General features: G+C 45.1%; 48 protein-coding genes, 11 tRNA genes, 4 rRNA genes and 2 pseudogenes (2 of these 65 cut by a window edge). 39 read left to right on the top strand and 26 right to left on the bottom strand.

What is annotated here, in order from left to right; all coding sequences use genetic code 11:
- Positions 1-376, bottom strand: partial view of a bifunctional 2-C-methyl-D-erythritol 4-phosphate cytidylyltransferase/2-C-methyl-D-erythritol 2,4-cyclodiphosphate synthase gene (locus CCVT_RS06730; protein WP_018136227.1) — the beginning only. Its footprint begins 740 nt before the window's first position; the window shows 376 of its 1116 coding nt (coding positions 1-376); it begins with the start codon at positions 374-376; its stop codon lies beyond the left edge, outside the window.
- A 188-nt stretch (positions 377-564) separates the two neighbouring features.
- Between CCVT_RS06730 and thiC the strand changes: the two genes are divergently transcribed.
- Together thiC and CCVT_RS06720 are read left to right on the top strand one after the other, a co-directional pair.
- Entirely contained in the window at positions 565-1899 is a 1335-nt protein-coding gene (thiC, locus tag CCVT_RS06725; RefSeq protein WP_018136228.1) for a phosphomethylpyrimidine synthase ThiC, read from the top strand.
- Entirely contained in the window at positions 1889-2989 is a 1101-nt protein-coding gene (locus tag CCVT_RS06720) for an Mrp/NBP35 family ATP-binding protein (protein ID WP_018136229.1), read from the top strand. Before thiC ends, CCVT_RS06720 begins: the two co-directional genes overlap by 11 nt.
- Positions 2990-3341: 352 nt before the next feature.
- Here the strand turns inward: CCVT_RS06720 and CCVT_RS10050 are convergent, their stop codons facing one another.
- Positions 3342-3476 (bottom strand): hypothetical protein, encoded by a 135-nt coding sequence (locus CCVT_RS10050; RefSeq protein WP_018136230.1) that lies wholly within the window; start codon positions 3474-3476, stop codon positions 3342-3344.
- Positions 3477-3675: 199 nt separating this feature from the next.
- Here CCVT_RS10050 and CCVT_RS06715 point away from each other — a divergent pair, with 199 nt between their 5' ends.
- Positions 3676-4872 (top strand): tetrahydrodipicolinate N-succinyltransferase N-terminal domain-containing protein, encoded by a 1197-nt coding sequence (locus tag CCVT_RS06715; RefSeq protein WP_018136231.1) that lies wholly within the window; start codon positions 3676-3678, stop codon positions 4870-4872.
- A 9-nt stretch (positions 4873-4881) separates the two neighbouring features.
- A complete protein-coding gene (locus tag CCVT_RS06710; RefSeq protein ID WP_018136232.1) occupies positions 4882-5364 on the top strand; it encodes a type 1 glutamine amidotransferase family protein in 483 nt (160 codons plus the stop codon).
- A gap of 41 nt (positions 5365-5405) precedes the next feature.
- Here CCVT_RS06710 and CCVT_RS06705 read toward each other — a convergent pair whose 3' ends face one another.
- From CCVT_RS06705 to CCVT_RS06690, 4 genes are all read right to left on the bottom strand, one after another.
- Positions 5406-5981: a hypothetical protein gene (locus tag CCVT_RS06705; protein ID WP_018136233.1), complete on the bottom strand. Its 576-nt coding sequence runs from the start codon at positions 5979-5981 to the stop codon at positions 5406-5408.
- Between the two features lie 470 nt (positions 5982-6451).
- Entirely contained in the window at positions 6452-7150 is a 699-nt protein-coding gene (locus tag CCVT_RS06700) for a DUF4272 domain-containing protein (protein WP_018136234.1), read from the bottom strand.
- Between the two features lie 9 nt (positions 7151-7159).
- Positions 7160-8971, bottom strand: coding sequence for a glutamine--fructose-6-phosphate transaminase (isomerizing) (gene glmS / locus CCVT_RS06695; RefSeq protein ID WP_009650468.1), 1812 nt, complete (start codon positions 8969-8971; stop codon positions 7160-7162).
- Between the two features lie 4 nt (positions 8972-8975).
- Positions 8976-11558, bottom strand: coding sequence for an HD domain-containing protein (locus CCVT_RS06690; RefSeq protein WP_169765152.1), 2583 nt, complete (start codon positions 11556-11558; stop codon positions 8976-8978).
- Positions 11559-11588: 30 nt separating this feature from the next.
- Here CCVT_RS06690 and mqnE point away from each other — a divergent pair, with 30 nt between their 5' ends.
- The 10 genes from mqnE to rrf (CCVT_RS06640) all read left to right on the top strand — a co-directional run bounded on the left by mqnE (position 11589) and on the right by rrf (CCVT_RS06640) (position 23288).
- Positions 11589-12650: an aminofutalosine synthase MqnE gene (gene mqnE / locus CCVT_RS06685; RefSeq protein ID WP_009650499.1), complete on the top strand. Its 1062-nt coding sequence runs from the start codon at positions 11589-11591 to the stop codon at positions 12648-12650.
- A gap of 13 nt (positions 12651-12663) precedes the next feature.
- On the top strand, positions 12664-13977 hold the full coding sequence (locus tag CCVT_RS06680; protein ID WP_018136236.1) for an NCS2 family permease: 1314 nt from the start codon (positions 12664-12666) through the stop codon (positions 13975-13977).
- A 9-nt stretch (positions 13978-13986) separates the two neighbouring features.
- On the top strand, positions 13987-14427 hold the full coding sequence (locus tag CCVT_RS06675; protein WP_018136237.1) for a phosphoribosyltransferase: 441 nt from the start codon (positions 13987-13989) through the stop codon (positions 14425-14427).
- Between the two features lie 9 nt (positions 14428-14436).
- A complete protein-coding gene (locus CCVT_RS06670; RefSeq protein WP_018136238.1) occupies positions 14437-15648 on the top strand; it encodes a glycosyltransferase family protein in 1212 nt (403 codons plus the stop codon).
- On the top strand, positions 15645-16307 hold the full coding sequence (locus CCVT_RS06665; RefSeq protein ID WP_018136239.1) for a pilus assembly FimT family protein: 663 nt from the start codon (positions 15645-15647) through the stop codon (positions 16305-16307). Before CCVT_RS06670 ends, CCVT_RS06665 begins: the two co-directional genes overlap by 4 nt.
- Positions 16308-16783: 476 nt before the next feature.
- Positions 16784-18434: ribosomal RNA gene (locus CCVT_RS06660) — 16S ribosomal RNA — on the top strand.
- Positions 18435-18717: 283 nt separating this feature from the next.
- Positions 18718-18793, top strand: a tRNA-Ala gene (locus tag CCVT_RS06655).
- Between the two features lie 289 nt (positions 18794-19082).
- A tRNA-Ile gene (locus CCVT_RS06650) sits at positions 19083-19159 on the top strand.
- A gap of 540 nt (positions 19160-19699) precedes the next feature.
- A 23S ribosomal RNA gene (locus tag CCVT_RS06645) occupies positions 19700-22715 on the top strand.
- A 454-nt stretch (positions 22716-23169) separates the two neighbouring features.
- Positions 23170-23288 (top strand): 5S ribosomal RNA (gene rrf / locus CCVT_RS06640).
- Between the two features lie 178 nt (positions 23289-23466).
- Here rrf (CCVT_RS06640) and CCVT_RS06635 read toward each other — a convergent pair.
- Positions 23467-24150 (bottom strand): RBBP9/YdeN family alpha/beta hydrolase, encoded by a 684-nt coding sequence (locus CCVT_RS06635; protein ID WP_018135842.1) that lies wholly within the window; start codon positions 24148-24150, stop codon positions 23467-23469.
- 108 nt (positions 24151-24258) lie between these two features.
- Between CCVT_RS06635 and rrf (CCVT_RS06630) the strand changes: the two genes are divergently transcribed.
- From rrf (CCVT_RS06630) to CCVT_RS06575, 12 genes and pseudogenes are all read left to right on the top strand, one after another.
- Positions 24259-24377: ribosomal RNA gene (gene rrf / locus CCVT_RS06630) — 5S ribosomal RNA — on the top strand.
- Together the 16S, 23S and 5S rRNA genes with 2 tRNA genes alongside form the textbook arrangement of a ribosomal RNA operon.
- 190 nt (positions 24378-24567) lie before the next feature.
- On the top strand, positions 24568-24960 hold the full coding sequence (locus CCVT_RS10125) for a ComEA family DNA-binding protein (RefSeq protein WP_169765189.1): 393 nt from the start codon (positions 24568-24570) through the stop codon (positions 24958-24960).
- Positions 24961-25211: 251 nt separating this feature from the next.
- Positions 25212-25290 (top strand): annotated as a pseudogene (locus CCVT_RS06620).
- 13 nt (positions 25291-25303) lie between these two features.
- Positions 25304-25379 (top strand) — tRNA-Glu (locus CCVT_RS06615).
- Between the two features lie 19 nt (positions 25380-25398).
- Positions 25399-25474 (top strand) — tRNA-Val (locus CCVT_RS06610).
- 7 nt (positions 25475-25481) lie between these two features.
- Positions 25482-25558: transfer RNA gene (locus CCVT_RS06605), tRNA-Asp, on the top strand.
- A gap of 3 nt (positions 25559-25561) precedes the next feature.
- Positions 25562-25637: transfer RNA gene (locus CCVT_RS06600), tRNA-Lys, on the top strand.
- 13 nt (positions 25638-25650) lie between these two features.
- A tRNA-Glu gene (locus CCVT_RS06595) sits at positions 25651-25726 on the top strand.
- A gap of 19 nt (positions 25727-25745) precedes the next feature.
- Positions 25746-25821, top strand: a tRNA-Val gene (locus CCVT_RS06590).
- Between the two features lie 7 nt (positions 25822-25828).
- Positions 25829-25905, top strand: a tRNA-Asp gene (locus CCVT_RS06585).
- A 53-nt stretch (positions 25906-25958) separates the two neighbouring features.
- Positions 25959-26034: transfer RNA gene (locus CCVT_RS06580), tRNA-Lys, on the top strand.
- 5 nt (positions 26035-26039) lie between these two features.
- A tRNA-Glu gene (locus CCVT_RS06575) sits at positions 26040-26114 on the top strand.
- Positions 26115-26376: 262 nt separating this feature from the next.
- Here CCVT_RS06575 and CCVT_RS06570 read toward each other — a convergent pair.
- A complete protein-coding gene (locus CCVT_RS06570; RefSeq protein ID WP_018136597.1) occupies positions 26377-26679 on the bottom strand; it encodes a c-type cytochrome in 303 nt (100 codons plus the stop codon).
- 112 nt (positions 26680-26791) lie between these two features.
- Here CCVT_RS06570 and CCVT_RS06565 point away from each other — a divergent pair, with 112 nt between their 5' ends.
- From CCVT_RS06565 to gmhA, 4 genes are read left to right on the top strand one after another with little or no spacing between them, the layout of a single operon-like run.
- Positions 26792-27307 carry a D-glycero-alpha-D-manno-heptose-1,7-bisphosphate 7-phosphatase gene (locus tag CCVT_RS06565; RefSeq protein ID WP_026175469.1) on the top strand — a complete coding sequence of 172 codons (516 nt, stop codon included), beginning with the start codon at positions 26792-26794 and terminating at the stop codon, positions 27305-27307.
- Entirely contained in the window at positions 27304-28293 is a 990-nt protein-coding gene (gene rfaD / locus CCVT_RS06560) for an ADP-glyceromanno-heptose 6-epimerase (protein ID WP_018136595.1), read from the top strand. Before CCVT_RS06565 ends, rfaD begins: the two co-directional genes overlap by 4 nt.
- Positions 28286-29692: a D-glycero-beta-D-manno-heptose-7-phosphate kinase gene (rfaE1, locus tag CCVT_RS06555; protein ID WP_018136594.1), complete on the top strand. Its 1407-nt coding sequence runs from the start codon at positions 28286-28288 to the stop codon at positions 29690-29692. The genes rfaD and rfaE1 overlap by 8 nt, the downstream gene beginning before the upstream one ends.
- Positions 29679-30245 (top strand): D-sedoheptulose 7-phosphate isomerase, encoded by a 567-nt coding sequence (gene gmhA / locus CCVT_RS06550; RefSeq protein ID WP_018136593.1) that lies wholly within the window; start codon positions 29679-29681, stop codon positions 30243-30245. Before rfaE1 ends, gmhA begins: the two co-directional genes overlap by 14 nt.
- A gap of 18 nt (positions 30246-30263) precedes the next feature.
- Here the strand turns inward: gmhA and CCVT_RS06545 are convergent, their stop codons facing one another.
- The 4 genes from CCVT_RS06545 to CCVT_RS06530 are packed head-to-tail and all read right to left on the bottom strand — an operon-like array spanning position 30264 to position 33188.
- A complete protein-coding gene (locus CCVT_RS06545; RefSeq protein ID WP_018136592.1) occupies positions 30264-30860 on the bottom strand; it encodes a tetratricopeptide repeat protein in 597 nt (198 codons plus the stop codon).
- Complete coding sequence (locus CCVT_RS06540; protein ID WP_018136591.1) at positions 30850-31515, bottom strand: tetratricopeptide repeat protein; 666 nt, start codon at positions 31513-31515, stop codon at positions 30850-30852. Before CCVT_RS06540 ends, CCVT_RS06545 begins: the two co-directional genes overlap by 11 nt.
- Before the next feature lie 9 nt (positions 31516-31524).
- The gene (locus tag CCVT_RS06535) at positions 31525-32865 is read right to left on the bottom strand and encodes a dihydrolipoyl dehydrogenase family protein (protein WP_018136590.1); all 1341 of its coding nucleotides are present in this window, start codon (positions 32863-32865) and stop codon (positions 31525-31527) included.
- An 8-nt stretch (positions 32866-32873) separates the two neighbouring features.
- Complete coding sequence (locus CCVT_RS06530; RefSeq protein ID WP_018136589.1) at positions 32874-33188, bottom strand: hypothetical protein; 315 nt, start codon at positions 33186-33188, stop codon at positions 32874-32876.
- A gap of 60 nt (positions 33189-33248) precedes the next feature.
- Between CCVT_RS06530 and CCVT_RS06525 the strand changes: the two genes are divergently transcribed.
- Positions 33249-33824, top strand: a complete 576-nt coding sequence (locus tag CCVT_RS06525; RefSeq protein ID WP_009651187.1) for a tetratricopeptide repeat protein — start codon at positions 33249-33251, stop codon at positions 33822-33824.
- 42 nt (positions 33825-33866) lie between these two features.
- Here CCVT_RS06525 and prfB read toward each other — a convergent pair whose 3' ends face one another.
- The gene (gene prfB, locus CCVT_RS06520; RefSeq protein ID WP_018136588.1) at positions 33867-34973 is read right to left on the bottom strand and encodes a peptide chain release factor 2; all 1107 of its coding nucleotides are present in this window, start codon (positions 34971-34973) and stop codon (positions 33867-33869) included.
- Between the two features lie 121 nt (positions 34974-35094).
- On the opposite strand from prfB, the gene panC reads away from it, so the two are divergent.
- From panC to tilS, 3 genes are read left to right on the top strand one after another with little or no spacing between them, the layout of a single operon-like run.
- Entirely contained in the window at positions 35095-35916 is an 822-nt protein-coding gene (gene panC / locus CCVT_RS06515) for a pantoate--beta-alanine ligase (protein WP_018136587.1), read from the top strand.
- A 1-nt stretch (position 35917) separates the two neighbouring features.
- Positions 35918-37252: a 30S ribosomal protein S12 methylthiotransferase RimO gene (gene rimO / locus CCVT_RS06510; RefSeq protein WP_018136586.1), complete on the top strand. Its 1335-nt coding sequence runs from the start codon at positions 35918-35920 to the stop codon at positions 37250-37252.
- 10 nt (positions 37253-37262) lie between these two features.
- Positions 37263-38255, top strand: a complete 993-nt coding sequence (gene tilS / locus CCVT_RS06505; RefSeq protein ID WP_018136585.1) for a tRNA lysidine(34) synthetase TilS — start codon at positions 37263-37265, stop codon at positions 38253-38255.
- Here tilS and CCVT_RS06500 read toward each other — a convergent pair.
- The 7 genes from CCVT_RS06500 to CCVT_RS06470 all read right to left on the bottom strand — a co-directional run bounded on the left by CCVT_RS06500 (position 38248) and on the right by CCVT_RS06470 (position 43113).
- The gene (locus tag CCVT_RS06500; RefSeq protein WP_018136584.1) at positions 38248-38790 is read right to left on the bottom strand and encodes a hypothetical protein; all 543 of its coding nucleotides are present in this window, start codon (positions 38788-38790) and stop codon (positions 38248-38250) included. The genes tilS and CCVT_RS06500 overlap by 8 nt on opposite strands.
- Positions 38783-39304 carry a membrane protein gene (locus CCVT_RS06495; protein WP_018136583.1) on the bottom strand — a complete coding sequence of 174 codons (522 nt, stop codon included), beginning with the start codon at positions 39302-39304 and terminating at the stop codon, positions 38783-38785. The genes CCVT_RS06500 and CCVT_RS06495 overlap by 8 nt, the downstream gene beginning before the upstream one ends.
- Positions 39301-40305, bottom strand: coding sequence for a hypothetical protein (locus CCVT_RS06490; protein WP_018136582.1), 1005 nt, complete (start codon positions 40303-40305; stop codon positions 39301-39303). Before CCVT_RS06490 ends, CCVT_RS06495 begins: the two co-directional genes overlap by 4 nt.
- 61 nt (positions 40306-40366) lie before the next feature.
- Positions 40367-40816: a hypothetical protein gene (locus CCVT_RS06485; protein ID WP_018136581.1), complete on the bottom strand. Its 450-nt coding sequence runs from the start codon at positions 40814-40816 to the stop codon at positions 40367-40369.
- Positions 40813-41589, bottom strand: coding sequence for a lysophospholipid acyltransferase family protein (locus tag CCVT_RS06480; protein WP_018136580.1), 777 nt, complete (start codon positions 41587-41589; stop codon positions 40813-40815). Before CCVT_RS06480 ends, CCVT_RS06485 begins: the two co-directional genes overlap by 4 nt.
- The gene (gene miaB / locus CCVT_RS06475) at positions 41570-42871 is read right to left on the bottom strand and encodes a tRNA (N6-isopentenyl adenosine(37)-C2)-methylthiotransferase MiaB (RefSeq protein ID WP_018136579.1); all 1302 of its coding nucleotides are present in this window, start codon (positions 42869-42871) and stop codon (positions 41570-41572) included. The genes CCVT_RS06480 and miaB overlap by 20 nt, the downstream gene beginning before the upstream one ends.
- Positions 42871-43113 (bottom strand): HP0268 family nuclease, encoded by a 243-nt coding sequence (locus tag CCVT_RS06470; protein ID WP_009651142.1) that lies wholly within the window; start codon positions 43111-43113, stop codon positions 42871-42873. Before CCVT_RS06470 ends, miaB begins: the two co-directional genes overlap by 1 nt.
- A 151-nt stretch (positions 43114-43264) precedes the next feature.
- On the opposite strand from CCVT_RS06470, the gene nusA reads away from it, so the two are divergent.
- Positions 43265-44365, top strand: coding sequence for a transcription termination factor NusA (nusA, locus tag CCVT_RS06465; RefSeq protein WP_018136578.1), 1101 nt, complete (start codon positions 43265-43267; stop codon positions 44363-44365).
- Positions 44366-44783: 418 nt separating this feature from the next.
- Here the strand turns inward: nusA and CCVT_RS06460 are convergent, their stop codons facing one another.
- A complete protein-coding gene (locus tag CCVT_RS06460) occupies positions 44784-45686 on the bottom strand; it encodes a LysR family transcriptional regulator (RefSeq protein WP_018136577.1) in 903 nt (300 codons plus the stop codon).
- Between the two features lie 155 nt (positions 45687-45841).
- Between CCVT_RS06460 and CCVT_RS06455 the strand changes: the two genes are divergently transcribed.
- The gene (locus CCVT_RS06455) at positions 45842-47389 is read left to right on the top strand and encodes a flavocytochrome c (protein ID WP_018136576.1); all 1548 of its coding nucleotides are present in this window, start codon (positions 45842-45844) and stop codon (positions 47387-47389) included.
- A 44-nt stretch (positions 47390-47433) separates the two neighbouring features.
- Here CCVT_RS06455 and ccoS read toward each other — a convergent pair whose 3' ends face one another.
- Together ccoS and CCVT_RS06445 are read right to left on the bottom strand one after the other, a co-directional pair.
- Positions 47434-47655, bottom strand: coding sequence for a cbb3-type cytochrome oxidase assembly protein CcoS (gene ccoS / locus CCVT_RS06450; protein WP_018136575.1), 222 nt, complete (start codon positions 47653-47655; stop codon positions 47434-47436).
- A complete protein-coding gene (locus CCVT_RS06445; RefSeq protein ID WP_018136574.1) occupies positions 47648-50041 on the bottom strand; it encodes a heavy metal translocating P-type ATPase in 2394 nt (797 codons plus the stop codon). The genes ccoS and CCVT_RS06445 overlap by 8 nt, the downstream gene beginning before the upstream one ends.
- 161 nt (positions 50042-50202) lie before the next feature.
- On the opposite strand from CCVT_RS06445, the gene CCVT_RS06440 reads away from it, so the two are divergent.
- Positions 50203-50592 (top strand): RidA family protein, encoded by a 390-nt coding sequence (locus tag CCVT_RS06440; protein ID WP_026175468.1) that lies wholly within the window; start codon positions 50203-50205, stop codon positions 50590-50592.
- Positions 50592-51674 (top strand): pyridoxal-phosphate dependent enzyme, encoded by a 1083-nt coding sequence (locus CCVT_RS06435; RefSeq protein ID WP_018136573.1) that lies wholly within the window; start codon positions 50592-50594, stop codon positions 51672-51674. Before CCVT_RS06440 ends, CCVT_RS06435 begins: the two co-directional genes overlap by 1 nt.
- Positions 51675-51904: 230 nt before the next feature.
- On the opposite strand, the pseudogene CCVT_RS06430 reads toward CCVT_RS06435, so the two are convergent.
- Positions 51905-53443: pseudogene (locus CCVT_RS06430) on the bottom strand (flavocytochrome c).
- Positions 53444-53560: 117 nt separating this feature from the next.
- Positions 53561-54670, bottom strand: coding sequence for a cation diffusion facilitator family transporter (locus CCVT_RS06425; RefSeq protein WP_227898156.1), 1110 nt, complete (start codon positions 54668-54670; stop codon positions 53561-53563).
- A 197-nt stretch (positions 54671-54867) separates the two neighbouring features.
- Between CCVT_RS06425 and rho the strand changes: the two genes are divergently transcribed.
- Positions 54868-56208, top strand: a complete 1341-nt coding sequence (gene rho, locus CCVT_RS06420; RefSeq protein ID WP_009651463.1) for a transcription termination factor Rho — start codon at positions 54868-54870, stop codon at positions 56206-56208.
- 24 nt (positions 56209-56232) lie between these two features.
- Here the strand turns inward: rho and CCVT_RS06415 are convergent, their stop codons facing one another.
- Positions 56233-57488, bottom strand: partial view of a DNA polymerase III subunit gamma/tau gene (locus CCVT_RS06415; protein ID WP_018136570.1) — the 3' portion only. It continues 406 nt past the right edge of the window; 1256 of the gene's 1662 nt are visible here — the last part of the coding sequence; its start codon lies off the right edge, out of view — the gene reads right to left on this strand; the stop codon is at positions 56233-56235.

Here is a 57488-nt window from a genome sequence, read left to right as displayed (position 1 = left end):
TTTTTAGCGCCGGGACTACGCAGTCGGCTTGCTTTGAGCCTTCTATTATCTTGCTAAAAAGCTCGTGTGTGATGCAAGGGCGGGCGATGTCGCTAACTAGCACGAACTGGCTGCTGACTAAAATTAGCGCATTTTTCAGGCTTTGCTGGCGTGTGTCTCCGCCGATCACAAATTTATAATGAGGGGCGAACCTAGCCATATATTCGCACTCTTTGCTCACGACGATTATATCTTTGAACGTGTAAAATTCACTCAAATTTTTTGTAGCGGCCAGCCAAAGCGGATCGGAGCCGATACGTAGCCATTGCTTTTTTACCGGCAGCTCAAAACGGCTGGAATTCCCAGCTCCAAGCATGATAAGAGAGATATCTAGCAAAATTTTTCCTTATATTTATTTTGGCTGAAATGTTACGATATTATACACCTACAAAACTTGTATTAAACTTTTGGCTCTATTTACAAAGCCTCTATTTTAAGAATTTCAAAACCAAGAGCATTTTTGTTAAAGCATAAAAGAAGTTAAATTGCAGTAAAATTATCCGAATTTTGATATTAGGAAATTTGATGAGAGAAGAGTGGCTTGACGCCCGAAAAAACGATGCGACGCCTACACAGATGTATTACGCCAAAAACGGCATCATAACCCCCGAGATGCGCTATGTCGCGGATGTCGAGGGACTTGAGGCGGAGTTTGTCAGGCAGCGCGTAGCCAGTGGCGCGATGATAATCCCCGCAAATATAAATCATAAAAATTTAGTCCCGATGGCGATCGGCATAGACGCTAAGACGAAAGTAAATGCCAATATCGGCAACTCAAGCCTTGCTAGCGATATCGAGGGTGAGCTTGAAAAGCTTAGAGCTTGTCTGAAATACGGAGCCGACACTGTCATGGATCTAAGCACCGGCGGCGATCTAGACGCCATACGCGAGGCCATCATAGCAAATTCCAGCGTGCCTGTGGGCACCGTGCCGATGTATCAGATCATCCACGATGTGTGCGACCTTGAGAAGCTAAATAAAGATGTGATGCTCGAAGTCATAGAAAGGCAGGCAAAGCAGGGAGTGAGCTACTTCACGATACATGCGGGCTTTTTACTAAAATTTATGCCCCTTATCTCAAAGCGTAAAATGGGTATCGTAAGTCGCGGTGGTAGCTTGATGGCCAGCTGGATGATGCACTATCATAAAGAAAATCCGTTTTACGAAGCCTTTGATGAAATTTTGGATATTTGCGCGAGGTATGACGTCGCACTTTCGCTTGGCGATAGCCTGCGACCTGGCTGCTTGTATGACGCGACTGATGAAGCGCAGCTAAGCGAGCTGAAGGTGCTTGGTGAGCTCACACTTCGTGCGTGGGAGAAAAACGTGCAGGTCATGGTCGAAGGTCCCGGCCACATACCGCTAAATCAAATCGAATACAACGTAAAAATCGAGCAAGAGTGGTGTCATAATGCGCCGTTTTATGTGCTCGGGCCGCTCGTAAGCGACATCGGAGCGGGATACGATCATATCACTTCGGCTATCGGTGGAGCGATCGCGGCCAGCCACGGCGTAGCGATGCTTTGCTACGTGACGCCAAAGGAGCATCTGGGGCTGCCAAACGCAAACGATGTCAGAGACGGCATAATCTCTCATAAGATCGCAGCACACGCAGCTGACATCGCACGCGGCAGAGTAGGAGCCATAGAGCGAGATCACGCGATGAGCGATGCTAGGTATAACTTTGACTGGAACAAGCAGTTTGAGCTCGCACTCGACCCTGATAAAGCTCGTGAGCTTCACGACGAGAGCCTGCCTCAAGACGTGTTTAAAGAGGCGGAATTTTGCTCGATGTGCGGACCGAAATTTTGCGCGTATAAAATTTCAAGAAAAATCATAAAGGAGAAAGATGTTAAGTAAAGAACAGATCATGGAGCGCCTAAAGGGCGTAGTTTATCCCGGGTTTGAAAAGGATATAGTAAGCTTTGGCTTCGTTAAAAACGTGCAAGCGGGCGAGCCCATAAAAATATACGTGGAGATCGTCAGCTCAAATCCCGACATAGCAAACGAACTAAAAGCGGATATCTCGCGCGTGCTTGGCGGAGCGGCGGCCGAGATAAACATCATCCAGCCAAAGATGCCTCAAGAGAAGTCGAACTCTCAAAGCGGTAAAAATATCGCGCCGCAGATCAAAAATTTCGTAATGGTAAGCTCCGGCAAAGGCGGCGTGGGTAAAAGCACCACGACGCTAAATTTAGCCATTTCGATGGCGAAGCTTGGTAAGAAAGTAGGCCTGCTTGACGCTGACATCTACGGACCAAATATCCCACGGATGTTAGGAGAGCTCAACACTCAGCCTCAGGTCATGGGGAATAAGCTAAAGCCGATACTCAGCCACGGCATAGAGATGATGAGTATGGGCGTGCTGATGGAGGAGGGTGCTAGCCTCATTTGGCGCGGATCGATGATCATGAAAGCGATCGAGCAACTGCTAAAAGACGTGCTCTGGAGCGAACTGGACGTACTTTTCCTCGATATGCCTCCCGGAACCGGCGATGCGCAGCTCACACTCGCACAAAGTGTGCCGGTGACTGCTGGTGTATGCGTCACAACGCCGCAAGTAGTCGCGCTTGATGACAGCAGACGCGGGCTTGACATGTTTGAAAAACTTCACATCCCGATCGCCGGTATCGTCGAAAACATGAGCGGCTTCATCTGCCCTGATAATGGCAAAGAGTATGACATCTTTGGCAAAGGCACGACCGAGGAGCTGGCTAAAATTTATAAGACTAAAATTTTAGCCCAAATTCCGATCGAGCCGGCGGTGAGGATAGGCGGCGATAGCGGCAAGCCGGTGAGCTTTTACGAGCCAAATTCCGTCACTGCCAAACGCTACGAGCAAGCTGCGCGCGAGCTTTGGGACGCGATAGAGACCATAAATAACGAAGGCGGCGCGGACAACTCCGCTATCCAGCCGGTAAATGACGGTAAGAGCGCGTGCAGTAAGTAAATTTTAGGGTCGTTTGACCCTAAAATCAGCTTCTGAACGCCCAAACAAAATACAGTAACAATAAAATGGCGAATAACAAAATTACAGTTTCGTTCTTACCGCCTCTTTTTGCCAGTTCTTCATCGCTTTGCATATCTAAGATTTTGACAAATCTGCTGCAAACTATAAATTTCGCAGATACCGCACATGAATAAGAGATTATTAGTGTTGGAAGCAAGCCTGCAACTGGGATAAAAACGCATACCAACAAGGTGCAAAGCATAGCCGTATAGGCCTTTCTATAAAGAAAGAAAAATAGCGTTGAAAAAAACGCCCACCAGCTCCAAGTAACTTTAAGTGTGAATTCATTTGCTTACGGGTCGAGAAAATTCTCGCAAGCGCTTGCGTAAATTTCGACCTTTTCTGGCGTCTGAAGGTAAATTTCAAGCTTTTCTCGAAGCGTTTTGGGATCGCTTAAAATTTGCTTTTGATACTCTGATAGCTGCATATAAATCCTTGATAAAATTTGGTAATACTAGCAAAATTTCGCCGGATTTAGCTTATCAAATTTAAAATTTCCTCTAAATTTTCACACTTTTCAAGTTCGTTTAGTGTTTCAAAAAGTTGTTTGTTTACAAAATTTATCCGCGAGCAATTTCTACTTAAACAATATTTTGCTAAACTCCATTAAAATTTAAGGAGCGAAAATGTCAAAGATAAATATCGAAACTAAAGAGCAGTTCAAGGATTTTTGCGAGCAGATACGCGCACAAAAGGGCTATAAAGATCCGCTGGCGTTTGGCATCGCGCGAGTAGATCTTGGGCAGCTAAATGAAGACAAAATTTTGCAAGCCAGCTACGCCGTGGTAAATTTCAAAGAGAGCTTCCTCTCGGCTGCCGCGCTTGTTTGGGCGTTAAAAGAGTGTGGCGTCGAGGTTGATTTTAACGCTAGCGAGTTCGTTGCGAGGTTTGATGCGAAGGTCGCTAAAAAGGCTTGGAAGCTTTTTGGAGTGTTTAAAGATGAAATTTCACAGCATAAAAACGTTCAGGTCGTAAATGCAGTGCGTCACGCGCTGGAAGATGAGAAAAACGAGGGCAAATTCCGCGTCGTTTTTATCTACGAGGATACAAAGCCGCTCAGCGCCGAGGCTGTTTATCTGAAGCTTTATTTGCTTAGCTTGCAAAAAGCGCCGCTTCGCTCCCTTTGTCTGGAGGGGGCTTTTGCAGCGTTGCCAAACGTGGCTTGGGGCGCTGATGGCAAGCCTATCGAGCTTGAGTGGCTACGCGTGAACGAGATAGAGCTAAAGATGAACGGCCGCTATCCGGCGATAATGAGCGTAGATAAATTCCCGCGCTTTTTAAGTCACATCATACCGGCCGAAAATACGCGCATCCTAGATACCGCTAAGGTGCGCATGGGTGCTTCGATAGCGGCCGGAACGACCGTCATGCCGGGCGCTGCGTATGTGAATTTCAACGCAGGCACCACCGGTAGCGTGATGATAGAGGGTCGCGTCAGTAGTTCCGTGGTCGTGGGCGAGGGCAGCGACGTGGGCGGCGGTGCGAGCATCCTTGGTGTGCTTAGTGGCACGAACGGCAACCCCGTCAGCATCGGCAAGCACTGCTTGCTGGGTGCAAACTCGGTCACCGGCATACCACTAGGCGATAAATGCATAGTAGATGCGGGCATAGCGGTGCTTGAGGGCACGAAGGTCTTTATCAGCCAGGCGGAGCAGGGCAAGCTAGCCGCGATAAATCCAAATTTTAAATTTGATCGTGAAATTTACAAAGGGCTCGAGCTTGCGGGGCTAAACGGGCTGCATTTTCGCCAAAACAGCCAGACGGGCCAGATCACGGCAAGTGCTAGCAAACGCGCGATAAAGCTGAATGAGGCTTTGCATTAGGAGGCGGCGATGAAGATAGGTATCGTGTTATACGACAAGGTAAATTTGCTAAATTTCGCTCAGATCAGCGACTTTGTGCGCGGACTTGATGGTGCGAGGGTGAAGACCTACGCTCTAAAGCCTGAGATCGTCGATGAGGTCGGGCTTAGGCTACATCCTGAAATTTACGCCGAGAGCCTATACGGACTTGAGGCTATCATCGTGCCAGACGGCATAGGTGCTTTAAGTCTTAGATACGATGAGATATTTTTAAGCTGGATCAAAGGCGCTTTAGGAGCGAAATTTAAGATCGGGCTTGACCTTGGAGTGCTGATACTTGGGGGAGCCGGGTTTCTAAAAGGACGCGAGGCAGCCATAAGGGGTGGCTATAAAAATGCGCTGAGCGAATACTGCGAATTCATCGATGCAAAAATGTGCGACAGTGACGGTGTGATCAGCATTTGCGAGCTAAACAGCGAGGTCAGGAACGCTCTTTCTGAAATTCTAAAGTAAAGTGACGGCGAGGCGATCCTAGCAGCGACCGTGTCTGCTACCTATGATCTATTTGAAAAATCTCTCATACTAGCCCACGCACCGACGAGCAGTAGCGGTAAAACGGCGCCTGATATTAGGTCAGCCACCGCAAGAAATGGCTGCGTGAAAGCCCTTAAACTCTGCACCGAGTGCAATGTATGCAAGGTAGCGATGGCGATGAGCAAAAATGCATACGAGCTAAAAATTTTACTTTTTGCGATACGCGCCATTTTGAAATTTAACACTATCCAAACAAATAGCAAAAAGCACCACAAAAACGGCAGCACACCAAACAAGATCAGCATGTTTAACGACCTATCCGCTAGGTAAAATCCCGTGCAGCAAAGCAGAACTATGATAGCCACTATGCCGGCGCGCCTGAAAGTGCAGCAGATATTTGAGTCCGAGATCCGCGAGATCAAGTGAAAGCTTTTGTGAAAAAGAGCGAGTGCGGCGATTAGAAAGATCAGACGTGCCACTGCAAGCGGTGTTTGCAGCTGCTCGCTCGTAGGGAAAATTTTCGTCAGCTCTGTCGCAAGCAGACATAGCGCGGCGCAGATGCCGTTAAATTTAGCGGCCTTGAATTCGGCATTCATCTTTTTCCTTTAAAATTCGATGTTTGATCAAGCTTAAAATTTTAAAGTGAATATACACAAATTCATTTGGCTATGTTATATTAAAGTATTGATGTCCGCTTCGCAAACCTTGCTCACTCCGCAAAGCGCCGAACTATAGCACGAAAATCGCGTTCAGCTTTACAGCTTCACTGATTTTCGGCGGCGATAGCGTCGTTTCGCAAGGTTTGACTTCGCTCTAGAAGTCAAAAACAATACTTTTTAAAAATAGGACCATTCATTTTAAACAAGGCTTGCTGTGCGGTTTGTCCGCCAAAAGCGCAAAAATGTCGTGCCAGGCCCATAGGACACCCTAAAATAGTGGCGATAGATAGTAGTGAAAAGCTCAAGGATTGTATGTGTAAGAAGATGATGGGAAAATAGCGTTTTACCCGAAAGAATTTTATGAGGCAAGGCGCGATAAAGCTTATCGCACCGATATTATTTCGCCTTTATGTATCCATAGCGACGTTGTCCCAGTCGTTTTCCTTGTCCATATCTACGATCCACCACAGTCCTGCGCGACGCTCCATCACGACGCCCTCGTCAAGTTTCTTTGGCATCGGTAGATTGTTTATGCGTGCATTGACGCAGGCCCAGTGATAGCGGTAGATGAGGTCGGCTTCGTCTAAAATTTCGTCAATGTCTCTTAGCTTTGCAGCCGCTATGAATTCGTCTAAATTTGAAAATTTAGCCACGATGCCTATGGCTGTCGGACCGTCTACTATGGTGTCCGGGAAATTTAGCTCGTCCACAAAGCCTAAAGCCCAAACGAGCACCCAGTAAGACTCGTATCTCCAAACCATGTTTATGATCTCTTGCTTGTTGGCCTGCGCGTCTATGACGCTCTTTTCTTTTGGTGTGAGATCGTTTGTGACGCCAAAAGCCTCCAGCTTGCTAAGTAGGAATTCACGCTCGTTTTCATAGTTGCCGTTGTTTTGCTCTAGGGCCGCTAATATCGCTATCAGGCAGGCTACGGCGCGTCTAGATATCTCCTCTATGCTTCTTTTTCTGACCTCGTTTTTACCGTCAAGCATAGGTAGCCAGTCGATGTATGGGATGTCTAGCTTTTTTAGCTTCTCGATATTTTGGGCTTTTCTGGACTCCGGTGTTTTCTCGCCACCTTTTTTGAATGCGTTAAAAATTCCCATTTTCTCTCCTTATTCGACGGTTACTGATTTTGCTAAATTTCGCGGCATATCGACGTTGTTGCCAAGCCTCACTGCGATCTCGAGCGCCAAAATTTGCAGTATTATCATCATCTCGAAAAATTCACTCATCGGGTGATCTTGCTCGCTGGTTTTTATAAAATCATCGCTAAGCTCGAACTCCTCGGGGCTTATCGCCACGATATAAGCGTCTCTTGCCGCGAGCTCTAAAGTGTTGCTCTTTGTCTTTTCGTATAAAAGCGTCTTTGGCATGAGCGCTATCGTAAAGAGCTTCTCGTCCGCAAGCGCGATAGGTCCGTGCTTCATCTCGCCCGACGGATAGCCCTCGGCGTGTAGATATGAAATTTCCTTGAGCTTTAGCGCTCCTTCTAGCGCGAGCGGATAGAAGATGTCACGCCCGATAAAGAAAAAGCCGTGCCCGTGCATATAGTGCTTACTTAGGCGGTGTAGCTTTTCTTGCAGGCTCGTATCGATGTTTAAAATTTGAGGTATGTGAAGCAGCGTCTTTATCTCTTTATCAAGCTCTTTTGCGCTTAGCGAGCCCTTGGCTTGGGCCACTTGAAGCACCAGCATCCAAAGTAGCGCCACTTGCGTAGCAAAGGCCTTTGTGCTGGCTACGCCCTTTTCGATGCCTGCGCGAGTTAAAAGCGTGATGTCCGCGATACGAACGATCGAGGAGTTGTCGACGTTGCAGATGGCTAGCGTTTTTAACCCGTTTTCTTTAGCGATCTTAAGCGCTTCTAGCGTGTCTGCGGTCTCGCCGCTTTGGCTGATGACGATAAATAGCGAATTTTTAAGCAGTTTTGGCTTGCGGTAGCGAAATTCGCTCGCTACCTCGACCCTGGCTCTAACGTCAGCCAAGCGCTCGAAAAGATAGCTCGCCGTAAGTGCGGCATGATAGCTTGTCCCGCATGCACAAAGTACGATGTCATCGAGACTTTTTAGGTATTCGTCGTCTAAATTTTCGAGCGAAATTTTATGATTTTTCACACGTCCCATGAGAGTCTCCGAAACGACCGCGCTTTGCTCGTAAATTTCCTTTTCCATGAAAAAGGTATAGCCCTCTTTTTGCGCGTAGCTCTTGTCCTTTGGTAGGGCGCTAAAGCTCACGTTCAGCCTTTTGTGCGCCTTAAATACGGCGATCTCTTCAAGGCTTACAAAGCCGTAGCTCTTGTCGTCGAGATAGCATACCTCCTTTGCGACGCCGATTAGCGGAGCGTCTGAAGAGGCGAAATATACCTCCTTTGCGTCACTTTTGCCTATCGCCATAGGTGCAGCGTCTTTTGCAAAGAAAATTTTATCAGGCTCGGTTTTGGTGATGAGAAGCGTCGCGTATGCGCCCCTTAGCCTGGCGATGGTCGCCTCGTAGGCCTTGAATGCGTCCTTTTTCTCTTTTAGCGTCTCTTCGAAAAGATGGACTATGACCTCGGTGTCGGTCTGGCTTATAAATTTTACGCCTTTGGCCTCGAGCTCCTCTTTTAGCTCCTTATAGTTTTCGATGATGCCGTTGTGCACGACAAAGGAGTGCTCGCCAAGGTGCGGGTGAGCGTTTATCTCGGTCGGTTTGCCGTGCGTCGCCCAGCGCGTATGGCCTATCGCCACGCCAAAGCCCTCCGAGGTGAAGTCTTTGACCTTGTCGGCTAAATTTTCAAGTTTGCCAACGGCCTTGAAATAATCTATCTTGTCGCCGCTCATCACGGCCATACCCGCGCTGTCGTATCCGCGGTATTCGAGCTCTTTTAGTCCGTTTAAAATAACGCTTTTTTTCTCTTTATCTCCGATGTATCCTACTATTCCGCACATATTTTTACTCGCTTATCAATAAATTTAAAATTTTCTCGCCGTTACGGCACAGCCTATCGTTTTTTTCGATCAAAAAAAGATTGCGCGTGCGATTTTTGATGGTCTGTATCCTAGCACTCGCGATACGAAAATTCGTCTCGTTCATGACGCTCATGACATAGGCCATCAGCCCGCGCTGATCTTTTGCGTTTATGCCAAGTCTGGCATAGTCTTTCGAGTGATTGATGTCGAAGTTTATCTCATCTTTGTTAATATTTGGTTTGAGCGGTTTTGGGTTTTGACTGCTTTTTAACGCATTTCGTGCGAGTCGCTCGATGTTTTTTAGCTCTGAGGTCTTGATGTTTTTGTTAAAGTCCAGCCTGATGTAAATTTTCTTATCAAAAAGCTCGAAGATCTCCATATACGCAAGGTCAAGACCGGCTAGATCGGCAAGCAATGCGGCTAAATTTATAGGCTCGTTAGAGATGATCTGTAGGCTTAAATTTTGCTGGTTTTGCACGAAAATATCTAAATTTTCGCACGCATTTGCCATTTTGCTTAGATTTATGATCTCGTTTGCGCTGTATTTTGCAAAGACTAAATTTGAAGTGATGTCAAAAATTTTGTCCTTAAGGCTTGGCTCGAGCGCTTCGTAGGCTTGGTTGCGCTTGATTGAATGCTCCTTTTTGACGCGTCTGGTGGCTTCATCGAGTAAATTTTCATCATCAAAGCTTTCAAGCGAAATTTCATAAAGCTCACGTAATAGTTTTGCATTATAGGCGTTATAGAGCTTCTCGCTAGTGGCGTTTATCACGCAGTAGCTAAGGATATAGAGTAGCTTTAAGACCTGCTTATCGCCAAGCTTTGAGATGAAGGCGAATATCACGCGCTGAGAGTAGATGTCCTCTCTGTTTGAGACGTTGCTCATGAGAGTATGGTATTTTACGAGCAGGACGCCGACATTCACGGACTTTGCGCTAAGGCCAAGCCTATTTGCGTATGCTCTGAATATATTTGAGCCAACGACGCTGTGATCGCCGCTTAGGCCCTTGCCCACGTCGTGCATGAGCGTTACGATCTTTAGCATCATCTTGCCCTCGGCGCATAGCTCTTGATATAAATTTCTTATGAATTTATCTTTTATGTTTTCCAGGTAGCGTACGCTCAAGATGCTGTGCTCATCGACGGTGAAATCGTGATATCCGTCGTATTGGGCCAGCTGAGAGATGTGCTCCATCGGTTTTACTAAAATTTGTATCATCTGCGCGTCTAGTAGGGCCTTTAGTATGCAGTAGGCGTTGTTTCTGGTAAATATCTTTTTAAACTCGACGATCGCTCTTTCAAGCTCGTTTTTGCCTATTTTCGCCCGTTTTATGTAAAAGACGGTACTTATGTCAAATTTATAATTGATATCCTCTAACGAGAGTAGCTGCTTTATGAGGATGTCGATGTTTACGGGCTTTTTATGTACCGGCGTGTAGATCACACCGTCTATCTCGTAAAAGTCATTTTGGCGGCGCGCTAGCCGTTTTTGCGTGAAATTCAGCTCGCTTTTAAACAACGGTCTGCAAAGGCAGGCGGTTAGAAACCGCGAATAGATGGCGACGTTATTCATGTTGCTTAGCATTTTTTGGCTGATTATGCTCTCGTTATCCTGTGTTTTTTTGGACTTGGTCTGCATGAAATTTGTGATCGTCTCTACGCTGGAGGCACTGAATTTATCGGAATTTTGTGTTAAATTCAGCGCTGATTTTAGGCTCATCAAAAAATCCACATTGAGGTTGAAAGCGGCGATCTCCTTTTCGTCCATAAATTTTAGCGCCTGCGATCTGACCGAAACGTCGCTGTCAAGGCAGTTTAGTATGCAGTGTAGGTGCCAGACCTCGTCGCTACCGCCAAAGCCGGTTTTTAGATCCGGCTCTTGATGCAGGTATTTTATGTTTTCAAACGGCAAAAACGCCTTTATGTGATAGCTCAAAAACTCAAGTTTGTTGTGTTCTTTCAGCTTTGCGATCTCGCTTTTGGTCAGACGATAGAGGCTTTTTGAGCCGCAGATGTAGCGCACCTGCGAAATTTCGCTCTTGGCCCTCACGTCATCTTTATAATGTGCGAAAAATTCGTCTATCTCGACGCTTTTTATTTGCAAGTAGATCGGTGAAGCGTTTAAAATTTCAGTGAGAGTTTTGACGAAAAATTTTATGTTGTAGCCTTTGACGTTTTTATAAACGATCAAAATTTCAAGCTGTGAGCTGGCTGAAATGATGCTTTGAGCGTATTTGCTCGTGGCTAAGACGCTTATGCTAAAAGCGTCTGTTTGAGGCATGAAGTCGCCGAAAAATTCCCTCATAGCCTCATTTAGGTAGCTTTTTATGAAGTCGTCGTTCTCTTTGACTAAGAAATTTGCAAAATTCCTGCCTTGATTTTTTTGAAAATATTTTGCGAGATTTTGCCTGAAGTCCTTGAAATTTTCGTTTATTTTCACGATATTTTGGCTAGTTTTAAATTCTTGGCTCGTTTGCATCAAAATAAATCCAACTTTAAATTTATGAACCTCGATGATACTAAATTTTTGCAAAAACAAAGCTTTTTTTTCATATAATCCAAGCATTAGTTTAAGCTTTAGGATAAAATCACGATAATGAAAATACTCGATAAACTGCAAAGCGGCGAACGTTTGAGCAAAGACGAAGCCTTTTTGCTTTATGACCTGCCGCTTTTCGACCTGGCGAAATTCGCCAACATCAAACGTCAAAATTTACACGGCAAGAAGGTCTTTTTCAACGTAAATCGCCATATAAATCCGACAAATATCTGCGCTGACGTCTGTAAATTTTGCGCATTTTCGGCGCATCGTAAAAATCCAAATCCATATCTGATGAGCCACGACGAGATAATGAAAATCGTGCAAAATGCCGTAGAAAACGGAGCTAAAGAGATACACATCGTCTCGGCCCACAACGCCAAAAGCGGCTGGCAGTGGTATCTTGAAATTTTTAAAAAGATCAAAGAGGCCTATCCAAATTTACATGTCAAGGCGATGACTGCAGCCGAGGTCGATTTTTTGGCGCGTCATTACGGGCTTAGCTACGAGGAAGTGATCGAAAAGATGCTAGAATACGGCGTAGATAGCATGCCAGGCGGCGGGGCTGAAATTTTTGACGAGGGCGTGCGGGCTAAAATTTGCAAAGGCAAGGTCAGTAGCGAAAACTGGCTAAAGATACACAAAATGTGGCATGACAAAGGCAAAGAAAGCAACGCCACGATGCTTTTTGGACATATCGAAAGCCGCGAAAACAGGATCGATCACATGCTGAGGATCCGTGACGTTCAGGACGAGACCGGCGGGTTTAACGCGTTCATCCCGCTTGTCTATCAGCGCGAGAACAACTATCTAAAAGACGTGAAATTCTTGGGCTCGGTCGAAATTTTAAAGACCATGGCCATATCTCGACTCGTGCTTGATAATGTGCCTCATATAAAGGCGTATTGGGCGACTTCGACTCTGAATTTAGCCATGATAGCGCAGGAATTTGGTGCTGACGATCTAGATGGCACTATACAAAAAGAGAGCATCCAAAGTGCTGCCGGTGCGGCAAGCGCGAACGGAACCAGCATGAAGACGTTTTGCGATATCATAAAAAGCTCGGGATTTATCCCGGTCGAGCGCGATAGTTTGTATAACGAGATCAAAATTTATTGATAAAGGGGGCTTTGTGGATATTTTTTCTTTAGCGCAGAACAAAACCAGCGTGAAGCAAGAATTTGGCGCCGGACTTACGACGTTTTTGGCGATGATTTATATCGTGCCTACGAACGCTTTCATAATGAGCGAAACCGGCATGCCTATGGAGGCCTTGATCACCGCAACGGCCTTGATCACGATATTTTCGACCGTTTTAAATGGGCTTTGGGCGAATACTCCGGTCGCGATGAGCGTGGGGATGGGGCTAAACGCTTATTTTACATACGGGCTGTGTTTAGGCATGAAAGTACCGTGGCAAACGGCGCTTGGCATCGTTTTTTTGAGCGGAATTTTATTCATAGCGCTATCTTTTACAAATTTTAGGATTTGGGTCATCAGATCTATCCCTGTCGATCTGCGCCGCGCTATTAGCGCAGGTATCGGCACCTTTATAGCCTTCGTCGGACTACAAAAAATGGGCATAGTCGTAAACAACGACGCGGTTTTGGTCGGACTTGGAAATTTAAAAGATATGAACGTTTTGCTCGGTATCATCGGGCTTATCTTGGTCATTTCGTTTTGGGCGTGGAAGATAAAAGGCGCATTCATATTGTCCGTTTTGGCGACCTCGTTGATCGCTTGGATATTTGGAATTTCGCCTTATCCGAAGGAATTTATCTCACTGCCCGCATCTATCTCGCCTATTTTTTTAGAGCTTGATATAAAGAGCGTATTTTACGATGCGATGGGAAATTTCAGCCTAGCGCTCCTGCCTATCGTGGTCGTGTTTTTTGTGACCGATCTGTTCGACTCGATAGGCACTCTATCAGCCGTGGGCATGAGAGCGGGGATCTTTAGCGAAAGTAAAAAAGACGGCATCGTGAAGCTAGAAAAGACCCTGGAGGCGGACGCCGTAGCGACTGCAGCCGGAGCGCTCGTGGGCGTTAGCACGACTACTTCGTTCGTCGAGAGCGCCAGCGGCGTGGAGGAGGGTGGACGGACCGGTCTTACCGCGGTAGTTTGCGGCTTGTTTTTCATCCTCACGCTTTTCATGCTGCCGCTGTTTAAAGCTATACCCGCAAACGCCATATATCCGATACTCGTGATGGTCGGCATTTTGATGTTTGCCGAGCTTGGCGAGATAAATTTCAAAGACAGCGCCACTGCGGTCGCGACATTTTTCATGGTCGTGCTGATACCGCTTACATACTCGATCACAAACGGGCTCGCGTTTGGTTTTATGGGGTATTTGATAGTTAAAATTTTAAAACGTGAATTTAGCGATCTGAGCATTGGCATAGTCGTGCTGGCGCTCATCAGCTTTGTCGTATTTTTAGTGCATTAAGGAGAGGAAGTGATATTTTATTCTTACGATGAATTTGCCGTAGATGTTAAAAAAATGGCTGCCGAGATAAAGAGCGAATTCAGTCCTGACGTGATATTGGCTATCGCGCGTGGAGGGCTTACTTTAGGCCACTCTTTGGCGGTCGCACTAGATAACCGAAACCTTTTTACGCTAAATTCCATCCATTATGAAAATACCAATAAACTCGATACTATCGATATATTCAATGTCCCGGACCTTAGTAAATACACTAAAATTTTGCTCGTCGATGACATCATAGATAGTGGCGAGAGCATGGTCGAGATAAAGCGCGAACTGCTTAAAAGCTATCCAAATTTAGTGATCAAGATAGCGACCGTTTTTTACAAGCAAAAGGCACTTTTGCTGCCTGATTACAAGGTCAAAGAGGCACACGACTGGGTCGAGTTTTTTTGGGATATACATATTTAAGGCTAAATTTTGATAAATAGCATAAGAGAGTCGGCTCTACGTCATAGAATTTTGACCATGACTTTTATATGCGTGATCGAGCTTGCTTTTTTGCTATATTGCGTATCGCAGCTTAGCATAAGCTACTACGAAGCATTCATTTTTTTTGAGAGAAACAGTGCGATCGGCTACGTAGTGCGCGCTAGTTGCGCGATCTTTGGACAAAACGACTTTGCCTTGCGCGCTCCGATGATTATTTTTCACGTTTTAAGCGTGATCTTACTTTATAAGATCAGCAAATTTTATCTAAAGTTAGAATTTGACCGTGTCGTTGCGGTCGTGCTTTTTATACTTTTGCCCGGCACATTAGCCAGCGCAATAGTCGTAAATAATGCCGGCCTTTGCATAATGCTGACGCTTTTAGTCCTTTATCTTTTTCATACGGATCGTAAAATTTTATTTTATCCGCTGTTTTGTGCTATTTTTTTTGTTGACGGCGATTTTTTGATGCTTTATTTGGCATTTTTTATCTACGCGATGTATCGTAAAAACGCTCCTTTGGCATGGATGAGCGCGCTTTTGTTTTTGCTTTCTTTATACGTTTTTGGCTTTGATACTAGTGGCCGTCCAAGCGGGCATTTCATCGATACTTTCGGTGTATTTGCCGCTGTGTTTTCTCCTTTTGTCTTTGTATTTTTCGTTTATACGCTTTATAGGATTTGGATCAAGGAGAAAAAGGAGCTTTTATGGTTTATTTGTATAAGCTCGTTTTGTTTTTGCATGGTGGTATCGATCCGTCAGCGTATCGAGCTGGAGGAATTCCTGCCGTTTTGCATCATTGCCACGCCGCTTATGGTGCGTATGTTTTTTAGCTCGTATCGCGTGCGTTTGCCGCAGTTTAGGAAAAAATATAAAATTTTTACCGGGCTCGTCGTCGTATTTTTGGGTATAAACTGGCTTTGCTTGGTGTTCAATCCGATATTTTATATTTTCTTAAATGAGCCGACAAGACACTTTGCTTATAAATTTCATGTGGCAAAAGAGCTTGCCACAGAGATAAAAGCGGCCGGGTATCAGGATATAAACGTGGAAAATCAAAGGCTTGGGCTCAGGCTTAAATTTTATGGCGTCAATGTAAACTCAAAAAGCCGAAATTTACTTGTCAGCTCAGATAAAAACACCGAATTTAAAATAGAAAAATTTGGTAAAGAGATCGCGAAATTTGAGGTTAAAGGATCATGAAAATGGTGACGAATAGGGCGTTTACGATGATAGAGCTTGTTTTTGTTATCGTGATAGTTGGCATTTTGGCCTCTTTGGCGATACCTAGACTTGAGCGCAACGGAGCTAAGGAAGCTGCCGAGCAGATACTTTCACATATAAGATATACGCAACATTTGGCTTTACAGGATGATAAATTTAGTGTGAGTGAAAAAGAATGGTATAAGGGGCGCTGGAGAATATATTTTAACTATACAACAGATAGTAATGATTGGCGATATGTAGTCTTTTACGATATGCGTGGAACAAAGAAATTTTCAGGTAATCCAAATAACGGCATAGTAAATATTGCAAATGATCCAAGCAAGCCAGGTGGTAAGCTTATAGATAAATTTCAAAAACAATCTATACCAGAAAAAGCAAGAAATAAAAATTTAAATCTAACAAAAAGATACAGTATAGGCGGTAAATATGGTGTAATAATGTCAAAGGAATGCAGTGGAAACACAATAGCTTTTGATAATATAGGGCGACCATATTCTGCTTTGCAAAATTCAAAAGGACCATACGATAAACTTTTGAAAAAGGAATGTATTGTGGCTCTAAAAGATAGTACTGGACATCAAGCCAAGATACATATCGAGCCCGAAACCGGTTTTGCTTACATCACTTATAATTAGATATTATATAAATTTACTCAAAAGCTTATTTTTTCAACATCCTTTAAGCTTGCCTTGTATATAATTCCAGCTCACGATTTAAGAAGCCATCTTTAACTTCCTTGTTAATAAAGCCTTTTCTTTTTTATCGTTTGTTCTTTAACCTACCATTGTTAAACTATTAGTCAATCTTTGAAATCTAAACAAGTGATCGATTGAGCCGATCTGCTTTTAGGCTTTCTTTGGAAAGTAATCAGCGGATCAAAAACTAAATCATCTTTTCTTTGTAATAGATAAAGATGTATTAAAAAATAAAAAACAAAAGTTTTTAGATTAAAAACTTCATATATCAAAAACCACTTAGACATTATCTAAGTAAGTGTCAAACCTTACTTATGCAATAACGACTTGCGAAGCAAGGAGTGTTGCAGTCTTTAGGTGGGTCAAGGGAGCGTAGCTCCTTGTCGCAAGGAAAGGCTTTGCCTTTCTGCGAAGTAAATATGGAGAGTTTGATCCTGGCTCAGAGTGAACGCTGGCGGCGTGCCTAATACATGCAAGTCGAACGGACAAGTAAGAGCTTGCTCTTATGAGTTAGTGGCGCACGGGTGAGTAATGTATAGCTAATCTGCCCCATAGTGGAGGACAACAGTTGGAAACGACTGCTAATACTCCATACTCCATTTATATATAAGTATAAATGGGAAAGTCGAACCCTATATATTGTTTATTTATCAAATACCTACGGCGCAACCGAAAGTTGCGGTGTGCTTTAGGTGGGTCAAGGGAGCGTAGCTCCTTGTCGCAAAGACGGACTTTGTTCGTCTGCGAAGTAAATAATATATAGGGTTTCTCGCTATGGGATGAGGCTATATCGTATCAGCTAGTTGGTAAGGTAATGGCTTACCAAGGCTATGACGCGTAACTGGTCTGAGAGGATGATCAGTCACACTGGAACTGAGACACGGTCCAGACTCCTACGGGAGGCAGCAGTAGGGAATATTGCTCAATGGGGGAAACCCTGAAGCAGCAACGCCGCGTGGAGGATGACACTTTTCGGAGCGTAAACTCCTTTTCTTGGGGAAGAAATTTGACGGTACCCAAGGAATAAGCACCGGCTAACTCCGTGCCAGCAGCCGCGGTAATACGGAGGGTGCAAGCGTTACTCGGAATCACTGGGCGTAAAGGACGCGTAGGCGGATTATCAAGTCTCTTGTGAAATCCAATGGCTTAACCATTGAACTGCTTGAGAAACTGATAATCTAGAGTGAGGGAGAGGTAGATGGAATTGGTGGTGTAGGGGTAAAATCCGTAGAGATCACCAGGAATACCCATTGCGAAGGCGATCTGCTGGAACTCAACTGACGCTAATGCGTGAAAGCGTGGGGAGCAAACAGGATTAGATACCCTGGTAGTCCACGCCCTAAACGATGTATACTAGTTGTTGCTGAGCTAGTCTTGGCAGTAATGCACCTAACGGATTAAGTATACCGCCTGGGGAGTACGGTCGCAAGATTAAAACTCAAAGGAATAGACGGGGACCCGCACAAGCGGTGGAGCATGTGGTTTAATTCGAAGATACGCGAAGAACCTTACCCGGACTTGATATCTAACAAATCATCTAGAGATAGAAGAGTGTCTGCTTGCAGAAATGTTAAGACAGGTGCTGCACGGCTGTCGTCAGCTCGTGTCGTGAGATGTTGGGTTAAGTCCCGCAACGAGCGCAACCCACGTCATTAGTTGCTAACGGTTCGGCCGAGCACTCTAATGAGACTGCCTTCGCAAGGAGGAGGAAGGTGTGGACGACGTCAAGTCATCATGGCCCTTATGTCCGGGGCGACACACGTGCTACAATGGCGTATACAATGAGACGCAATATCGCGAGATGGAGCAAATCTATAAAATACGTCCCAGTTCGGATTGGAGTCTGCAACTCGACTCCATGAAGCCGGAATCGCTAGTAATCGTAGATCAGCCATGCTACGGTGAATACGTTCCCGGGTCTTGTACTCACCGCCCGTCACACCATGGGAGTTGATTTCACTCGAAGCCCAAATACCAAACCGGTTATGGTCCACAGTGGAATCAGCGACTGGGGTGAAGTCGTAACAAGGTAACCGTAGGAGAACCTGCGGTTGGATCACCTCCTTTCTAGAGTACAATGAATATTCTCTCACAAGATATTCGTCAAAGGAAAATTTAGATTATTGTTATAGATAATCTACTCAATCGACCTTGTTTAGTTTTGAAAGATTGACGGCTAATAAATAATAATTATCTAGTTCCTTAACTACCTAGGCAAAAACCTAAATTTATGATTTATGACAAATAAATTTTGAAATAAATCTTTGTAATTTTAGGTGGGTCAAGGGAGTGTTTGCACTCCTTGTCGCAAAGATAAATTTTTATTTGTCTGCGAAGTAAAGGATAGCATGGGGAATTAGCTCAGCTGGGAGAGCGCCTGCTTTGCACGCAGGAGGTCAGCGGTTCGATCCCGCTATTCTCCACCATTTATAAATGGACGATGATTTATCATTGTGGTTGTAAATAAATAGTATTTATGATTTATTTTTAGCTTAGACGAGAAAGCTTTTAAGAAATTAAGGAGCGTATCGGATATACGTGACGAAGGTTTCGCAAAAAGCTGACGAAGTATAAGTTAAAAAGAAACATAAGATATGCGAACTATTTTAGCTTTAGAGAAGGAAAATCTCAATGAGGCAAGGAGCATACATAAAAGTATGTGACGAAGCTAAAGCGGAGATTTGACGCACTATAAAGCTAAAAGAGAAAGCAAGAGGGCCTATAGCTCAGCTGGTTAGAGTGCACCCCTGATAAGGGTGAGGTCACAAGTTCAAGTCTTGTTAGGCCCACCATTATTGAAATTTAGCTTTTAAGCATTAGCTCGCTTATAGTTTAACTGAGTATAAAAGATAAAAGCCCAAACAAAGAGTTTGGTTGATCCTAAATTCTTTGTTTAGACTTTGTCATGGTCTAAGTTCTTTTATTTATCATTGTTAAGAGTCACAAGCAAGTTTTAATAAAAACAATTTTACAGGACTTGTTAAAGATTTAAATCTCTAATCTCTTTGCATTTAATAATGCAAAAGTTTAACATCACAATTATATGGAGCTAAATTAAAACTTATCCATATATAGTTAATGCTTTCCGTCTTGGAGGATAGAGTTTAAATGCAGTAACTAAAAGTTATCTTTAACAAGGAAGTGATGCGAATTAGAATATATAAATATACTAATGACTTCTTTTAACCGATACCATCTAAACTTAAATTTTAGAGTGATCTAATTTTAAAATATACGGCGCTTCCGAAAGAAGCGGTGTGCTTTAGGTGGGTCAAGGGAGTGCTTGCACTCCTTGTCGGAGCAAGAGCTTTGCTCTTGCGAGAAGTTAAAAAAGGTAAGCTACTAAGAGCAAGTGGTGGATGCCTTGGCTAGTAGAGGCGATGAAAGACGTGCCAGGCTGCGATAAGTCTCGGGGAGCCGTCAAGGGGCTTTGATCCGGGAATTTCTGAATGGGGCGACCCAACTAATAGAGATATTAGTTACCGTAATGGAGCGAACGAGGGGAATTGAAACATCTTAGTACCCTCAGGAAAAGAAATCAAACGAGATTACGCTAGTAGCGGCGAGCGAACGCGTAAGAGGGCAAACCACTAGTTTACTAGTGGGGTTGTAGGACTGTAACATAGACTAAATTTAGCTAATAGAATGATCTGGAAAGGTCAAGCATAGAGGGTGATACTCCCGTATATGAAAGCTTTATTTTACTTAGCAGTATCCTGAGTAGGGCGGAACACGTGATATTCTGTCTGAAGCTGGGTAGACCACTATCCAACCCTAAATACTACTACTAGACCGATAGTGCACAAGTACCGTGAGGGAAAGGTGAAAAGAACTGAGGTGATCAGAGTGAAATAGAACCTGAAACCATTTGCTTACAATCATTCAGAGCCCTATGATTTATCAGGGTGATGGACTGCCTTTTGCATAATGAGCCTGCGAGTTGTGGTGTCTGGCGAGGTTAAGGAAACCCGGAGCCGTAGCGAAAGCGAGTCTTAATAGGGCGTTTAGTCAGATGCTGCAGACCCGAAACGATGTGATCTATCCATGAGCAGGTTGAAACTGGTGTAAGAACCAGTGGAGGACCGAACCCGCTAGCGTTGAAAAGCTATGGGATGACTTGTGGATAGGGGTGAAAGGCCAATCAAACATCGTGATAGCTGGTTCTCTCCGAAATATATTTAGGTATAGCGTCATGTAGTAGCTATAAGGGGTAGAGCACTGAATGGGCTAGGGCATACACCAATGTACCAAACCCTATCAAACTCCGAATACTTATAGTGTAATCATGGCAGTCAGGCGGCGAGTGATAAAATCCGTCGTCGAGAGGGGAACAACCCAGACTAACAGCTAAGGTCCCTAAATCTCATTTAAGTGGAAAACGATGTGAAGTTACTGAAACAACCAGGAGGTTGGCTTAGAAGCAGCCATCCTTTAAAGAAAGCGTAATAGCTCACTGGTCTAGTGATTTTGCGCGGAAAATATAACGGGGCTAAAATGAGTACCGAAGCTTTAGACTTGCACTTAATTTTAACTATAAAAATTTTACACAAGGTTTTAAGTTATGTTTCTCATAATTTAATGAACTTTGTGAGTTAAATTATGAGAAAATAGTTTACTAAAAGTAGTTAGAATTAAGTGCAAGTGGTAGGAGAGCGTTGCATTCAGCATTGAAGGTGTACCGGTAAGGAGCGCTGGAGCGGATGCAAGTGAGCATGCAGGCATGAGTAGCGATAATTAATGTGAGAATCATTAACGCCGTAAACCCAAGGTTTCCTACGCGATGCTCGTCATCGTAGGGTTAGCCGGGTCCTAAGCAAAGTCCGAAAGGGGTATGCGATGGAAAATTGGTTAATATTCCAATGCCAACTATGATGTGCGATGGAAGGACGCTTAAGGTTAGAGGAGCCAGCGGATGGAAGTGCTGGTCGAAAGGTGTAGGTTGAAATTCAGGCAAATCCGAATTTCTTTATCCAAGACCCCACAGGCATTTGAAGTTCTTCGGAATGGATAGTGAATCCTTGATACCATCGAGCCAAGAAAAGTTTCTAAGTTTAGTTATAGTTGCCCGTACCGTAAACCGACACAGGTGGGTGGGATGAGTATTCTAAGGCGCGTGGAAGAACTCTCTTCAAGGAACTCTGCAAAATAGCACCGTATCTTCGGTATAAGGTGTGCCTAACTTTGTGAAGGATTTACTCCGTAAGCATTGAAGGTTACAACAAAGAGTCCCTCCCGACTGTTTACCAAAAACACAGCACTCTGCTAACACGTAAGTGGATGTATAGGGTGTGACGCCTGCCCGGTGCTCGAAGGTTAATTGATGACGTTAGCTCTGCGAAGCGTTTGATCGAAGCCCGAGTAAACGGCGGCCGTAACTATAACGGTCCTAAGGTAGCGAAATTCCTTGTCGGTTAAATACCGACCTGCATGAATGGCGTAACGAGATGGGAGCTGTCTCGAAGAGGGATCCAGTGAAATTGTAGTGGAGGTGAAAATTCCTCCTACCCGCGGCAAGACGGAAAGACCCCGTGGACCTTTACTACAGCTTGACACTGCTATTGGGATAAAGATGTGCAGGATAGGTGGGAGGCTTCGAGTAATAGACGCCAGTTTATTATGAGCCATTGTTGAGATACCACTCTTTTTTATTCTGATAGCTAACTAGCATGAGTTATCCTCATGTAGGACAATGTCTGGTGGGTAGTTTGACTGGGGCGGTCGCCTCCCAAAATGTAACGGAGGCTTACAAAGGTTGGCTCAGAACGGTTGGAAATCGTTCGTAGAGTATAAAGGCAAAAGCCAGCTTAACTGCAAGACATACACGTCAAGCAGAGACGAAAGTCGGTCTTAGTGATCCGGTGGTTCTGTGTGGAAGGGCCATCGCTCAAAGGATAAAAGGTACCCCGGGGATAACAGGCTGATCTCCCCCAAGAGCTCACATCGACGGGGAGGTTTGGCACCTCGATGTCGGCTCATCGCATCCTGGGGCTGGAGCAGGTCCCAAGGGTATGGCTGTTCGCCATTTAAAGCGGTACGCGAGCTGGGTTCAGAACGTCGTGAGACAGTTCGGTCCCTATCTGCCGTGGGCGCAAGAAGATTGAGGAGAGTTGACCCTAGTACGAGAGGACCGGGTCGAACCAACCACTGGTGTACGAGTTGTCCTGCCAAGGGCACCGCTCGGTAGCTAAGTTGGGATGTGATAAGAGCTGAAAGCATCTAAGCTCGAAGCCAACTCCAAGATGAATCTTCTTTTAAGAGCTCAATTAGACTAATTGTTCGATAGGCTGGGTGTGTAATGGATGAAAGTCCTTTAGCTGACCAGTACTAATAGCTCGTCTGCTTATCTTTATAAGCATCACTTCCTTGTTAAGGATAAATTTTAATTCCTATTTTTTCTACTATGCTTCGTTAGACTTCGTTTCAGACTTCGGTCACGTATAAAACATACGCTCCCTCGTCTTTACTCGTCTGCCTCGCCTAGCGAAAAAATAGTTCTTAAAATTGTTTAGCATTAAAATTGATAAGATTTCTAATCTAAATTCATATCCGAACAAGACCTTGTTTTTATCATTGAAACATCGCTTTGACTTTTAACAATAAAAGCAGTGTTAAACAAGAAATTTCTAAATTTAACTAACCTGGTATAATAAAACTAGATTGATTAAATTACAAAGAAATTTTAGTTTAGACGAGGCGAACGAAGCAAGAACGAAGGAGCATACATATAGTATGTGACTGAAGTTCGTAGTAAAGCACAACGAAGTATAAACTAAAATTCTGCAGCAATTTTTTATTTAACACTGCCCGTGGCTATACAGACGAGGAAACGCCTTGCTCCATCTCGAACCAAGAAGCTAAGCTCGTCATGGCTGATGATACTCTCCCTTACTGGGATGTTGGAAAAGTAGGTCGCTGCGGGCTTTGTTAGAATTCTAGCTTTCCGTATCGTTTAATCGTTTAAAAACTCAATTCCGGGTTCAATATCTTTATCTTTGATATTAAAATTTTAATCTACTTGGTTTTCGGGTGTTTGGCTTGAGCGTGGTAAGATTTTATCTCGCGCGAAAGCAAAAACCAAGCGGGCGCATTTGTCCGAAGCCTAGCCCTTTAATTTCATCATTTTTTCTAAGATTTCATACACGAGATCAAGCTTCGTAAAGCCGTCTCTATCCAAAAAATGCCCGCCCTTTTGCACCTCGTAAAACTTAGCATCGATCTGCCCCGCTAGCTCACGGCTGAAGCTAAACGGCACGATATAATCATCCTTTGCGGCAATCACCGCGCGCTGTTTTGCGGCGGCTTTTATGCGCTCAAAATCAAAGCCTTTATCCATAAACTCGTCTAAAATTTTAAATTGTGGATCGCTAAGCGGCTTTGCGAGCCCCGAGACCAGCACGACGCCCTCTACTGTGCCGCCCAAAGCGTCGCTTTGCAAAAAATTTAAGATCGTAGGGCAGCCGAGGCTGTGTCCGACCAGATAAACTTCGCCTTCAAATTTTACGCTTTCTCGCAAGGTTTTCAGCCATTCATCAAGCCTCGGATGCGCAGGCGTAGGCATCGTTAAAATTTCCGCCCTCGCGCCCGATTTTTCGATCTCGCCTTTAAGCCAAGCAAACCAATGGCTTTTAGGCGAAGCATCATAGCCGTGCACGATATAGACGCACTTTTGCATATTTTTCTCCTTCGAATTTAAGCTCGCCCCAAACGAGGCGGTACCGACGCAAAGTAGCGAAGCTGCGCATGCTAGGCTAAATTTCATCGCATTTCGTCTTTTGCTATTCATCTATAGCTCCTCTCATTTCTAAAGCGGACATTTTACATCGTTTTTTAAAAAAGATTTCTTAATCGGTATATCACTTCAAACAATAAAAGCAATCCCTTATTTAACACTGCCCGTGGCTATACAGACGAGGAAACGCCTTGCTCCATCTCGAACCAAGAAGCTAAGCTCGTCATGGCTGATGATACTCTCCCTTACTGGGATGTTGGAAAAGTAGGTCGCTGCGGGCTTTGTTATTTATACTAAACTTTCTTTCATAAATCATGATCTTTAATAACTTGACTCAAATGATAAAACTATAAAAATTTGATCCATACAATATAAAAATATCCATAAAATATAAAATCCACCTATCTTCTATATGTAAATTTATGATTGCTATGCTAAAATCACTCCTCAATTCAAATCAAAGGAACAAACATGAACAAGGTATTATTGTCATTGATAGCTACTGCTTCATTAGCGTTGGCAGCTGTAAATTTAAACACTGCTACTAAAGAGGAGCTCATGAGCTTGGATGGTATAGGAAGCTCTAAGGCAGATGCCATAATAGAGTATAGGAAGGCAAACAAATTCAACTCCATAGAGGATCTAAAGAAAGTAAATGGCATAGGTGACAAGACATATGAAAATTTAAAATCAGATATTTCTACCTCAGGAGATACTAGCATAAAAGAAAAAGCTAAAAAGCAAAAAGATAAAGTAAAAGAGACCAAAGAAAAGATAAAGAGTAAGGCAGAAGATAAAAGTAAAGACATAAAAGAAGATACGAAGAGCAAGACTAAAAAGATGAAAGAGAAGATGGTAGGGTGATATAGAATAGATATAAAGCAGTAGTGAAATAGGTGGGGGGGGGTTATCCATTCCCTTCCTTAAGTAAAACGTTGTAGAGATAAAAACCATATTTAAAATGATATAAAATTTTTGATTTTTTGAATATTTATTGATTTTTAGATAAAGCTAGAGGTTAAAATTTGTAGAGTAAGATGAATGCGTAGAACAAGCTTTTTGCTTGACAAACAAGGTCATTTTTAGTATAATCACTTTTCATTTTTTCAAAAAACGTCTTGCTAGCTCAGTCGGTAGAGCATCTCACTTTTAATAATGAGGGGGTCGTTGGTTCGAATCCAACGCAGGACACCATTTTTGGGTTTTTGACCCTTTCGTCTAGTGGCTCAGGACTCTACTTTCTCTGTGTAGAAACAGAGGTTCAAATCCTCTAAGGGTCGCCAGATATTTAAAATTTTGATAGGTCGCTTAGCTCAGTTGGTAGAGCGCCACCCTTACAAGGTGGATGTCATAAGTTCGAGTCTTATAGCGACCACCATTTAGGTGCAGTGGTAGTTCAGCTGGTTAGAATGCCGCCCTGTCACGGCGGAGGTCGCGGGTTCGAGCCCCGTCCGCTGCGCCACTCGTCTTGCTAGCTCAGTCGGTAGAGCATCTCACTTTTAATGAGGGGGTCGTTGGTTCGAATCCAACGCAGGACACCATTTTTGGGTTTTTGACCCTTTCGTCTAGTGGCTCAGGACTCTACTTTCTCTGTGTAGAAACAGAGGTTCAAATCCTCTAAGGGTCGCCAGATATTTAAAATTTTGATAGGTCGCTTAGCTCAGTTGGTAGAGCGCCACCCTTACAAGGTGGATGTCATAAGTTCGAGTCTTATAGCGACCACCATTTAGGTGCAGCGGTAGTTCAGCTGGTTAGAATGCCGCCCTGTCACGGCGGAGGTCGCGGGTTCGAGCCCCGTCCGCTGCGCCATTGCCTTAGTTTAAGGCTTTTTGACTTTATATTGTAGTATCATTCAAACGGTTGCCTCGTTAGCTCAGTTGGTAGAGCATATCACTCTTAATGATGGGGTCGTAGGTTCGAGACCTACACGGGGCACCATTTTCGGCCCATTCGTCTAGTGGTTAGGACACCAGCCTCTCACGTTGGTAACACGAGTTCGAGTCTCGTATGGGTCACCATTTTAATTTATAAAATATCAATCTCAATAATCTATATCAGCAAAAAATCGTTCAAAATTTTATATACTCCAGAGCAATCAAATCTTATAAAGCGATACTATCGTCGTCGTTTGATGTTCGCATCTATGCCAGGTGATCCTAAGGTGAGCAAAATTCGCGAAGTGCCTTTTGAGGCGTTTAAAAGTTTAAAACAGAGTCAAATTTTATATTTAATAATTAGCGATAAATGAAAGTAGATAGAGGGCAAGGCCGCCCTCTATGATTATTTTAGAGTTTGGATATACTCGGCTACTGCCTGAGCGTCTGCATCGCTTAATGGAGTCGCAATAGGCTTCATCATAGCTCCCATGCCGTAGGAGTTTTTGCCTGTTTTATACTCTTTTAGAGCGGCAACGATAGTGGCTGTATCAAGAGATGAGAGCGCAGGGACTTTGTTGTTGAACATTTTCTCGGCTTTTTGCCCGTGACAGGCGATACATTTTTTGTATATAGTCGCGCCATCAGCCGCGAACATCGAGCTTGCAAGCATAGCTGCAACACTAGAAACGATTAGAAGTTTTTTCATTTTTCATCCTTTTTAAAAAATAGTTCAAATTATATTATAAAAACATAAATTTAAACTTGATTGCAAAGTTTATATCGGTAATAGTTTAAATAATTTTAGCTATAATCACGAGATGAGTAAAATTTTAGGCAATAAAGCACTATTTTTGGACCGAGATGGCGTTATAAACGAAGATACAGGGTATGTTTATGACATCTCAAATTTTAAATTCCGCGATGGGATTTTCGATGTTTTGCGTAAATTTTGCGAGCTTGGCTACAAGCTCATCGTCGTGACGAACCAATCAGGTATAGGACGAGGTTACTACACGCAAAAGCAATTTGAAATTTTAAACGATCATATGCTGGCAGAGTTTAAAAAGTGCGGTATAAATATCGCAAAGGTCTATTTTTGTCCGCATGCTCCAGAGGCTTCGTGCGAATGTCGCAAGCCAAAACCAAAAATGATCCTGGATGCCGCTTTGGAATTTGGCATAGACCTTGATAGATCCGTCATGATAGGCGATAAACCAAGCGATGTATCGGCCGGTCAAAATGCTGGCGTAGGGCTAAATTTCTTGCTTGACGGGCAAAATTTCAAGAGTGTGAATGATGTTTATGAATATATGAAAAAGGAAAAATTATTATGAATTTAGACGGTAAAAATATAGTCGTAACGGGAGGCGCAGGCTTCATCGGCTCGGCCTTGGCGCATTATCTCGACCAAAATTTCAAAGACGCACGCGTTTTGGTCGTGGATAAATTTAGAAGCAATGAGACCTTTAGCAACGGGAATTTAAAGAGCTTCGGGCATTTTAAAAATTTACTGGGCTTTAAAGGCGAAATTTTTGCCGGCGATATAAACTGCAAAGATACCTTGCAAAAGATAGCGGATTTTAGGCCGGATATAATCTTTCACGAAGCGGCGATCTCGGATACTACGGTTCGCGAACAAGATGAGCTTGTAAAAACTAACGTAAACGCCTTTGTAAATTTGCTAGACATCTGCGAAAGCGGTGGTGCAAAAATGGTTTATGCGAGCTCCGGCGCTACATACGGCAACGCAAAAAGTCCGCAAAAAGTCGGCGAATGCGAAGCCCCAAACAACGTATACGGCTTTAGCAAGCTCGCGATGGATAATATCGGCAAAATTTACGCCAAGCGTGGCGTAAGCGTAGTCGGACTGCGATATTTCAACGTTTATGGTAAGGGCGAGTTTTTCAAAAATAAGACCGCATCGATGATCTTGCAGTTTGGGCTTCAAATTTTAGCTGGCAAAGCGCCGCGATTATTTGAGGGAAGCGACAAGATAAAAAGAGATTTTGTATATATAAAAGATATCATAAATGCGAATTTAAAGGCCCTTGACGCGCCAAGTGGCGTTTATAACGCAGCGACGGGAAGGGCCAGAAGCTTTCAGGATATCGCCGATATATTGCAGCGTGAGATCGGCGTAAATTTGGGGAACGAATACATCAAAAACCCATACCTAGGCTCTTATCAGTTTCACACCCAAGCCGACATAGAACCGACTAAAAAGGCTTTAGGATACGAGAGTCAGTGGAGCCTAGAGGAGGGCATAAAAGACTATTTGCCTGAGATAAAGAGGATATTTAAGGAAGAGATAAATGGCTAAGAAGGTTGAAATTTTAGTCGTCGGCGATCTCATGCTAGATCACTATATTTGGGGTAGCTGCGATCGTATCTCGCCCGAAGCACCCGTACAGGTAGTCAAGATAGCCAAGGAGACGCATCGCCTAGGCGGAGCGGGCAATGTCGTGCAAAATTTGCTCGCTCTTGGAGCGAAGGTCAGTGTCGCAAGTGTCGTCGGAGACGATGAAGTGGGGCTTCGCATAAAAAATATGCTTAGCGAGCTTGGTGCTGGTGGTGGGCTGATACTTAGCGAGAAGGGCCGCGAAAGCTCGATAAAAAGTCGCGTGATGGCCTCTCATCAGCAAGTCGTGAGGATAGATAAAGAAAGTGCCGTCAAGATAAATTTAGAGTCCGAGCTCGTGCAAAAAGTGACTGAAAATTTAAGGAATTTCAGCGTCGTTTTACTTAGCGACTACGGCAAAGGCGTCCTTAGCGACAAGGTCTGTCAAGACATCATAAACGAGTGCGTGCGGCTTGGTATCCCGGTGCTGATAGACCCTAAAGGCAACGACTATTCAAAATACAAAAACGCAACGCTACTTACTCCAAATCGCAAAGAGGCGAGCGAGGCGACCGGCATCGCTATAAAAAATACCAGCGATCTAAGAGCCGCCATAATGAAGCTCAAAAACGAGCTTAACCTCAAATACTCCATCGTCACGCTCTCGGAGGAGGGCATCGCGCTTTTTGACAAGGAGCTTGAGATCTTCCCTGCCGAGGCCAAAGAGGTCTTTGACGTCACGGGCGCCGGAGATACGGTGCTTGCGACGCTTGGATACATGTTAGCCAGTAAAAAAGATATCAAAGAAGCTATCAAAATGGCAAATTTAGCCGCCGCCGTGGTAGTCGCAAAGATAGGAAGCGCGACGGCAAATTTTGGCGAGATAGAGGAGCTTTTGCGAAGTAGAGCGAACGCAGAATTCGAGCACAAGATAAAAAGCGCCGAGCAGGTGGCTGAAATTTTGTCTCAAAGAGGCGAGAAAAAGGTCGTTTTCACAAACGGCTGCTTTGACATCTTGCACGCAGGGCATACGAGGTATCTCGCTAAAGCGCGCGATTTTGGCGATATTTTGATCGTAGGGCTAAACTCCGACACATCAGTGCGCAGGCTAAAAGGCGAAAGTCGCCCGATAAATTCGCAGTTTGATAGAGCTTGCGTGCTTAGCGGGCTTGGTTTTGTCGATTATGTCGTGATATTTGACGAAGACACGCCTCTAGAGCTCATCAAAAAGCTAAGGCCGGACATCCTCGTAAAGGGCGCGGACTATGAGGGCAAAGAGGTCGTTGGAAGCGATATCGTAAAAGACGTCAGGCTCGTTGAATTCGTAGATGGCAAGAGCACTAGCGCGATAGTAAAAAGGATAAAAGATGCTGATAAATGAGATGATAAAAAACGAATTTAATGCGCATTTGCAGACTTTAAACGAGACTGCAAAGATGAGCGAGCAGCTGCAAAAAGCTTGCGAGATGGTCGTTGGTGCATTGAAAAACGGCGGTAAAATTTTGATATGCGGAAACGGCGGGAGTGCGGCTGACGCGCAGCATTTTGCCGCCGAGCTTACGGGCAGATACAAGAGCGAGCGCAAGCCGCTTGCCGGTATCGCCCTCACTACAGATACTTCGGCGCTTACGGCTATCGGGAACGACTACGGATACGACACGGTGTTTTCTAGACAGCTTGAAGCGCTTGCACGCGAGGGCGACTTGCTCGTGGCGATCTCGACTAGTGGAAATAGTAAAAACGTGCTAAACGCACTTGAGGTCGCTAAACGCCTTGGCGTGACTACGCTTGGCTTTAGTGGCAAAGGAGGCGGAGCAATGAATGAAAAATGCGATCTAAATTTGGTCGTCCCAGCCAGCGATACCGCGCGAATTCAAGAGATGCATATCTTTTTCGTGCATACGATCTGCCAAGCCGTAGATATGGCGTATTGATGGAGCGCACGGCCGGTTTTACTCCGCGCACTTTCCAAATTTACAAGCTCGCTTGAAAAGCGCTTTCGCCTTGGCTTCGTCATTGCTTAGCTTTGCTAGCAGGTAGCAAGCCTGTGCGTATTCGAGTTCGCAGCTTTTAGCGAGTAGCGAGAGGCTTTTTGCCGCACTTTTATCCTTGTCGGTCTTGTTTGAGCCATATACTGCCAAAGCCTCGTTATAGCAGCCTACGCCGTCGCCATTTTGGCAGGCTAATTTATATAATTCAAGCGCCTTTTTAAGATCGATCTTCTCATCGACTAGCCCTTGCTCGTAAATTTGACCGAGATTTGAGCATGCAGTCGCCAGTCCTTTGTCGCAGGCCTTTTCATAAAATTTCCTAGCCTCGCTAAAATTTTTAAGCGTGCTGAAATTTACGGCTAGGTTGTTGCAAGATATCCCGTCGCCGCTTTCGCATTTTGCGCTCAAGGCCTCTTGCTCGGAGGCGGCTTTTTGTTGGGCGATCTCCTCGTCGCTTTGCCAAAAGCCAAAGCTCACGATCTTTTGCCACGACCAGCAGCCGCTAAAGCCAAACGCGACCGCCAGTACGATGGCGAAATTTAAAATTTTAGTTTTCACTGATCTGACCTAGCTTGACTCCGAGCCGTTTCATCTGCGGGCAAGCCTTATTTAAGCCGCGAAAGCATGCGACTTTGTAAATTTTATATGCGCGCATCTCGTCTTTGTTCACGCCAAGCCCCAGCTCATACATCGCGCCTATATTCGCGCACGAAGGGATGTCTCCCGACTCGCAAGCGTTGGTGTAAGCGCGCATAGCCAGGTAATAATCCTGCGCTACGATCTCGCCCTTGCGATATGCGTTGCCTAGGTGGTAGCAAGACTGCATACCGCCGTTGTTGCAGCTGGTTTTGTAAATTTCGATCGCACGTTTAGGATCTTTTTTCGTTCCTAAGCCTTGCTCGTAAAGAAGTCCCAGGTTCGAGCAGCCAAGCTCTATGCCCTTGTCGCAAGATTTTTTATAGTTTTCAAAAGCTTTGTCGTATTCTTTTAAAAACTCGTAGTTTGCGCCTAGGTCGTTGCATGCTCCAGCGTCACCGTTAGCACATTGTGGCGTCAAAACGACGATAGCGTTTTGTGAAATTTGCTGTTTGTTTTGCAGCGTCGTTTGATTGTCGTTTTTTTGCCATTCGTCGGTGCTAGGCTGCCCGACTTTGGCCGTTTGCAAACATCCCGTGAAAAAAAGCGCTATCAAAAATACTAAAATTGCTCTCATGATCGTCCTTTAAAACTGCCCAAACAAGTCGTTCAGAGCTTCGCTGATGCTTGGGTGTGTGAAGATTTGATTTTTAAAAAAGCCTGCGTTCGCATTAAAATTCATCGCTATGGCGACCTCGTTGATGATCTCGTGCGCGTAGATGCAGTGAAACGTCGCTCCCAAAATTTCGCCGCTTTTGCTATCAACTATCGCTTTTAGCATGCCAATGTCGTGGTTTACGACCTTTGCGCCGGGGACTGCGCTCATGCTAAGCTTTAAAATTTTGATATCTTTGCCAAGCGCGGTCGCTTCTTTTTGGCTGAGACCGACTTTAGCCAGGGGCGTTTGCGTAAATAGTGTGTTTGCGTGTATGGCGCGGTTTTTGGTGCTTCGCTCGCCTTTACCAAAAATTTTGTCAAACACTATGCGAAAGTCATCTAGGCTCGTGTATGTAAAGAGCTCGCCGCCTCGCACATCGCCCACGGCATAGATGTTTGGCGTATCGGTTTGTAAAAATTCATTTACGACGATGTTGCCTTTTTCGTCTATCTTGACACCGACTTTGTCTAGATTTAGCCCCTCGGTCACGGCTTTGCGTCCCATAGCGAGCAAAAATGCGTCGGCAATTATGCTTTTTGACATGCCGCCTTGACTGAAATTTAGGCCTCTGCCCATTAGGCTCGAGATGTTGCAATCCTCTAAAATTTCAATGCCCTGTGCGACTAGCGCCTCTTTTACGCTATTAGCGACGTCATCGTCCTCGTTTTTCATAAATTTGCCACGTCCTATGATCGTAACCTTCGAGCCAAAGCCTGCAAACATCGAGGCGAACTCTAGCCCGATAAAGCCGTTTCCTACGACCACCAGGTGCTTTGGCAGGGTTTTTAGATTTAAAATTTCAGAGCTTGTATAGGCGATATCAGACTTCACCTCAAACGGTGCGTCGGCCTCTTTGGAGCCCGTGTTTATGACGATGGTGTCACCGTCGATCAAGCATTTGCTGCCGTCTGCGGTCAAAATTTCGACTGAATTTTTATCGAGGAAATAGCCCACTCCATCGATGACGTCGATGTTCGGGTTATCTTTTAGCATGCCTAAATTTTTAGCTCTGAGCGCGGTTATGAGCTTGTCTTTCGTCTGGATAGAAAGCGTGTAATAATCACTCTCGACGTTATTGTTTACAAATTGCGCCTCTTTTGCCGCGGTGACTAGGCGCTTTGTGGGTATGCAGCCTATGTTGATGCACGTTCCGCCGTACATTTGCGGCGATCTTTCTATGAGGGCGACCTTTTTCCCTAGCGCTCCGGCCTTTGCGGCTAGCGTCTTGCCGGCCTTGCCAAATCCTATGACTATGATATCGTATTTCATGTTTTTCCTTAAAATTTACCTAGTATGTAGTATGTCGTATCGTTTATTTTTTTAAGTTTCATTTTATATTTTTTGGACCAATTATCGATGATCTCATCTACGCGTTGTTTGATCTCGTCGATGGTCGCGATATTTTTTATCTTTAGCCTATCCTCGCTACCGCTCATCGCCACGAAGCAAAGATGCGGCTTTAGATGATCGTTTAAAACGACGACGCTTTGAGGCTCGAGCCCGTCGGTGTTGTTTAAAATCCTGCGCATCTGCTCGCCCGTAGCACTATCGACATTATAGCCCAGCTGCGTTAAAAGTGCGTTGTGATCCATTTATCTGTCCTTTAAAAATGTGAAATTTTTATTAGGATTATAAGATTTTTTAGGATAAAATTGGCTAAATTTTGGGGGAGCGACGTGAGAAAATTTATATTGAGCGTTTTGGCGGTTTTGCTTTTTGTCGGGTGTGCGAGTGAGCAAGTAGATGAAATTTTAGGCCTTTCAAAGCCTAAGGACGATCCTGAAGTCGTCCAGATGATGGACGCGATATATCTTCACAATCAAAAAGAATATAAAAAGGCGTTTCGTCGCTTCGAGCGCTATGCAAAAGAGGGTAACGTGCTTGCGATGTATCAAGTGGGCTTGTGCTATCGCGACGGCCTTGGCGTGAGTAAAGATATGCTGCGAGCGTTGTTTTGGTTCAAGACTGCCGGCAGATACGGGCACAAAGACGCACTGCGAAATGCAGGATACATCTACGAATATGGCCTTGGCGTGAACAAAAACGTCAAAAAGGCTATGGCGTATTATTATGAAGCGGTAAATTTAGGCTCAAACGAGGCCGCTTTCGAGCTTGGCTCGCTATATCTTTTGCAAAACGAATTCAAAGACGCGAGATATTTTTTAAACCTCTCTTGTGGCGGTGGTGTCAAAGAGGCCTGCGATAAGCTGGCAACGATGAAATTTTAAATTTGCCAAATTGTAAGCATTTTGCTTGCAAAATTTCGTTATCTAGCTTTGATCCGTACTTTTTTGACTGATCAGCACGCCTTCGATCATCTTTTTTATATCGCCGTCAAGTATCGCGTCTGTCTGGCTAAACGCCTGCCCGCTGCGGTTATCTTTGACTTGCTGATAAGGGAAAAGCACGTATGAGCGGATCTGATGACCCCAGCCGATCTCGCTTTTTTCGACGCTGTTGCTTGCTTCTTGTTGTTTCATGAGCTCCAGCTCGTAAAGGCGCGATTTTAGCATTTTCATCGCCGTGGCGCGGTTTTTGTGCTGGCTGCGGTCGTTTTGACACTGCACGACGATGCCTGTTGGCATGTGAGTGATACGGATCGCAGACTCGGTTTTATTTACATGCTGGCCGCCTGCACCGCTAGCACGGTAGGTGTCGATCTTTAGGTCTTTCTCCTCGATCTCTATCTCGATGTCATCGTCTATCTCGGGGCTCACCATAACGCTTGAAAAGCTCGTGTGGCGGCGTCCGGCGCTATCAAACGGACTCGTGCGCACGAGGCGGTGGATGCCGTTTTCCGCCTTTAGATAGCCGTATGCGTTCTCGCCTTTAACGATGAAGCTCACGTCTTTTAGTCCCGCTTCGTCGCCTTCTTGAAAGTCCAGTGTCTCGACCTTAAATCCCTCTCGCTCGCAAAAGCGCAGATACATGCGATAAAGCATGCTCGCCCAGTCGTTGCTCTCGGTGCCGCCAGCTCCAGGGTGGATCGAGATGATCGCATTTTTATTATCATCCTCGCCGCTAAGCAGCATCGAAATTTCAAGCGCGGTTATCTTATTTTCAAGCTCAGTAGCGTCATCAAATAGCGAATTTAACGTCTCTTCGTCGCTTTCAGAATTTGCCAGCTCGTAAAGCTCCTTTGCGTCATCGACGGCAGCCTTGGCGTTTGTAAATTTTGCGAGCATATTTGAAATTTTAGTCTTTTCTTTGTTCAGTGCGCCTGCCTTTGCGATATCTTGCCAGAAATCAGGCTCATGCTCCAGCCTTTCTATATCCTGTAGGCGCTCTTTTATGCTTTGTGGCTTGATGATCGAGCCGATGTTTTCGACCTTGGTGTTTAGTCTCTTTAAAAGCTCGGTGTATTCGTAGTTATCCAAAATTTTCTCCGTTAAATTTTTAGCGCATTCTAGCTAAAATAAGCTTACATTTTAAATTTAATCCTTAGTTCAATCCTTTTTTGTTAAAATGACAGCTTAAATTTTATTAAAAGAAGTAAAAATGTTGATACTAAAAACAGTAAAACAGCTACAAGATTTCGTAGCCTCCGCTAGCGGTGAAATCGGCTTTGTGCCGACTATGGGCGCACTACATGACGGGCATATGAGCCTTATCAAAAAATGCGTGAGCGAAAATGCCGTGAGCATCGTCTCGACCTTTGTAAATCCTACTCAGTTTTTACCGGGCGAGGATCTGGAAAAATATCCTAAAAAAGAGGAGAGCGATGTCAAAATTTGCGAGCTTTGCGGCGTTAGTGCGATATTCATCCCGGACGCCAAGGAGATGTATTTTGACGATGAGCCTTGTATCATCGCGCCTAAAAAATACTCGAGCATTTTAGAGGGCAAGAGTCGGCCGGGGCATTTTGACGGAGTTTTGCGCGTATTGACAAAGCTTTTTAACCTCACCCGCGCAAAGAGAGTTTATATGGGCAAAAAGGACGCCCAGCAGCTAGTCATCGTACAAAATATGGTAAAAACGCTATTTTTAAATTTGCAGGTCGTGCCTTGTGAGGTCGTGCGCGAGAGCGACGGGCTGGCACTTTCTAGCAGGAACGCCTATCTTAGCGAGGAGGATAAATGCAACGCCCTTCGTTTGTCGCGCGCACTCATCAACGCTTCAAATTTGATCAAAGGCGGCGAGCTTGACACCTCCGAGATCAAGACGGGCATGCTAAAGACGCTTGAGCCGCTTACGGTTGATTACGTTGCGATAGTGGACAGGGATTTTAATCAAATTTCAAAAGTCGAGCTTGGCAACACGATAATCCTAGTTGCCGCAAACGTCGGCAAGACGCGCCTAATCGATAACATCTGGGTATAAAATGTCTGCGATAAATTCAGCAAAAAGCGGAGGCAAGCTTCATCTCGTATCGCTTGGATGCAACAAAAATTTAGTCGATAGCGAGATAATGCTGGGGCGTCTTAGCAACTATGAGCTGACAAACGAAACCCATGAAGCAGACGTCATCATCGTAAATACCTGTGGCTTCATCGCCTCTGCCAAAGAGGAGAGCGTGCGGACGATACTTGAGATGGCAGACGCCAAAAAACAAGGCGCGACGCTCGTAGTCACGGGCTGTCTGATGCAGCGCTACCGCGATGAGCTCATGCGCGAGCTTCCAGAGGTCGATCTTTTCACCGGCGTAGGCGACTATGACAAGATCGATGAAATTTTACTGAAAAAGCAAAATTTATTTAGCCCGGGCACCTATCTGCAAAGTAGTGAGGATCGCGTGATAACGGGCTCAAACTATCACGCGTATATCAAAATTTCAGAAGGTTGTAACCAAAAATGCAGCTTTTGCGCGATCCCAAATTTTAAAGGCAGGCTAAAGTCTCGCTCACTTGAAAATATCGTGAACGAGGTAAAAAATTTAGTCAAAAAAGGTTTTTATGACTTTAGCTTCCTCTCGCAAGACAGCAGCTCTTATATGCGCGATCAAGGCGTGAAAGACGGGCTCATAGAGCTCATAGACGCAGTCGAAAAGATAGATGGCGTAAAGAGCGCGCGCATACTTTATCTATATCCTAGCACCGCCTCTGACGCACTCATCGAGCGTATCATCGCTTCGCCGGTGTTTCACAACTATTTTGATATGCCTATCCAGCACATCAGTGAAAAAATGCTTCGTTTGATGAAGCGAGGAAGTGGTAAAGATCGTATAATGCAGCTTTTAAAGATGATGAGGGCGGCTCCTAATTCGTTTTTGCGAACGGGCGTGATAGTGGGTCATCCGCTTGAGAGCGATGATGATTTTAAGGAGCTTTGTGCACTGTTTGACGAGATAAAATTTGACCGCGTGAGCGCGTTTGCGTATTCGCGTGAGGAGGATACGGCCGCTTTTGATATGGCGCAAGTGCCTACAAAAACGATCTCAAAACGACTAAGCATGGTCGAAAAGATAATCAAAAATGAGATAGACGCGAGCTTTAAGGCTCAGCTTGGTAAGCGCGTAGTAGTGAGTCTGGAGGGGCAAAGCAGCGAGGGCGAGATGTTTTTTGGCGCCAAGATGGACATCTGGGATAAAGATATAGACGGTGAAATTTTGATAAACGAGAGCGAGCTGGAGGAGCTTGAAGTGGGCGGTAGGTATCTTTGCGAGATAACGGACATCGCACCTGAAAAGCTGATAGCTCGCGTGCTAGAGCGAGCCTAGGACAGCAGTCATGAGCGAGTGGATAGAGGCGCACCTGCTTGAAAAGCTAAAGGGCGTGAAAAATCTGCTTGCTTTCTCTCACGGTGTCGATAGCACCGCGCTTTTTTATATTTTAAACGACGCCGGCGTAGGCTTTGATATCGCGATAGTAGATTACAACGAGCGCGCCCAAAGCAAGGACGAGGTCGCGTCAGCCAGGGCTTTAGCGGCTAAATTTGATAAAAAATGTTTTACTAAAAGCGTGAATCTTGGCCGGTCGAATTTCGAATGCACCGCAAGAAAGGCGAGATATGAGTTTTTCGCTGAAATTTGCGCCAAAAATGGCTATAAAAATTTGATCCTAGCACATCAGCTGGATGATAGGTTCGAGTGGTTTTTGATGCAGCTTGCCAAGGGCGCCGGACTGAACGAACTGCTTGGGATGAGCGATTTTGAGAGGCGAAAGGACTACGATATACTTAGGCCGCTGCTTAAATTTAAAAAGTCTCAGCTAGAAGCGTTTTTAAAAGAGCGAGGGCTGAAATACTTCATCGACGAGACGAATTTCAGCCATAAATTTAGACGAAATTTCATGCGTCAAAATTTTAGCAAGCCGTTTTTGGAGCGATTTTCAAATGGCGTGATAAAAAGCTTCGAGCTTTTACAAAGTGACGCACAGACGCTGCGCCCTAGCTTTACCTCGGCCGCAGATAAAATTTATCTCGTCAAAAAGGACGAGAGCGCTATGCGCGGTGTGGATAAGGTCTGTAAAATTTTAGGCGTTTTGATGAGTGAGGCTCAAAGGAAAGAGTGCGAAAGATGTCTCGAAAAGGGCTGCGTCATATCGGGTAAGGTCGCGGTCGGAGCTAATGAAAATTTCATCTTCGTAACGCCGTTTGTAAGCGCGAGCATGGATAAAAATTTCAAGGAGAGATGCCGCGTTTTAAGAGTGCCGCCGATCAATCGCGGCTATCTTTACAGTGTAAATTTTGACGTCGGAATTTTAAAGCAAAATCTTATCTAAGCCCATAAACTCGTATATTGAAGGTCGTGTGGATCTTATCGTTCTCGCCCTTCATCGTTATAGGAAATTCCGCTTTTATGATGCTTTCGTATTTGCCAAGTGCGTCGAGGAAATCGTAAAATTTCTGCGGAGTTCTGAGCGAACTCGTGACATTTAGCTGATATCTGAAAAATTTCTCGGTGCCGTTTGAGTCTAAATTTTCATCGCCAAGCTCGCTGAGACTGACCTCACTAAAGTATGTCGAGGCGAAATTTATGAATTTATCCTTATCGAATTTTTTATCGTAAGAGCCGATTATGAATTTATCTTTTTCCTTCATCGCTTCAAGGGCTGCAAATTTTGTATCGTAGCTTTGCTTGACTTTGGCGTAGGAGGCCATTTGGGAGCGGTTCTCGCGGTTTAAATTTTTATACTCTTTGATATTTGGGACGATAAAACCAAAGATTATCACGAGGCAAACTATAATGAAAATAAAAATATACAGCAAGAGCTTGACGATATCGATCTTTTCTAGGCTCGTGTCTTTTTTACTCATTGTAGCCCTCGGAGTTGTCTATTTTATTTGTACTGATAAAGCCGTACCAGCCGTTTTTGGTCTGATAAAAGCTTGTGTTTGATGTCGTGAATATCGATCTTAGCGGCGAGGCCAAGAGCTGGTTGAAGACGTCTTTAGTCGGCGTTATGCCTCGTATGATGAGTGAATTTTTATCCATAAAGACCTCTTCAAGCGTTATGCTGTCAGGCACTAGGTCAAAGAGGTTGTGAAGGCTTTGCTTGAGGATGGAATTTGACGTGTAGATGTCCATCGCAGCATCTATTTGTGTAGAGAGCCTTGCCGTAAGCTCGTCGGTCTGGATACTTCTTTGATTTAGATGCTCCTGCTCGATCGCCAGTTTTTGGGTATTTTGCGAGATCGAGTAGTTTTTATAAACGATGAAAAAATTTATCACTAAAAGCATCGCGAAAACAAAGCCGATAAGCAGCATCCACAGCTTACTGAATATGCTTAATAGCGGCCTTGGCTCGGGAGTAACGAAACTAAAAGTCATAGCGGTATCTCTTTTTGCATAAGCTCGTTCATTATATGTAGCGTATTTATCGGATAGACAGAGGTTTCGACGAAGAGCTCCGCTTGTAGATATTGCACGAAAGTCGCGCTCGTTTTGGTGTTTTCAAATATCACTACTTGCTCGATGAAATCGCCATCGTATATTGGATTTTGATAAAATTCCTTCATCGCTGCGGTGATATAGCTAAACATGCTCATATCTCGGCCAAAGATCGCGACCGATTTTTCCACGTTTGTGGATGCAGGCATATTAAGCTCGTAGTTCAGGTCCTCAAAGTCCTTTAGCTTATCGCCGTTTAGCATCTCGTCCAAGCTTTTGAAATCATCTAAAGATCCCGCGTCCTCCTCCTCTTTGATGATGAGGTTGTCAATATCCGTTATGTCCTCTTCTTTAAACATTTGATCGTCTGAAGGAGCGCTTTGACTATCCTCTATCCTAAAAAACGTCGATAGCTTCATTTGTTTGTTTTTAAAGATAGAAAGCGCGAAAGAGTCCGCATGTATATAAAGATAAAGTGTGGTCTTAGGCGAAATTCCGCGTTTTAAAAGCTCAAAAAACATCAAAGATATGGGCGAGTAGATGAGATCTACGCTACCATCGCCAAAGGTATCTCTGACCTTTTTTATGGCCAAAAGGTCGGCGTAAATGCTCCAGTCATCCTGCATTTTCAGGCTTGTTAGGCCATATGAGCTTATATTGAATTTTTTGTATTCTTCCTCATTGACGGTAGGCACCGCTCCTTGTGAGTCCTCGTTGAAAAATAGCGAGATATATACGCCAAAATAGCTCTTTTCTTGAAGCTTTATGTAGTCGATGACTTTTTGATCGATATTTTGCGGGTCTATATCGGTAAATCTGGCGTTTATCGTTTTTATCACTTTGCCGTTTCTAAAAACACGCCCGTAAAATAGGCACTCCGTTCCTTCTATAACGGCGCTTAAAAATAAATTCGAAAAGAGGCGGCGGATAGAAAACGACATAATGCTCCTAAATTTTAATGCGTGATTTTATAATATTACCCAAAAAACGCATTAAAAAAAATTAAAAGAGTTCATTTTTTAATTTGACGAAATTTTCTCTCATATTTTTCGCCTCATTTTTTAGATCACTGTCAAGTAGCGGGCTGTCTTGTAGCTGCGAGTAACCCTCTATCATGATGTCACACATCAGCTTTATACGCTCACGGTCCTTGTTGCTTACTTCATTTTGGCTCATTTGCTTTATATCTTCCAGATATTTTTTACCGTCGTTTATGTAGGCTGTAAATTTCAGTGCGATCTTACTTTGATTTACGAGAGTGCTCGCCATTTTGTTGTAATGATCAAGCTCTAATGCTCTTTGACTGAGCTTGAAAGCCTCGTCGAAATTTCCTATCTCGTAGTAAAATTTTGCTTTGAAAGAGAGCTGATATGAGCCGTTCGTCTCGAAAAACAGCCAGCCTGCTATGATGATGAATATCGACAAAAATACAGCTGCCAGCTTCGCTCTCATTTTGATTCTTTTTCTAAAATTTCTCTTAGTTCGTTGCTGATTTGAGGATTTTTGCTCTCGTTTTTCGCCCACCAAATTTTTAAATTTTGGATAAAGTCGTGTTTGTGGCTTTGCACGCTTTTGCCGCCGTCTTTTTGCGATGCCGTCCAAAGCTCGTTTTGTATCCGTTCTTTTGCCGCTTCGATGCTAAGGGCATTTACGTCAAATGGGCGCGAGAGGCTGAAATTTATCTTGCAAAAAGGCTTTGGCAGTATCATTTTGTCCCAGCTTTTAAACTCCCAAAATGAGCTTGCCTCGTAGTTTAGCACGTAAATTTCGCTATTTGTTTTCCGTGCGATGATGACGGCTCCGTCTGCGACGCTATGCCTTGGGCCGCGCGGGCCATCAGGTGTGACGATGACGTCCGTTCCGCTTTTTATATCTCGCAATGCCCCGATGAGCGCCTTTGCGCCGCCTTTCGAGCTGCTGCCCCTTATGGCGCCTATATTAAAAAGCTTCATTACGCGAGTGATGAGCTCGCCATCTTTGTGGTCACTGATTATCACTTTTGCCGGCTTTTTGGTCGGTTGCCACCATTTTTTGTAGGCGTAGCTCATAAAGGCCAATCTACCGTGCCAAAAGACGACTACACAGCCGTTTTGCGGCACTTTTACGCCGTTATCCCGGTAGCTTTTTTTGCAGGTTAAAAAGATGAGCCACATGAGCGCATAGATGAGATAGACGCTTATGCTTATTTTGAAATTTTGCCATTTGCTAGTTTGCGAGCTCGCCATAAAGCACCATTCGCTTTGGATCTGTTATCTTTACTTTTAGCGTCCTACCCAGTAGCTCCTCGCTACCATTTACTTGAACGAGAAAATTGTTAAAACTACGTCCGGCAACACCGCCGTTTGCGCGAAGTTCCTCGAAATACACGTCTAAAATTTTGCCATTTTGCGCCGCGACGATCTCGTCTAAAATTTCGTTGTGGCGACTTTGCAGTCTTGTCAGCCTCGCAGACGCGGTGGCTTCGTCGATTTGATTTGTAAATTCCGCCGCCTTTGTCATCGGGCGCGGTGAATATTTAAAACTAAAAATTTGCTCGAATTTTACCTTTTCAAGCACGTCCATCGTATCCTCAAACTCCGCGTCGCTCTCGCCAGGAAATGCGACGATGATGTCAGTCGAGATGCTCACGTCCGAGCACATTTCGCGCAGTTTTGCGGCTCGGTCTAAAAACCACTCTTTCGTGTAGCCGCGCTTCATCTCGCGCAGGACTTTGGTGTTGCCGCTTTGAAGTGGCATATGCATGGACTTGCAAATTTTAGGATTTTGCGAGAAAATTTCAAGAAATTTATCGTCCATGTGAAGCGGATGAGGGCTCGTAAAGCGGATACGCTCGACGCCTGCGACTTCGCTGATACGCACGAGCAGGTCGCTAAAATCGATCTTTTCATGCGCGCCAGAAAAACGCTTGCCGTAGTTATTTACGTTTTGCCCGAGCAAAAATATCTCTTTCGCCCCGTTTGCGGCGGCTTTTTCGACCTCGCGTAGGATCAAATTTGCAGGGATGGAAATCTCGTCGCCGCGCGTGTGCGGGACGATGCAGTAGGTGCATTTTTTATCGCAGCCTATCGAGATGTTAATGTGACTTTTGTAGGGTGAGCCGCGAAATTCGCCGAATGCATACTCGCTCTCGTCGTGGTTGATGTCTGTCGAGATAAATTTAGGCGTCTTGACGGCGGTTGAAATTTTACTGACATTCCTTGCGCCAAGCACGAAATCAACGTAAGGAGCGCGTTTAAAAATTTCGTCCCCGAGGTGGCTTGCCGTGCAGCCGCAAACGCCGATCTTTGCGCCGTTTTTTTTGGCTTTTTCAAAAGCTCCGACCTCGCTAAAAAGCTTATGCACGGGCTTTTCGCGCACCGAGCAGGTGTTGATTAAAATGAGGTCGGCTTCTTCTAAATTTTGCGTGAGCGTGTAGTCCTCTTTTTGCGAGAGCTCGGCGATGATATGCTCGCTGTCTCGCACGTTCATCGCGCAGCCTAAGGTCTGTATGAAAAGCTTTTTACTCATTAAAGTATGTGGACTTCATACATATAGTCATTGTCATCAAGCCCGTATCTAACGGTCCTGTGATAGACGCTTAGCCCTTTTTCTTCGAAAAATTCGACCAGGGCGATCAGCTGTTTGTGGCTGTTTTCTTTATCGAAATAAAAAATTTTCTGCCCCTCTTTGCTGACTGCAGCCTCGATCTTATCAAGCGAGATAGTTTTTGGTTTTGCGTCTATCTCGGTTCTAGCAAGTTTTAGCTCCATTTTTCATCCTTATTTTAGCTTTTTTGAATTCGTGAGTATATCAAAAAGGTAATAAAACTCTCATTAAAGTTTTTATTAGTATCAAAATTGTATAATTGCCAAACTTCACGATTAAAAATCCCCAAAATTTTATCGTCATAACGGAGGAATAATGGAAAGAATTTCAGATATTATCGAGTCCATAGCAAATGAAAAAGGCTTGCAGATAGACGATGTCAAAGAGCGCGTCATTAGAGCGCTCATAAATACCGCAAAACGCGTATATGGCGAGAACTACGAATACGATGTCACGATTGATGCAAATAAAAATTTAAAGCTTTATCAAAAAATTTTAATAGTCGCAAACGATGATGAGCGCCTAAATGAGGATAATGAGCATTTTATCAGTCTAAAAGAGGCCAAAAAGATCGATAGTGGCGTTGAAGTGGGCGATGAGCTCACATACGAGCTAAGCCTTGATAACCTCGGCAGGACCGCAGCTCAGACGCTTCACAAAGAGCTTGAATACCACATCCAGCGCCTAGTAGAGGAGAAAATCTTTCAAAAATACGACGAAATGGTCGGACAGATGGTCTTTGGCTCGGTCGTACGCGTAGACAACGACGAGAACACATATATCGAGATCGACGAGCTTCGAGCTATCTTGCCTCGCAAAAACCGCATAAAAGGGGAGAAATTTAAAATAGGAGACGTCATAAAAGCGGTTATCCGCAAGGTATTTACGGATAAAAATTTAGGCATCAGAGTCGAGCTATCTCGCACATCGCCTAAATTTTTAGAAGCTCTGCTAAAAGCTGAAGTACCGGAGATCAAAGACGGTGGCATCATCATACAAAATAGCGCCAGAATACCGGGCGAGCGGGCTAAGGTCGCGCTCATCTCGACTACTCCAAACATCGATCCCGTGGGAGCTACCGTCGGCACAAAAGGCGTGAGGATAAATGCCGTCAGCAAAGAGCTTCATGATGAAAACATCGATGCGATCGAGTATGCGAGCGAGCCGGCGATATTTATCTCCCGTGCGATGGCACCTGCGATCATCAGCTCTGTCAAGATAGACGGTAACAAGGCCATCGTGAGCCTAGTAGGCGAGCAAAAGAGCAAAGCCATCGGCAAAAACGGCATAAATATCCGCCTAGCCAGTATGCTGACAGGATTTGAGATCGAGCTAAATGAGCTTGGGGCAAGAAACGCCGCCGATAGCGAAAACAAAGAGCCTGTCAAGGATCTAAAAGCGCTTTTTGGCGACTGATCGTATTTAGCGCACCTAAGCTTAAAATTTCAATATCGAGCAAATTTTAAATCCTCCATAAAATTTACAAAAATATGCTCTTAAATTTAATGGTTCTGTTTTAAAAAGCGTTATTGTTCTTACATGAACGCTTCACAAATCTTATACGCTTCCAGGAGCGACCCGGTATAGACGCGAATAGGGTTTCAAGGAAATCTTTTTGCTTCGCAAAAACTGCTCGGCCCCTACGAGCTTTCATAATTTTTCGTTTCGTTGCACTCACGACTGCCAGCAGAATGAGGGAGCGAGTAGTAGAACGGCGGCAATAGCGTCGTTTCGCAAGGTTTTTACAGGGATGCTGTTCGCATTCCCCTGCTCTTGAAAGTTAAAAATCAACATTTTAAAATAGAGCCAATTTAATAGCCTTTTTAGCTTACCCCTAAATTTGCTCGTCTTTTGCCATTTTTATAAATTCAAGTGCGAGCTTGGATAGCTTTTTGTCTTGTTTGTGAGCTAGTATCAGCGTTTGCTTAAGTAGCGGTTCGTCTATGTCAAAAATCATCACGCGCTCTTTGACCTCGCCTTTTATAAACTGCGGCGGCACAAAGCAAGCTCCTACTCCGGAGGCTACTATCGATACCGTGATGTCGGCGGTCTCGGACTCGCAAAATATATTTGGCGCAAAGCCGGCTTTTTTAAAAATTTTATCAAATTCAAAACGCTCCCTTTGATAGGCGTTTGGCAATATGAATTTTTCATTTTTCAGCTCTTTGAACTCGATCTTTGGGTATCGATCGTCGTCGTTTTTATATTTTTTGACAAGCTCGTGTGTGACTGGCAGTACGAGGTATAGCTTATCCTCTTTTATGACCTGATACTCTAGCCCTTGCGTATCCATCGGATATACCAGCATCGCTAGATCCAGCTCGTCTTTTATCAGCCTATCTCTCACATTTAGGGCGGAAAATGCCTGAACGATCTTGATATCGGCTTTTGGGAATTTTTTACAAAATTTAGGCAAGATGTTTGGCATTAGGTTGTAACCGGTTTGTGAAAATCCTATCCTTACTTTGCCTGTCATGATGCCGTTAAGCTCTTTGATCTGATCGTTTAGCTCCTCAAAGGTTTCAAGCATGATTTTTGCCTTTGCTGCGTAAATTTCACCGGCTTTTGTAAGAGTAAGCGGTGTAGTTCGCTCAAAAAGCGAAATTTTAAGCTCGTTTTCAAGCGATATTATACTTTTTGAAAGCAGTGGCTGACTCATTTTCAGCTTCTTCGCAGCTTTTGTAAAGCTTCTAGTCTCTGCCAATGTCACTATAAATTCCATATATCTTAAATTCATATTTTTCCTTCAAATTTTCTACATATTATAACGTAATAGTTATATGATTATACATAAAATATCATTTGACATATAATAAAATTTCATTTATAATCCGACAACTTAAATTTATATTAGTTTGTAAATTTAAAAATGATATTTAAAAAGGAGCGAGTATGCAAAATATATCAAGGCGCGAAATGCTAAAAATGGGTATGGCAGGAGCCGGTATTTTGGCGTTTAGCGCAATGAGTGCGGCTGCAGATGAGGCAAAAGATATCAAATTTGACGAGCAATACGATGCCATCATCATAGGCTCTGGCATATCTGGGCTAGTGGCCGCGCTTAAGGTGTCAAAACGCGGATTAAAAGTCTTGGTGATCGAGAAAATGGGTCGTATCGGCGGAAATTCCGTCATAAACGGCGGTACGATGGCGGTGCCAAACAATCCTATCCAAAAAGCACAGGGCATAAAAGACAGCAAGGAAATTTTCATTGCCGATTGTATGAAAGACGGGCTAAATTTAAATCACGCCGACCTTTTGGGCGTTATTTATGATAGAGCAAACGATGTGTATAGCTTTTTTAAGGAGGCAGGGGTCGAGATCCCAGAAAAGGTGCTTCCGATCGCCGATCACTCGGTAGCTAGGGCTATCCAGTCGGTAAACGCCTCGGGGGCCGACTTTATCCTGCCTTTGCAAAAAATAGCCGAAGCGGACGCGAATATCACCATCAAAAAACGTACTAAATTCGATGAATTCATACAAGACGAGGGCGGTCGCATCGTGGGTATAAAATGCCGCGAAAACTATAAATTCGATAATAAATTTGCAAGTGACGACAAAGAAAACCTAGGCGGCGATGTCAAATTTATAAAAGCGAACAAAGGGGTAGTTTTAGCTGCAGGTGGATACAGCTCGGATAAATGGTTCAGGGTGCAACAAGTGCCGTTTTTAAAGGAAAATATCGAAGCCGTCAGTCAGCCGGGCTCAACGGCTGGAGCCATGGTAGCCGCCATAGCCATCGGAGCAAATCCTTTGCAGCTAAGCTGGATACAGCTAAATCCAAACACCAACCCGCACGAAAAGGGCTTTGGCACCTCGACGATGTTTGTTAATGACTGTTGCAACAGCTACGGGCTAAGTGTCGATCCGAAAACCGGCAAACGCTTTGTAGATGAACATGCAGGCCGCAAGGTGAAATGCGACGCTATATTTAAGATAATGGCCGAGAGTGCGGGCAACGACAACTATCCGGTGCATATCTGCGATCAGCAAGCTGTGGATATAAATAATCCAAAACATACCGCAAAGGGGCTTGAAATGGGCTCTATCAAGAAATTTAACACTCTTGAAGAGCTCGCAAAAGCATACAATATCCCGCTCGAGCCATTTTTAAAGACGATAAGCGACTTTAACGGATATGTTAAAAACGAAAAAGACCCTGATTTTGGCAAGCCGCTAACCAAAGCCGACGTCAAGGGCATAGATGTATCAAAGCCGCCATTTTACGCTAGCCAGAGCGTGCCTAAAATTTTATACTGCATGGGTGGAGTCGAGATAAACCAAAAAGCGCAGGTCATAAGCATGAAAACTATGGAGCCTATACCCGGGCTTTACGCCACAGGGGAAGTCACCGGAGGCGTCCAGGGCGCGAGTAGGCTTGGTACTATGGGGATGGCTGATGCGGCGGTCTTTGGCATGATAGCGGGCGAGAATATCTAAAATTTCGATCTATCTCGGGCCATCAGTCCGAGGTAGATCCTTGATTAAAGCTCAGATCTATCTTTGCGCTTTGTCGCCTCTTTTTTGCGTTTTTCCAGATCGTATGCGTCGTTTAGGGCATCCTCGTCGTCAAATTTCGCTCCGTCTAAAAATTTTCGGTAGTCCTCAAATTGATTGTTCTTTATGCCCCAAATAAGCCCCACAAGCCCAAAAGCCCCCATCAAAACGGATATCAGCAGTATCAAAGCAAGCGTCGTATTACTCATCGTTTTCCTTAAATTTCGCCCTTATCGTGAGAGAATTCAGAACCACCGCAAGCGAGCTAAAAGACATCGAAAGCGCCGCAAACAGCGGCATCACATAGCCCATCGCCGCAAGCGGGACAGTCAAAAGATTATAGCAAAGGCTAAAGGCTAAATTTTGCTTTATCTTGCCAAGTGTGAAGCGCGCTATTTTAACGGCGTTTAGCAGGCTTTTTAGACTGTCATCAAGCAGCACGACATCGCTTTTTGCCAGGCTGGCGTCGGCTCCGCTACCCATGCAAACGGCGATTTGTGCTAGGCTAAGTGCTAGAGTATCGTTTATGCCGTCTCCTACCATCACGATCTTGGAGCCGTTTTGCTGTAAATTTTTGATAAATCGCGCCTTTTCATCGGGCAGGCAAGAGGCCTTGAAATCTGCGATGCCAAGCGCATCCGCGACCTCTTTTGCGACGTTTTGATTATCCCCTGTGAGCATATAGGTTTTAAGCCCCATCGCTTTTAGCTCCTTTACGCAGCTTTTCGCGTCGTTTTTGAGCTCGTCGCTTAGTTCGAATTTCGCTGCCAGCACGCCCTCAAACGCTACGTAATAGCTCGTCTTGTCGCTTTTAGAGTGTGATATGTCGATCCCAAGCTCACGCATGAAATTTTCGCTGCCGGCGGCTAAAATTTTGCCTTTAAATTTAGCGCTCACGCCCTTTGCGGCGATCTCTTTTACGTCGCTAAGCTCTAAAGCTTTTGCGTCATTGCCGGCTAAGAATTTCGCCACGCCTACGCTTACGGGGTGTTTTGACGCACCGGCTAGCGAGAAGATCGCGTTTGTATCGATGTTGCTAAATTTTATGAATTTACTCACGCAAAGCTTACCGCTACTTAGCGTGCCGGTCTTGTCAAAGACCACCGTATCGCAGTTTGCGAGAGTTTCTATCATCACGGCCTCTTTAAATATCACGGCCTTTTTCAGCCCCACGCCAAGCGCTACTAGCGTGCCCACCGGTGTCGCCAGGGCCAGAGCGCATGGGCAGGCGATCACGATGACCGAGATAGCCACGATGAGCGCGTTTTCAAAGCCACCCTTAAGATACCAAAACGCAAACGTTATGAGCGCTGCGCAGATGATACCAAGCGAAAATTTAGACGAAATTTTATTTGCCAGCTGCTCGATACGAGGCTTTTTTAGGCTTGCATTTTGTAAGAGGGCGACGATCTTGCTCAAAAATGAATTTTCAAAATTTGCACCGGCCTCGTAGATCACGCGTCCGTCAAGGCAAATGAGCCCGCTTTTTACCTCATCTCCCACGCCAAGCCAGACAGGTGCGCTCTCGCCACTTATGGACGAGGCGTCAAAGCTGGCTTCGCCCCGGACTATGAAGCCGTCTATAAGCGCCCTTTGTCCCGCTCTTAGCACGATCTTGTCCTTTATGCTGACGGCTTGCGGAGAGATCTGTAAAATTTCGTCGTCCTTTAGCACGCTGACGTCGCCAAGGAGCATGTGATTTAGCCCGTCGATACTGTCGGCAGCGCGCTTTTTGCTCAAAATTTCAAGGAATTTACCGATAAAAACGAAGGTGATGATCATCGCGACCGAGTCGAAATACACCTCACCGCTGCGCGAAAACATCGCATATACCGAGTAGATGTAGGCTAGGCTGGCTCCTGTGGCGACTAGCAGATCCATATTTGGCGTGTGGCCTTTTAGCGCGGTAAGAGCCCCGGCAAAAAACGCACCGCCCGTGTAAAACAGCACGGGAGTGGCTAGCACGAACTCGGCGAAATTCAAGATCGCTTTCACATCGGCTCTGATGCCGCTAAAATAGCCGGAGTATTGCGCTACGGCGATCCACATAATATTCATCGTGCAAAAAATGCCGACTAAGAGCTTGGCGTAAAATTCCCGCCTTTTAGTGCTCAGTCTCGCCTCCTCACCCTCAGCGTCGTAAGGATGCGCCTTGTATCCCACGCTGTTTAGCCTGCGTAAAATTTCATTTAAGCTTACCTGCGACTCGTCCCAGACGATGAGAGCCTTGTTGTTTGCAGCGTTCACGCCCGCTTCTAGGACGCCATTTGTGCCAAAAAGCACCTTTTCTACGAGCCAAATGCACGCAAAGCAGTGGATGTCCTCGATGACGAGCGAAATTTTGCTAAATTCTCCATCTTTTTTGATGAAATCTCGGTATATATCTCGCGTCGAGTCGTCGAAATTTTCACTCTCTTTTGCGGGCGAGAGCGTGTTTTTGCCGAGCCTTTCGTAAAATTCCTCAAGCCCGTTCGAGCGTAAAATTTCATAGACGTTCTTGCAACCAGAGCAGCAAAATTTATTACCATCAGGAGCTGATATCATCGAGCTTTCGTCAAATTCCAGCTGACAATGCGAGCATTTGCACTTTTTCATTTTCGTTACATTTTGCTTTCAAATTTATTTGCAAGATTATACGATACTTCGTCTTAAAATTTTGATCGTTTAGAGCAGTAGCATTTTTAAAAATACATTATTAAATCAAAATTTTAAGGTAAAATACAACTCATAAAACGACGAAATTTTAAAGGAAAAATATGAAATTTTATCAAACGCGGGCGTCAAAAAAGAAAAAGGCGCACTATGTCCCGGCGGTGGAGCACGCAGGGATACTGTATGTGTCGGGGCAGCTTAGCATCGATCTGCGGGCGATGAAGCTGCCTGAGGGCGGAGTCAGGGCGCATGCGAGGCAGGCTCTGGCAAATTTAGACGAGGTTTTAAAGCTCGCCGGTGCAAATAGGCAAGATGTGCTGATGTGCCGCGTTTATACGCCCGATGTCGCGTTTTGGGACGAGATAGACGATGAATACGCGAAATTCTTTGGCGAGCACAAGCCGGCTCGCGTTGTAGTGCCTACGTCGGGGCTTCATTTTGGCTGCTTGGTAGAGATAGAGGCGACCGTGGCGATGTCGCAAAAGGATAGATGATGAAATTTAAATGCAGTAAATGCGGCGCTTTGGCACCGCTTGAGAGCACGAAATATCGCTGTGAATGCGGCGGGCTTTACGATCTTGACTTCACGCCGCCTAAATTTTCGACGGATCTTATAGATAAGGGCGAATTTAGCCTCTTTCGGTACCGAAATTTCATGCCTTTAAAGAATGAAATTTGGCGCGAGATCACGCTGGGCGAGGGCATGACGGCGACGGTGAGATTTGACGAAAAGCTATTTTTCAAGCTTGACTACGCGATGCCCACGCTTTCTTTCAAAGACCGCGGGGCGGCTGTTTTGATATGGCTTTGCAAAACTATCGGCGTGAAAAAGGTCTTGCAAGATAGTAGCGGCAACGCCGGCAACTCGGTAGCGGCATACTGCGCCAGGGCGGGCATCGAATGTGAAATTTACGTACCGAAGGGCACATCGCAAAAAAAGATCGATATGATAAGAGCGTTTGGCGCTACTGCGACGGTCTTTGATGGCTCGCGCGACGAGACCGCCGACGCATGCCGTAAAAAGGCGCTAGATGAGGGCGTCTACTACGCAAACCACGTCTATAACCCGATGTTTTACCAAGGCACGAAGACATACGTTTATGAGATTTTCGAGCAGCTTGGCCGTGTGCCTGAAAATTTCTTTTTGCCGGTTGGCAACGGCACGCTTCTAATCGGCTGCGAGTTCGCCCTTGGTGAGCTTCTTAGAGCCGGCGCGATCGCTAAAGCGCCTAAAATTTTCATCGTGCAAAGTGAGAACTGCGCCCCGCTTTTTGGCGCGACAAACAAGCCTCGCGACATCGTGCCAAAGCCGACTGAGGCTGAAGGCATAGCCATAGGAAAACCGATGCGAGGCGAGCAAATTTTGGCCGACTCTTATGAGGGCGAGCGCGAGGTCATCACGATCCCGGAGACCGACATCGTGCCTACCAGGCAGCGTCTAGCGCGAGGCGGATTTTACGTGGAGCACACGACAGCCGCAATCTACGCCGCGTATCTAAACTATATAAAAACGCACGAGCTAAAAGGAGAGAGCATCATCTCGCTTTGCGGAGCGGGGCTAAAGAGCGAGCATTAAGCGGGCTTATAAGCGACCCGGCATAGGAGAACGCAAACAGCATCAAGTAGAGCGGCATCTATTTTGCTTCATTTTTTCAAGAAGTTTAGTTGCGACTGAAGCGAAGTAAAAATAGCGTCGCTTCGTAGGGTTTTGCTTTTGCAGATCAAAAGATGCCTTATAAAACAAATTTAAATTTACAGGAGCAGGTCAAATTCCAGCCCACCCATAGCGTAAATTTAAAGCTAAATTTAGCCTATATTCTCGCCCGTGATCATGCCAAACGTGAGGCAGTCCAAGATCGCGCAGCTGCCAAGCCTGCTAGCTCCGTGCGTGCCTCCCGTGACCTCGCCCGCCGCGTAAAATCCCGGTATCGGCTCGTCGTTGATGTCTAAGACCTGCGCTTTGGTGTTGATCTTTACGCCACCCATCGTGTGATGAAGCTTTGGAGCGCCACGCATCGCGTAAAATGGCGGAGTTGCGACCGTGATGCCATCAGTCAGCTTCATCGGCTTGCCAAAGTCCTCGTCGACCCCGCTTTTAACAAAGCCGTTGTAGCGCTCGGCAGTCTTTTTTAGCTCATCAGCCGGGATTTTATACTCTTTTGCGAGCTCGTCAAGGGTGTCGAATTTTTTGATCACGCCGCTTTTCATCGGGTTTTCAAGGTCGCTTGGCACGAGCTTTGCCGCGGCGACGGAGTCGCATAGGTTGATCGGATAGCTGTTTGCTTTGGCGTCGATTATTTTAAACATCGCGTCGGCTCTGATTTTCCTGTCGGCAAGCTCGTTCATATAGCGTTTGCCGGTCTTTGGGTCGACCGAAAAGCCGTAGCGAAAGCTCGCCTGCACCGCAAATTTGCTCGTTATGCTGTTGCCTTTTTCGTCCGGGCATTTATACGGGATGTATTGTATCTAGCCGATCTGCACCGGTAGTGCGCCTACTTTGAAGGCTGAAATGAGCGCGCCTGCGGTCGCTCCGGGGTGGTTTGTGGTGTCAAATTCCGGCACTGCGCGAGGGTCTTGTAGCTTTCTAAAAAATTTATCACTGCAAAAGCCGCCGCTTGCCAGCACGACACCCTTTTTGGCTTTGATGAATTTCTTGTCGCCGCCCTTGTTTTCGCGGTCGTCGCTAAAGAGCTTGTTGTCGAAGCGGTAGTTTTCTCTGACCTGCACGCCGACCACTCGCCCGCTGTCATCAAGTATGAAGTCGTCAAATTTCGTCCTGGTCTTTACTGTGGCGTTTGGCAACTTTTGAAAGGACTCCATTAGCGGCTGAACTATGCCTGAGCCGCTTGTGTTTGCCGTGTAGTAGGTGCGCGGAACGCTGTGGCCGCCCTCAAGTAGCAGCTTGTCTAGGTATTTTGCGCCGTTTTCGACGGTGAAGTTAAACGTATCTACCGCGCGGTCCGCGAGTACCTCCAAAAGCTCGACATGGTTTAGCCCGAGCCCCGCTTTTACGCAGTCGGAGATGAAAAGCTCTTTTGAGTCCTTGACGCCGTTTTTCTTTTGCAGTTCGCTGTTTGGCACGGCGAAGATCCCGCCATTTACGACCGAGTTGCCTCATATATGCCCCATCTTTTCGATGATCACGACGTTTAGGCCTCTTTTTGCCGCCTTTATGCCAGCAGCCAGTCCCGCAAACCCCGAGCCTATGATGACGACGTCAAAATCCTCGTCCCATTTGACGTCTTTTTCCTTCATGACCGCCGCGTCGGCATTCATACCAGGCGCCATCATACCGGCACCAACAGCACTCATTTTGACGAAATTTCTTCTTGAAAGATCCTTTATCGTACTCTCCTTTGGTATAAAATAAGGTTTTATTAAATGAACTATATATGAAAGCAGATAAGTTTAATATAAAAATTTAATTTTTTGACTTTATATAAATTTTATTTTCTAAGAATATTAGCTAAATTCCCTATCGATGACGATGAAAATTTTATATCCCGGAAATCTCTCGCGCACGATGTCTTCGATATTTGCTCGAAGCTGACTTAAATTTCGCTCTTTAAAATCCACAACAACGTCAAATCTCACACTCTTTTTGGCATCATCGATAAAAAATGCGTGTAAATTTAAGATACTTTTAAACTCCGCAAGCGCGCTTTTGATACACTCTTTTGCCTGCGTTTGCCCCAAATTTACGCTATAAACGCCAAAAACAAGGTAGGTGCGGTAATGCTTATAAATTTCGATTTGCAGTTCGTTTAAGGTCTGTGAAATTTCGCGAATAGGCAAGTATTCATCGATTTCGACATTCACTGAGCCCACGAAGCGCTCCACGCCGTAGTTGTGCAGGATCAAGTCATACGAGCCGCGTACGATCTCGCAGCGATTTACGGCAGCGTAAATTTCGTCTACGACCTCCTTTTCTACGCGTCCGCCGATGATTTTGTCAAAGGTTTCTTTTATCAAAAGCACGCCGTTGATGATAATAAAAAGCGACGCCAAAGCCCCCGCGTAGCCGTCGATCTGCGCGCCCCAAAAGTATGAAAGCGCGGCTGAAAAAAGTATCACGCAAGAGATGATCGCATCTCCCAAAGCCTCCGTACCGACGGCTTTTAGCGAGATGGATTTTGTATTTTTGCCCACTTTGCGGTAGTGCGCGCCCAGTGCAAATTTAACAAAGATCGCGATAAATAAAATCAGCAAAAGTGGTGCGGTAAATTTAGTCTGCACGGGCGAAATGATGTTGCCAATCGAGGTTTTTAAAAAATCAAAGCCAAGCATCAGCACGACAATCGAGACCACTAGACCGCCGATGTATTCTACTCTGCCGTAGCCGTAGGGATGGGCTTCATCAGGCATTTTAGCGGCAAGCTTTGAGCCAAATATCGTGATGACACACGAGCTCGCGTCGCTTAGGTTGTTTATCGCGTCGGTGATGATCGCGACCGAGCCCGAGACTAACGCGATGCAAATTTTAGTCGCGGCGAGGCAGACATTTGTGATGATGCCGATGAGAGCGGTCTTTATAATGAGTCGCTCGCGTGCGCCGTCTTTAAAATCCATCATTTTGATCATCCTGTTTTGATTTTACTTTTCAAAAATGGCGCAATTATAGCATTAAATTTACCGCTGTGAGTGTCGGACGCAAATTTAAGCTTGCTTGACATCAAAGCCAAATTTATATAAAATGTGGGCTTCAAAAAACTTCTTTTTGAAACTTATTTTTAAATCTACAAATCATTCCGTAATTTTAAAGAGGATACATGGAAAATACCCCAAATCAAGCCATCGTGGCTGAAAATCAAAAAACGACTAAAAAATACCCGAGCACTCGCACGCATATCCCAGTCGACGGACACAAGATCGAGGAGCTTCGCACCCTAAGCCTAGAAGATCTCATCGCTATCGCAAACGAGGTCGGAGTCGAAAATCCGCGCGAATTTCGCCGTCAAGACCTCATTTTTGAAATTTTAAAAGCCCAGACCAAACAAGGCGGCTTCATACTTTTTACGGGCATTTTGGAGATCACGAACGAAGGCTACGGCTTTTTGCGCTCGGTCGATGCAAATCTAAGCGACAGCTCAAACGACGCCTACGTCTCAAATTCGCAAATCCGTAAATTTGCCCTGCGCGTGGGCGACATCGTCACGGGACAGGTTCGCGAGCCAAAAGATCAGGAAAAATACTACGCCCTGCTAAAAATCGAAGCGCTAAACTATATGCCGCTCATCGAGGCAAAGGAACGACCGTTATTTGACAACCTGACGCCGCTTTTCCCGACTGAAAAGCTACATCTCGAATACGATCCGATGAAGCTCACCGGACGCGTGCTCGATCTTTTCACTCCGCTTGGTAAGGGTCAGCGCGGGCTCATCGTCGCTCCGCCAAGAAGCGGTAAGACCGAGCTCATGAAAGAGCTGGCTCACGGCATCGCCAGAAACCACCCTGAGGCGCATCTCATGGTGCTTTTGGTCGATGAGCGTCCCGAGGAGGTCACCGATATGCAGCGCTGCGTCAAGGGCGAGGTATTTAGCTCGACGTTTGACCTACCTGCGCTAAATCACGTGCGCGTCGCTGAGCTCGTCATCGAAAAGGCAAAGAGGCTTGTCGAAATGGGCAAAGACGTCATCATCTTGCTTGATAGTATCACACGTCTAGCGCGCGCTTACAACACCGTAACCCCGCCAAGTGGTAAGGTGCTAACGGGTGGCGTGGATGCAAATGCGCTGCATAAGCCAAAACGCTTTTTTGGAGCGGCTAGAAATATCGAATTTGGCGGTAGTCTGACGATTATCGCGACCGCACTCATCGATACCGGCTCGCGCATGGACGAGGTAATTTTCGAGGAATTTAAAGGCACGGGCAACAGTGAGATCGTGCTGGATCGAAACATCTCCGACCGCCGAATTTACCCTGCTATCAACGTCCTAAAATCCGGTACTAGAAAAGAAGAGCTGTTGCAAAAACCTGACGAGCTACAAAAAATTTGGGCTATCCGCTCGGCTATCGCGACGATGGATGATGTGGAAGCGCTTAAATTTTTATACGCAAAGATGCTTAAAACAAAAGACAATAAAGAGCTTCTGTCTATACTAAACGAGTAAAATTTACGCTAGCCGCGCAAAATATCACGGCTCGGCTTTTACTATCGTAGGCTCGCCAAAGAGCTTATTTGCCTCCCTTATGACGGCTTCTTGCTTTATTTTTTCCATCTCTTGCGGGGATTTTGAGCTGTTGAAATTTATCGCAGCGATCATCTTTTGCGGATCGGCTGGCTTTGGCTTTGGTGCGATGCTAGCTTGGGCTGGCTTTGACTTTAAAAGCTCCTCGTCGAGATTAAGATCGTTTCGCATTGCAGGCGTGGCGTCTGCCTTGGGGCTTAAATTTTCATCCTTTTGCACTTGCTTTGGTGCGTTTGCCTCTAAATTCGGCCTTGCTTCATCTTTTTTGGCGTTGATTATCTTCGCCTCTTTTCCAAAAAGCAAATGCAAAATTTCATTTACTATTTTCCAGTTTTTGCGGAAAAATACCATCTTTTCATCATTTGCATTTACGATCAGGCTTAGCTCGTTGTTTTTAAAATCCACAAACTCGACATGCTCTTTAAAAAACTCGCCAAGCGAATAATCCCTATCATAAATTTTAGCTACGAAGCTCTCATACGGGCTTTGCATTTTAGGGCGCGCGATCTGCTGTGGTGCACTAGGCGCGGCAGCCTGGCTTGGACGTGCCTGCTCTGCGTGCTGAGCGGACTCTATGACCTCGTCTATACTCTTTAAATTTAGCGCCTCGACCATCATGAAAAGCATGATACTAAGCACAAAGCCGTTGTCGCTAGAGACGTTTAGCATGCTTTTTGCCTGAGCTAAGATCCTAAAAAATCTCTCATAGATAAGCAGTGAAAATTTCGGATCGTTGTCAATGAATTTTTGCTTTAAATTTGCGATGAGTTCGTCGATTATCATCTCAGGCTCGTAGATCTCAAGCTCCGCGACGAGCTCTCTAAGCCCCTCTTTGTCGCTTAACATGACAAGGTTTAAGATCTGCTCTATCCTGCTTGGGTCAAGTAGTCCTAACATCGATGCGACCGAGCTTTGAGTGATATTGTTCGCGCCGTAGATTATGGCTTGATCAAGTAGCGTCAAAGTATCGCGCAGTGATCCGCGTCCGCTGCGAGCCAGGATCTCCAGCGCCTCTCTCTCGTAGCTTATGCCCTCTTTGCTAAGGATAAATTCAAGATGTTTTATGATGCTGTTTTTGCCGATTTGCTTGAAGCGAAAGTGCTGCGTGCGCGATAGCACCGTGGCCGGAAGCTTTAACGGGTCTGTCGTCGCGAGGATAAATTTCACATAGCTTGGCGGCTCTTCAAGCGTCTTTAAAAGCG

Origin of the sequence: Campylobacter curvus (assembly GCF_013372125.1) — a bacterium.
Classification (GTDB): Bacteria; Campylobacterota; Campylobacteria; order Campylobacterales; family Campylobacteraceae; genus Campylobacter_A; species Campylobacter_A curvus.
Note: the sequence above shows the minus strand (reverse complement) of the source record. Positions and strands in the feature narration are given on the sequence as shown.

Bases quoted from the DNA above. Each gene is read 5' to 3' on its own strand.
- CCVT_RS06690 (WP_169765152.1), bottom strand. From the start codon at position 11,558: ATGCTTGGATTATATGAAAAAAAAGCTTTGTTTTTGCAAAAATTTAGT.
- CCVT_RS06705 (WP_018136233.1), bottom strand. From the start codon at position 5,981: ATGAATGCCGAATTCAAGGCCGCTAAATTTAACGGCATCTGCGCCGCG.
- mqnE (WP_009650499.1), top strand. From the start codon at position 11,589: ATGAAAATACTCGATAAACTGCAAAGCGGCGAACGTTTGAGCAAAGAC.
- CCVT_RS06460 (WP_018136577.1), bottom strand. From the start codon at position 45,686: ATGAATTTAAGATATATGGAATTTATAGTGACATTGGCAGAGACTAGA.
- CCVT_RS06540 (WP_018136591.1), bottom strand. From the start codon at position 31,515: ATGAGAGCAATTTTAGTATTTTTGATAGCGCTTTTTTTCACGGGATGT.
- CCVT_RS06635 (WP_018135842.1), bottom strand. From the start codon at position 24,150: ATGAATAGCAAAAGACGAAATGCGATGAAATTTAGCCTAGCATGCGCA.
- CCVT_RS06490 (WP_018136582.1), bottom strand. From the start codon at position 40,305: ATGTCGTTTTCTATCCGCCGCCTCTTTTCGAATTTATTTTTAAGCGCC.
- CCVT_RS06425 (WP_227898156.1), bottom strand. From the start codon at position 54,670: ATGATGGATTTTAAAGACGGCGCACGCGAGCGACTCATTATAAAGACC.
- nusA (WP_018136578.1), top strand. From the start codon at position 43,265: ATGGAAAGAATTTCAGATATTATCGAGTCCATAGCAAATGAAAAAGGC.
- glmS (WP_009650468.1), bottom strand. From the start codon at position 8,971: ATGTGCGGAATAGTAGGATACATCGGAGATAAAGAGAAAAAAAGCGTT.
- CCVT_RS06565 (WP_026175469.1), top strand. From the start codon at position 26,792: ATGAGTAAAATTTTAGGCAATAAAGCACTATTTTTGGACCGAGATGGC.
- CCVT_RS06700 (WP_018136234.1), bottom strand. From the start codon at position 7,150: ATGGGAATTTTTAACGCATTCAAAAAAGGTGGCGAGAAAACACCGGAG.
- rfaE1 (WP_018136594.1), top strand. From the start codon at position 28,286: ATGGCTAAGAAGGTTGAAATTTTAGTCGTCGGCGATCTCATGCTAGAT.
- rfaD (WP_018136595.1), top strand. From the start codon at position 27,304: ATGAATTTAGACGGTAAAAATATAGTCGTAACGGGAGGCGCAGGCTTC.
- CCVT_RS10125 (WP_169765189.1), top strand. From the start codon at position 24,568: ATGAACAAGGTATTATTGTCATTGATAGCTACTGCTTCATTAGCGTTG.
- CCVT_RS06435 (WP_018136573.1), top strand. From the start codon at position 50,592: ATGAAATTTAAATGCAGTAAATGCGGCGCTTTGGCACCGCTTGAGAGC.
- CCVT_RS06440 (WP_026175468.1), top strand. From the start codon at position 50,203: ATGAAATTTTATCAAACGCGGGCGTCAAAAAAGAAAAAGGCGCACTAT.
- CCVT_RS06710 (WP_018136232.1), top strand. From the start codon at position 4,882: ATGAAGATAGGTATCGTGTTATACGACAAGGTAAATTTGCTAAATTTC.
- CCVT_RS06495 (WP_018136583.1), bottom strand. From the start codon at position 39,304: ATGACTTTTAGTTTCGTTACTCCCGAGCCAAGGCCGCTATTAAGCATA.
- CCVT_RS06455 (WP_018136576.1), top strand. From the start codon at position 45,842: ATGCAAAATATATCAAGGCGCGAAATGCTAAAAATGGGTATGGCAGGA.
- CCVT_RS06715 (WP_018136231.1), top strand. From the start codon at position 3,676: ATGTCAAAGATAAATATCGAAACTAAAGAGCAGTTCAAGGATTTTTGC.
- CCVT_RS10050 (WP_018136230.1), bottom strand. From the start codon at position 3,476: ATGCAGCTATCAGAGTATCAAAAGCAAATTTTAAGCGATCCCAAAACG.
- miaB (WP_018136579.1), bottom strand. From the start codon at position 42,871: ATGAGTAAAAAGCTTTTCATACAGACCTTAGGCTGCGCGATGAACGTG.
- thiC (WP_018136228.1), top strand. From the start codon at position 565: ATGAGAGAAGAGTGGCTTGACGCCCGAAAAAACGATGCGACGCCTACA.
- gmhA (WP_018136593.1), top strand. From the start codon at position 29,679: ATGCTGATAAATGAGATGATAAAAAACGAATTTAATGCGCATTTGCAG.
- rho (WP_009651463.1), top strand. From the start codon at position 54,868: ATGGAAAATACCCCAAATCAAGCCATCGTGGCTGAAAATCAAAAAACG.
- CCVT_RS06665 (WP_018136239.1), top strand. From the start codon at position 15,645: ATGAAAATGGTGACGAATAGGGCGTTTACGATGATAGAGCTTGTTTTT.
- tilS (WP_018136585.1), top strand. From the start codon at position 37,263: ATGAGCGAGTGGATAGAGGCGCACCTGCTTGAAAAGCTAAAGGGCGTG.
- CCVT_RS06535 (WP_018136590.1), bottom strand. From the start codon at position 32,865: ATGAAATACGATATCATAGTCATAGGATTTGGCAAGGCCGGCAAGACG.
- CCVT_RS06480 (WP_018136580.1), bottom strand. From the start codon at position 41,589: ATGGCGAGCTCGCAAACTAGCAAATGGCAAAATTTCAAAATAAGCATA.
- CCVT_RS06445 (WP_018136574.1), bottom strand. From the start codon at position 50,041: ATGAAAAAGTGCAAATGCTCGCATTGTCAGCTGGAATTTGACGAAAGC.
- CCVT_RS06720 (WP_018136229.1), top strand. From the start codon at position 1,889: ATGTTAAGTAAAGAACAGATCATGGAGCGCCTAAAGGGCGTAGTTTAT.
- rimO (WP_018136586.1), top strand. From the start codon at position 35,918: ATGTCTGCGATAAATTCAGCAAAAAGCGGAGGCAAGCTTCATCTCGTA.
- CCVT_RS06530 (WP_018136589.1), bottom strand. From the start codon at position 33,188: ATGGATCACAACGCACTTTTAACGCAGCTGGGCTATAATGTCGATAGT.
- ccoS (WP_018136575.1), bottom strand. From the start codon at position 47,655: ATGAGTAATACGACGCTTGCTTTGATACTGCTGATATCCGTTTTGATG.
- CCVT_RS06485 (WP_018136581.1), bottom strand. From the start codon at position 40,816: ATGAGAGCGAAGCTGGCAGCTGTATTTTTGTCGATATTCATCATCATA.
- CCVT_RS06570 (WP_018136597.1), bottom strand. From the start codon at position 26,679: ATGAAAAAACTTCTAATCGTTTCTAGTGTTGCAGCTATGCTTGCAAGC.
- panC (WP_018136587.1), top strand. From the start codon at position 35,095: ATGTTGATACTAAAAACAGTAAAACAGCTACAAGATTTCGTAGCCTCC.
- CCVT_RS06470 (WP_009651142.1), bottom strand. From the start codon at position 43,113: ATGGAGCTAAAACTTGCTAGAACCGAGATAGACGCAAAACCAAAAACT.
- CCVT_RS06500 (WP_018136584.1), bottom strand. From the start codon at position 38,790: ATGAGTAAAAAAGACACGAGCCTAGAAAAGATCGATATCGTCAAGCTC.